Annotated in this window: 57 protein-coding genes and 1 pseudogene (2 of these 58 running past the window's edge); 35 read left to right on the forward strand and 23 right to left on the reverse strand. The window is 41.0% G+C overall.

Going from position 1 to position 57,671, the window contains the following annotated elements; translation table 11 throughout:
• The 8 genes from ACSJJG_RS19610 to trmL form a co-directional block, all read left to right on the forward strand.
• A protein-coding gene (locus ACSJJG_RS19610) for an O-antigen polymerase (protein WP_282885562.1) crosses the window boundary here: on the forward strand, positions 1–247 show its end. Its footprint begins 941 nt before the window's first position; only the last 247 of its 1,188 coding nucleotides appear in the window; its start codon lies off the left edge, out of view; it ends in the stop codon at positions 245–247.
• Positions 244–1,353, forward strand: coding sequence for a glycosyltransferase family 4 protein (locus ACSJJG_RS19615; RefSeq protein ID WP_189759453.1), 1,110 nt, complete (start codon positions 244–246; stop codon positions 1,351–1,353). Before ACSJJG_RS19610 ends, ACSJJG_RS19615 begins: the two co-directional genes overlap by 4 nt.
• A gap of 119 nt (positions 1,354–1,472) precedes the next feature.
• Positions 1,473–2,540 (forward strand): non-hydrolyzing UDP-N-acetylglucosamine 2-epimerase, encoded by a 1,068-nt coding sequence (gene wecB / locus ACSJJG_RS19620; protein WP_189759452.1) that lies wholly within the window; start codon positions 1,473–1,475, stop codon positions 2,538–2,540.
• Positions 2,537–3,766 carry a glycosyltransferase family 4 protein gene (locus tag ACSJJG_RS19625; RefSeq protein ID WP_189759451.1) on the forward strand — a complete coding sequence of 410 codons (1,230 nt, stop codon included), beginning with the start codon at positions 2,537–2,539 and terminating at the stop codon, positions 3,764–3,766. Before wecB ends, ACSJJG_RS19625 begins: the two co-directional genes overlap by 4 nt.
• Positions 3,767–3,768: 2 nt before the next feature.
• Positions 3,769–4,926, forward strand: coding sequence for a DegT/DnrJ/EryC1/StrS family aminotransferase (locus tag ACSJJG_RS19630; protein WP_189759450.1), 1,158 nt, complete (start codon positions 3,769–3,771; stop codon positions 4,924–4,926).
• Positions 4,927–5,538 carry a sugar transferase gene (locus ACSJJG_RS19635; RefSeq protein ID WP_189759449.1) on the forward strand — a complete coding sequence of 204 codons (612 nt, stop codon included), beginning with the start codon at positions 4,927–4,929 and terminating at the stop codon, positions 5,536–5,538. It abuts the gene before it with no gap.
• Between the two features lie 5 nt (positions 5,539–5,543).
• Positions 5,544–7,418 (forward strand): polysaccharide biosynthesis protein, encoded by a 1,875-nt coding sequence (locus ACSJJG_RS19640; RefSeq protein ID WP_189759448.1) that lies wholly within the window; start codon positions 5,544–5,546, stop codon positions 7,416–7,418.
• A 104-nt stretch (positions 7,419–7,522) separates the two neighbouring features.
• Positions 7,523–8,026: a tRNA (uridine(34)/cytosine(34)/5-carboxymethylaminomethyluridine(34)-2'-O)-methyltransferase TrmL gene (gene trmL, locus ACSJJG_RS19645; protein ID WP_481090285.1), complete on the forward strand. Its 504-nt coding sequence runs from the start codon at positions 7,523–7,525 to the stop codon at positions 8,024–8,026.
• 76 nt (positions 8,027–8,102) lie between these two features.
• Here the strand turns inward: trmL and cysE are convergent, their stop codons facing one another.
• From cysE to ACSJJG_RS19665, 4 genes are all read right to left on the reverse strand, one after another.
• Positions 8,103–8,924, reverse strand: coding sequence for a serine O-acetyltransferase (gene cysE / locus ACSJJG_RS19650; RefSeq protein ID WP_481090286.1), 822 nt, complete (start codon positions 8,922–8,924; stop codon positions 8,103–8,105).
• Positions 8,925–8,943: 19 nt separating this feature from the next.
• Complete coding sequence (gene gpsA, locus ACSJJG_RS19655; RefSeq protein ID WP_481090287.1) at positions 8,944–9,963, reverse strand: NAD(P)H-dependent glycerol-3-phosphate dehydrogenase; 1,020 nt, start codon at positions 9,961–9,963, stop codon at positions 8,944–8,946.
• The gene (secB, locus tag ACSJJG_RS19660; protein ID WP_481090288.1) at positions 9,963–10,433 is read right to left on the reverse strand and encodes a protein-export chaperone SecB; all 471 of its coding nucleotides are present in this window, start codon (positions 10,431–10,433) and stop codon (positions 9,963–9,965) included. Before secB ends, gpsA begins: the two co-directional genes overlap by 1 nt.
• A 74-nt stretch (positions 10,434–10,507) precedes the next feature.
• Positions 10,508–10,945, reverse strand: coding sequence for a rhodanese-like domain-containing protein (locus ACSJJG_RS19665; RefSeq protein WP_481090289.1), 438 nt, complete (start codon positions 10,943–10,945; stop codon positions 10,508–10,510).
• A 329-nt stretch (positions 10,946–11,274) separates the two neighbouring features.
• Between ACSJJG_RS19665 and envC the strand changes: the two genes are divergently transcribed.
• Positions 11,275–12,588 carry a murein hydrolase activator EnvC gene (envC, locus tag ACSJJG_RS19670; protein ID WP_481090290.1) on the forward strand — a complete coding sequence of 438 codons (1,314 nt, stop codon included), beginning with the start codon at positions 11,275–11,277 and terminating at the stop codon, positions 12,586–12,588.
• Positions 12,589–12,606: 18 nt separating this feature from the next.
• On the forward strand, positions 12,607–13,659 hold the full coding sequence (locus ACSJJG_RS19675) for a divergent polysaccharide deacetylase family protein (protein ID WP_481090291.1): 1,053 nt from the start codon (positions 12,607–12,609) through the stop codon (positions 13,657–13,659).
• Here the strand turns inward: ACSJJG_RS19675 and tdh are convergent.
• Positions 13,656–14,681 (reverse strand): L-threonine 3-dehydrogenase, encoded by a 1,026-nt coding sequence (gene tdh, locus ACSJJG_RS19680; protein ID WP_481090292.1) that lies wholly within the window; start codon positions 14,679–14,681, stop codon positions 13,656–13,658. The two genes, ACSJJG_RS19675 and tdh, sit on opposite strands and share 4 nt — an antisense overlap.
• A 9-nt stretch (positions 14,682–14,690) precedes the next feature.
• Positions 14,691–15,887: a glycine C-acetyltransferase gene (gene kbl, locus ACSJJG_RS19685; protein WP_481090293.1), complete on the reverse strand. Its 1,197-nt coding sequence runs from the start codon at positions 15,885–15,887 to the stop codon at positions 14,691–14,693.
• 232 nt (positions 15,888–16,119) lie between these two features.
• Here kbl and rfaD point away from each other — a divergent pair, with 232 nt between their 5' ends.
• Genes rfaD through rfaC form a run of 3 tightly spaced genes read left to right on the forward strand, consistent with a single transcriptional unit; the run spans position 16,120 to position 19,097 of the window.
• Positions 16,120–17,058, forward strand: coding sequence for an ADP-glyceromanno-heptose 6-epimerase (rfaD, locus tag ACSJJG_RS19690; protein ID WP_481090294.1), 939 nt, complete (start codon positions 16,120–16,122; stop codon positions 17,056–17,058).
• Positions 17,059–17,067: 9 nt separating this feature from the next.
• A complete protein-coding gene (gene rfaF / locus ACSJJG_RS19695) occupies positions 17,068–18,120 on the forward strand; it encodes an ADP-heptose--LPS heptosyltransferase RfaF (RefSeq protein ID WP_481090295.1) in 1,053 nt (350 codons plus the stop codon).
• Positions 18,120–19,097 (forward strand): lipopolysaccharide heptosyltransferase RfaC, encoded by a 978-nt coding sequence (gene rfaC / locus ACSJJG_RS19700; RefSeq protein WP_481090296.1) that lies wholly within the window; start codon positions 18,120–18,122, stop codon positions 19,095–19,097. The genes rfaF and rfaC overlap by 1 nt, the downstream gene beginning before the upstream one ends.
• Here rfaC and ACSJJG_RS19705 read toward each other — a convergent pair.
• From ACSJJG_RS19705 to ACSJJG_RS19715, 3 genes are all read right to left on the reverse strand, one after another.
• Positions 19,077–19,976: a GNAT family N-acetyltransferase gene (locus ACSJJG_RS19705; protein WP_223281680.1), complete on the reverse strand. Its 900-nt coding sequence runs from the start codon at positions 19,974–19,976 to the stop codon at positions 19,077–19,079. The two genes, rfaC and ACSJJG_RS19705, sit on opposite strands and share 21 nt — an antisense overlap.
• A 137-nt stretch (positions 19,977–20,113) precedes the next feature.
• The gene (locus ACSJJG_RS19710; protein ID WP_189759433.1) at positions 20,114–21,007 is read right to left on the reverse strand and encodes a hypothetical protein; all 894 of its coding nucleotides are present in this window, start codon (positions 21,005–21,007) and stop codon (positions 20,114–20,116) included.
• Between the two features lie 91 nt (positions 21,008–21,098).
• A complete protein-coding gene (locus ACSJJG_RS19715; protein WP_481090297.1) occupies positions 21,099–22,055 on the reverse strand; it encodes a polysaccharide deacetylase family protein in 957 nt (318 codons plus the stop codon).
• A gap of 219 nt (positions 22,056–22,274) precedes the next feature.
• Between ACSJJG_RS19715 and rfaQ the strand changes: the two genes are divergently transcribed.
• From rfaQ to coaD, 6 genes are all read left to right on the forward strand, one after another.
• Positions 22,275–23,345: a putative lipopolysaccharide heptosyltransferase III gene (rfaQ, locus tag ACSJJG_RS19720; protein ID WP_481090298.1), complete on the forward strand. Its 1,071-nt coding sequence runs from the start codon at positions 22,275–22,277 to the stop codon at positions 23,343–23,345.
• Positions 23,342–24,472: a glycosyltransferase family 4 protein gene (locus tag ACSJJG_RS19725; RefSeq protein WP_481090299.1), complete on the forward strand. Its 1,131-nt coding sequence runs from the start codon at positions 23,342–23,344 to the stop codon at positions 24,470–24,472. Before rfaQ ends, ACSJJG_RS19725 begins: the two co-directional genes overlap by 4 nt.
• Positions 24,469–25,572, forward strand: coding sequence for a glycosyltransferase (locus tag ACSJJG_RS19730; RefSeq protein ID WP_481090300.1), 1,104 nt, complete (start codon positions 24,469–24,471; stop codon positions 25,570–25,572). The genes ACSJJG_RS19725 and ACSJJG_RS19730 overlap by 4 nt, the downstream gene beginning before the upstream one ends.
• A gap of 104 nt (positions 25,573–25,676) precedes the next feature.
• The gene (waaA, locus tag ACSJJG_RS19735; RefSeq protein WP_481090301.1) at positions 25,677–26,954 is read left to right on the forward strand and encodes a lipid IV(A) 3-deoxy-D-manno-octulosonic acid transferase; all 1,278 of its coding nucleotides are present in this window, start codon (positions 25,677–25,679) and stop codon (positions 26,952–26,954) included.
• Entirely contained in the window at positions 26,954–27,763 is an 810-nt protein-coding gene (locus ACSJJG_RS19740; RefSeq protein ID WP_481090302.1) for a glycosyltransferase family 2 protein, read from the forward strand. Before waaA ends, ACSJJG_RS19740 begins: the two co-directional genes overlap by 1 nt.
• A complete protein-coding gene (gene coaD, locus ACSJJG_RS19745) occupies positions 27,729–28,211 on the forward strand; it encodes a pantetheine-phosphate adenylyltransferase (protein ID WP_481090303.1) in 483 nt (160 codons plus the stop codon). Before ACSJJG_RS19740 ends, coaD begins: the two co-directional genes overlap by 35 nt.
• A 39-nt stretch (positions 28,212–28,250) precedes the next feature.
• Here coaD and mutM read toward each other — a convergent pair whose 3' ends face one another.
• From mutM to radC, 8 genes are all read right to left on the reverse strand, one after another.
• Positions 28,251–29,060 (reverse strand): bifunctional DNA-formamidopyrimidine glycosylase/DNA-(apurinic or apyrimidinic site) lyase, encoded by an 810-nt coding sequence (gene mutM / locus ACSJJG_RS19750; protein WP_481090304.1) that lies wholly within the window; start codon positions 29,058–29,060, stop codon positions 28,251–28,253.
• A 232-nt stretch (positions 29,061–29,292) separates the two neighbouring features.
• Positions 29,293–30,489, reverse strand: coding sequence for a glycosyltransferase family 4 protein (locus ACSJJG_RS19755; protein WP_481090305.1), 1,197 nt, complete (start codon positions 30,487–30,489; stop codon positions 29,293–29,295).
• On the reverse strand, positions 30,470–31,591 hold the full coding sequence (locus ACSJJG_RS19760) for a glycosyltransferase family 4 protein (RefSeq protein ID WP_481090306.1): 1,122 nt from the start codon (positions 31,589–31,591) through the stop codon (positions 30,470–30,472). Before ACSJJG_RS19760 ends, ACSJJG_RS19755 begins: the two co-directional genes overlap by 20 nt.
• A gap of 16 nt (positions 31,592–31,607) precedes the next feature.
• A complete protein-coding gene (locus tag ACSJJG_RS19765; protein WP_481090307.1) occupies positions 31,608–32,597 on the reverse strand; it encodes a glycosyltransferase family 9 protein in 990 nt (329 codons plus the stop codon).
• 191 nt (positions 32,598–32,788) lie between these two features.
• Complete coding sequence (locus tag ACSJJG_RS19770) at positions 32,789–33,907, reverse strand: glycosyltransferase family 4 protein (protein WP_481090308.1); 1,119 nt, start codon at positions 33,905–33,907, stop codon at positions 32,789–32,791.
• Between the two features lie 161 nt (positions 33,908–34,068).
• A complete protein-coding gene (gene rpmG / locus ACSJJG_RS19775; protein ID WP_010847629.1) occupies positions 34,069–34,236 on the reverse strand; it encodes a 50S ribosomal protein L33 in 168 nt (55 codons plus the stop codon).
• Positions 34,237–34,247: 11 nt separating this feature from the next.
• Entirely contained in the window at positions 34,248–34,484 is a 237-nt protein-coding gene (gene rpmB, locus ACSJJG_RS19780) for a 50S ribosomal protein L28 (RefSeq protein ID WP_038239873.1), read from the reverse strand.
• A 276-nt stretch (positions 34,485–34,760) separates the two neighbouring features.
• Positions 34,761–35,387: a RadC family protein gene (radC, locus tag ACSJJG_RS19785; RefSeq protein WP_481090309.1), complete on the reverse strand. Its 627-nt coding sequence runs from the start codon at positions 35,385–35,387 to the stop codon at positions 34,761–34,763.
• Between the two features lie 371 nt (positions 35,388–35,758).
• Between radC and coaBC the strand changes: the two genes are divergently transcribed.
• From coaBC to slmA, 3 genes are all read left to right on the forward strand, one after another.
• Positions 35,759–37,018 carry a bifunctional phosphopantothenoylcysteine decarboxylase/phosphopantothenate--cysteine ligase CoaBC gene (gene coaBC, locus ACSJJG_RS19790; protein WP_481090310.1) on the forward strand — a complete coding sequence of 420 codons (1,260 nt, stop codon included), beginning with the start codon at positions 35,759–35,761 and terminating at the stop codon, positions 37,016–37,018.
• The gene (gene dut, locus ACSJJG_RS19795; RefSeq protein ID WP_481090311.1) at positions 36,996–37,454 is read left to right on the forward strand and encodes a dUTP diphosphatase; all 459 of its coding nucleotides are present in this window, start codon (positions 36,996–36,998) and stop codon (positions 37,452–37,454) included. Before coaBC ends, dut begins: the two co-directional genes overlap by 23 nt.
• Before the next feature lie 144 nt (positions 37,455–37,598).
• Complete coding sequence (gene slmA, locus ACSJJG_RS19800; RefSeq protein ID WP_481090485.1) at positions 37,599–38,198, forward strand: nucleoid occlusion factor SlmA; 600 nt, start codon at positions 37,599–37,601, stop codon at positions 38,196–38,198.
• A gap of 270 nt (positions 38,199–38,468) precedes the next feature.
• On the opposite strand, the gene pyrE is transcribed toward slmA, so the two are convergent.
• Together pyrE and rph are read right to left on the reverse strand one after the other, a co-directional pair.
• Entirely contained in the window at positions 38,469–39,110 is a 642-nt protein-coding gene (gene pyrE / locus ACSJJG_RS19805; RefSeq protein ID WP_047771549.1) for an orotate phosphoribosyltransferase, read from the reverse strand.
• A gap of 103 nt (positions 39,111–39,213) precedes the next feature.
• Positions 39,214–39,957: a ribonuclease PH gene (gene rph / locus ACSJJG_RS19810; protein ID WP_285808966.1), complete on the reverse strand. Its 744-nt coding sequence runs from the start codon at positions 39,955–39,957 to the stop codon at positions 39,214–39,216.
• A 124-nt stretch (positions 39,958–40,081) separates the two neighbouring features.
• Between rph and ACSJJG_RS19815 the strand changes: the two genes are divergently transcribed.
• The 5 genes from ACSJJG_RS19815 to ACSJJG_RS19835 all read left to right on the forward strand — a co-directional run bounded on the left by ACSJJG_RS19815 (position 40,082) and on the right by ACSJJG_RS19835 (position 42,980).
• On the forward strand, positions 40,082–40,945 hold the full coding sequence (locus tag ACSJJG_RS19815) for a YicC/YloC family endoribonuclease (protein WP_481090312.1): 864 nt from the start codon (positions 40,082–40,084) through the stop codon (positions 40,943–40,945).
• A gap of 163 nt (positions 40,946–41,108) precedes the next feature.
• Complete coding sequence (locus ACSJJG_RS19820) at positions 41,109–41,324, forward strand: hypothetical protein (protein ID WP_481090313.1); 216 nt, start codon at positions 41,109–41,111, stop codon at positions 41,322–41,324.
• The gene (locus ACSJJG_RS19825; RefSeq protein ID WP_481090314.1) at positions 41,287–41,499 is read left to right on the forward strand and encodes an ogr/Delta-like zinc finger family protein; all 213 of its coding nucleotides are present in this window, start codon (positions 41,287–41,289) and stop codon (positions 41,497–41,499) included. The genes ACSJJG_RS19820 and ACSJJG_RS19825 overlap by 38 nt, the downstream gene beginning before the upstream one ends.
• 888 nt (positions 41,500–42,387) lie before the next feature.
• Positions 42,388–42,609, forward strand: a complete 222-nt coding sequence (locus ACSJJG_RS19830) for a type II toxin-antitoxin system Phd/YefM family antitoxin (protein ID WP_047962450.1) — start codon at positions 42,388–42,390, stop codon at positions 42,607–42,609.
• Entirely contained in the window at positions 42,606–42,980 is a 375-nt protein-coding gene (locus tag ACSJJG_RS19835) for a type II toxin-antitoxin system death-on-curing family toxin (RefSeq protein WP_481090315.1), read from the forward strand. Before ACSJJG_RS19830 ends, ACSJJG_RS19835 begins: the two co-directional genes overlap by 4 nt.
• A gap of 971 nt (positions 42,981–43,951) precedes the next feature.
• Here ACSJJG_RS19835 and ACSJJG_RS19840 read toward each other — a convergent pair.
• The gene (locus tag ACSJJG_RS19840; protein WP_481090316.1) at positions 43,952–45,364 is read right to left on the reverse strand and encodes an MFS transporter; all 1,413 of its coding nucleotides are present in this window, start codon (positions 45,362–45,364) and stop codon (positions 43,952–43,954) included.
• 94 nt (positions 45,365–45,458) lie between these two features.
• On the opposite strand from ACSJJG_RS19840, the gene ACSJJG_RS19845 reads away from it, so the two are divergent.
• A complete protein-coding gene (locus ACSJJG_RS19845; RefSeq protein ID WP_481090317.1) occupies positions 45,459–46,118 on the forward strand; it encodes a helix-turn-helix transcriptional regulator in 660 nt (219 codons plus the stop codon).
• A 94-nt stretch (positions 46,119–46,212) separates the two neighbouring features.
• Here the strand turns inward: ACSJJG_RS19845 and ACSJJG_RS19850 are convergent, their stop codons facing one another.
• Positions 46,213–47,862 carry an LTA synthase family protein gene (locus ACSJJG_RS19850; RefSeq protein ID WP_481090318.1) on the reverse strand — a complete coding sequence of 550 codons (1,650 nt, stop codon included), beginning with the start codon at positions 47,860–47,862 and terminating at the stop codon, positions 46,213–46,215.
• 435 nt (positions 47,863–48,297) lie between these two features.
• Here ACSJJG_RS19850 and ACSJJG_RS19855 point away from each other — a divergent pair, with 435 nt between their 5' ends.
• A complete protein-coding gene (locus ACSJJG_RS19855) occupies positions 48,298–50,370 on the forward strand; it encodes a plasmid pRiA4b ORF-3 family protein (protein WP_481090319.1) in 2,073 nt (690 codons plus the stop codon).
• Positions 50,371–50,836: 466 nt separating this feature from the next.
• Here the strand turns inward: ACSJJG_RS19855 and ACSJJG_RS19860 are convergent.
• Positions 50,837–50,992: pseudogene (locus ACSJJG_RS19860) on the reverse strand (hypothetical protein); the annotation flags it as partial.
• A 61-nt stretch (positions 50,993–51,053) separates the two neighbouring features.
• Between ACSJJG_RS19860 and fdhD the strand changes: the two are divergent.
• The 4 genes from fdhD to ACSJJG_RS19880 all read left to right on the forward strand — a co-directional run bounded on the left by fdhD (position 51,054) and on the right by ACSJJG_RS19880 (position 54,454).
• Positions 51,054–51,899, forward strand: coding sequence for a formate dehydrogenase accessory sulfurtransferase FdhD (gene fdhD, locus ACSJJG_RS19865; RefSeq protein ID WP_481090320.1), 846 nt, complete (start codon positions 51,054–51,056; stop codon positions 51,897–51,899).
• A gap of 254 nt (positions 51,900–52,153) precedes the next feature.
• Positions 52,154–52,864 (forward strand): Slam-dependent surface lipoprotein, encoded by a 711-nt coding sequence (locus ACSJJG_RS19870; protein WP_481090321.1) that lies wholly within the window; start codon positions 52,154–52,156, stop codon positions 52,862–52,864.
• 121 nt (positions 52,865–52,985) lie between these two features.
• Complete coding sequence (locus tag ACSJJG_RS19875) at positions 52,986–53,738, forward strand: tetratricopeptide repeat protein (protein ID WP_481090322.1); 753 nt, start codon at positions 52,986–52,988, stop codon at positions 53,736–53,738.
• Positions 53,711–54,454 carry a surface lipoprotein assembly modifier gene (locus ACSJJG_RS19880; RefSeq protein WP_481090323.1) on the forward strand — a complete coding sequence of 248 codons (744 nt, stop codon included), beginning with the start codon at positions 53,711–53,713 and terminating at the stop codon, positions 54,452–54,454. The genes ACSJJG_RS19875 and ACSJJG_RS19880 overlap by 28 nt, the downstream gene beginning before the upstream one ends.
• Here the strand turns inward: ACSJJG_RS19880 and ACSJJG_RS19885 are convergent.
• Positions 54,451–55,215 (reverse strand): transferase, encoded by a 765-nt coding sequence (locus tag ACSJJG_RS19885; RefSeq protein WP_481090324.1) that lies wholly within the window; start codon positions 55,213–55,215, stop codon positions 54,451–54,453. The genes ACSJJG_RS19880 and ACSJJG_RS19885 overlap by 4 nt on opposite strands.
• Positions 55,216–55,785: 570 nt before the next feature.
• Here ACSJJG_RS19885 and ACSJJG_RS19890 point away from each other — a divergent pair.
• On the forward strand, positions 55,786–56,535 hold the full coding sequence (locus ACSJJG_RS19890; RefSeq protein WP_481090325.1) for a Slam-dependent surface lipoprotein: 750 nt from the start codon (positions 55,786–55,788) through the stop codon (positions 56,533–56,535).
• An 81-nt stretch (positions 56,536–56,616) separates the two neighbouring features.
• Positions 56,617–57,671 carry the 5' portion of a surface lipoprotein assembly modifier gene (locus tag ACSJJG_RS19895; protein WP_481090326.1) on the forward strand. 418 nt of this gene lie beyond the right edge of the window, so 1,055 of the gene's 1,473 nt are visible here — the first part of the coding sequence; it begins with the start codon at positions 56,617–56,619; the stop codon falls past the right edge of the window.

Genomic DNA, 57,671 nt, shown 5'->3' on the forward strand with positions numbered 1-57,671 from the left:
GGTTAATTTAGGAATATTGGGATTTATGATACAAGTGTTATTATTATTATTCCTTATTAAAGGCATATTTGATTTCAAAAACCATCCATCTAATATAAGCAAATTTTACATATCATTAGCTTTTTCAACTATTTTAATGTTAATATTTTCCAAGCAATATCTTTATATGCACTTAGGTTTTTGTATTGGCCTTATAGCCAATATAAAAAGCAATAAATCCTTATTAAAATTAACAGGAAAAAAATGAAAGTAGCACATCTAACATCGGTTCATTCTCGTTATGATACACGCATATTCTTTAAAGAATGTGTATCTCTTAATATGGCTGGATACGAAGTATATCTTATTGTAGCAGATGGAAAAAAAAATGAGTTTATAGAAGGTATAAATATATTAGATATAGGAAAACATAGAGGAAGAATAAAAAGAATTTTTTATTCTACAAAAAGAATTTATAAAAAAGCAATTGAAATTAATGCTGATGTTTATCATTTACATGATCCAGAGTTAATCCCAATCGGGTTGAAACTATTAAGAAAAAATAAATTTGTAATATTTGATGCACATGAAGATGTACCAAAACAGTTGTTAGACAAACCATATCTAAATAAATACATACTAAAAATAATATCAAAAATATTTTCTGTTTATGAACAAAAAGCAATATCTAAATTTAGTGGAGTAATAGCGGCCACTCCTATTATTCGTGATAAATTTCTATTATTCAACTCAAAAACTATTGATATAAAAAACTATCCGATATTAAGTGAGTTACATGACAAAAAAAATAATTGGAATAATAAAAAGAATCAAATATGCTATGTTGGGGGAATAAGCAAAATAAGAGGAATAAGTGAAATTGTTCGCTCTATGAGCTATGTATTAGCTCAAGATACTAAATTAAAATTAGTCGGATATTTTCCAGAAAATAAATTCAAAGAAAAAATAAAAAAAGTAAATGGTTGGAATAGGGTTGATGAATCTGGTTTTGTTTCAAGAAAGGAAATAAAAAAAATTTTAGATGAATCTCTACTGGGTTTAGTTATTTTGCACCCTACTAATAGTTATTTAGAATCTATGCCTATAAAAATGTTCGAATATATGTTAGCAGGAATACCAATTATCGCATCCAACTTTCCACTTTGGAATGAATTTATTGAAAAAAATAAATGTGGCCTATGTGTTGATCCTTTAGATCCTCATGAAATAGCCAAATCTATAGACTACTTATTATCTAACAAAAAGTTATCAGAAGAAATGGGAAATAACGGAATGAGATTGATTAAGGAAGAATTAAACTGGGAAAATGAGAGTAAAAAATTAATAGAGTTTTATAAAAAAATAACCATCTAAACTAAACATGTAAATGTAAATGTAAATGTAAATGTAAATGTAAATGTAAAATATATGAAACTTAAAAACTATTATTTATCAATATACCAAGCAATATTAAATTAAATTGTATATAAAATATGAAAAAGATCATTACTATAATAGGCGCACGGCCTCAATTTATTAAAGCAAGTGTAGTTTCTCGTCAACTTGAACAAAAAAGAAAGTTTCAAGAAATAATTATCCATACAGGACAACATTTTGATTCTAATATGTCAACTATTTTCTTTGATGAATTAAAAATCCCTAAACCAAATTATACTCTTAATATTCATGGTGGTTTTCACGGTGAAATGACAGGTAAAATGCTTGCCGAAATTGAAAAAGTTCTTATTAAAGAAAAACCAGATAACGTAATGGTATATGGTGATACTAATTCAACATTAGCTGGTGCTTTAGCAGCCTCTAAATTACATATACCTGTTATACATATTGAAGCAGGGTTACGTAGTTTTAATATGCATATGCCAGAAGAAATAAACAGAATATTAACAGATAATATTAGCTCTATATTATTTTGCCCTACAGACACAGCAATAAATAATTTACATAATGAAGGTTTTCATTCAAAACCCATTATTATAAAAAAATCAGGCGATGTCATGGAGGATAGTGCACTACATTTCAGTAAAATAGCTAAAAAACCAATTAAATTAAATTTAAGTAATTTTATCTTGACCACACTACACCGTGCTGAAAATACAGATGACAAAGTACGCCTAACAGAAATAGTGAACTCATTAAATTATATACATAAAAAAATTTGTCCTATTGTTTTTCCACTTCATCCAAGAACTAAGAACAAGCTAAAAGAATATGATTTAAAATTAGATGTCTATTTAATTGAACCGGTTGGATATTTAGAAATGCTGTGGTTACTTAATAATACAAACATAGTTATTACAGATAGTGGAGGATTACAAAAAGAAGCGTTTTTTTTCAAAAAGCCTTGTATAACTATTAGGGATCAAACTGAGTGGGTAGAGTTAATTGAAGCAGGTGTTAATAAATTATCCGAAGCTAATAGTAGTGAAATAATTAATTCAGTGAAGAATTCGTTAAATATTAATATAACCTCAATTTCTTCTATGTATGGTGGTGGCATTGCTGCTGAAACAATTGCTAATGAGTTAGAAAGTTTACTATGAATATAGTATATATAAATCACTACGCTGGTTCACCAGATCTTGGCATGGAATTCCGCCCATATTACTTAGGGCAGGAATGGATAAAATCAGGGCATCATGTTATAATAATTGCAGCATCTTACTCTCATGTTCGTTCAAAACAGCCATTCTTGATAAGAAATAAAAAAACCATTGAAAAAATCAATGAATTAACGTATATCTGGTATCCGACACCTGTTTATAACGGTAATGGCTTATCCAGAGTTAGAAACATTTTTTCTTTTTTAGCTCAAGTTTGGATGGATAGTAACAAGTTAGTTAAAGAATATAATCCAGACATTGTAATATCTTCAAGCACGTATCCTATGGATATATGGGTTGCAAAACATATTGCACAAAAATCTAATGCAAAATTAATTTTTGAATTACATGATTTATGGCCTCTTTCACCTATAGAACTTGGAGGAATGTCTCCTAAACATCCATTTATTCAATTATGTCAATTAGCTGAAAACTCAGCTTATAAGCATTCTGATGCAGTTATTTCTATGCTTCCCAACGTACATGAACATATGAAAAATCATGGATTAAATTTAGATAAATTACATATTGTTCCTAATGGAGTTGTAGTAAATGATTGGATGCAGAAATTTTCTCCATTAGATATGGAGCTAGAAAAATTAATTATATCTGAGAAAAATAAAGGACATAAAATCGTATGCTATAGTGGGGCACATGGTCAACCTAACTCATTAAATATACTAATTAAAACTGCCTTAATCCTTCATGAAAAGACTTTTACATTCTTACTAGTTGGAACTGGTTTCGAAAAAGATAATTTAATAGAAGAATCAAAATCACTAGGAATAAAAAATGTTATATTTATTGACCCTATTCCTAAGATTCAAATCCCAACATTATTAGAAAAAATTGATATAGCTTATATAGGGTTACAAAAACAATCATTATTTAGGTTTGGAATAAGTCCAAATAAACTAATTGACTATATGATGGCAGCCAAACCTATTTTATGTGCCATTGATGCCGGTAATGACCCAGTATCTGACGCTAACTGTGGTATCACAGTAAAATCAAACAACCCTGAAGATATAGCTCAAGCTTTATTACATCTAAGTTCTTTATCAACTGAAGAATTAAGTAAAATGGGACAGAGAGGCAGAGCATATGCTCTAAAAAATCATATTTATTCTGCATTAGCAGATAAGTTTATAAAGGCGATACGATAATTATGAACAACAAATTCCTTCCTTTTGCATTACCTGAAATTAGTGAAGAAGAAATTAATGAAGTTGTAGATTCATTAAAACATGGTTGGATTACAACTGGACCTAAAACAAAAAAATTCGAACAAGATTTCGCCAACTATTTAGGTGATGGTGTTGAAGCTATTGCAATCAATTCAGCTACTTCTGGTCTACATTTAGCCCTAGAAGCGATAGGCATTAAACCTGAAGACGAAGTTATAGTTCCAACCTATACCTTCACAGCAACTGCCGAAGTGGTTCGCTATTTAGGAGCAAATCCTGTTTTTGTTGATTCCCTTCCTGATTCTCTGAATATTGACCCTAATACAATCAGAAAAGCAATAACTTCCAAAACGAAAGCAATTATTCCTGTACATTTTGCAGGTCTATCTTGTGATATGGATGAAATAATCTCTATCGCTAAAGAATTTAACCTAAAAATTGTTGAAGATGCTGCTCATGCATTTCCAACTATCTACAATGGAAAAAAAATAGGTACATTAAATACGGACGTTACTGTCTTTAGTTTTTATGCCAATAAAACGATGACTACTGCAGAAGGCGGCATGCTTGTTTCTCGTAATCCAGAAATTATAAAAAGAGCTAAAGTTATGCGCCTTCACGGTATTAGCAAAGATGCATTTGATCGATACCAATCCAAAACTCCCGCTTGGTACTATGAAGTTATAGAGCCAGGCTTTAAATATAATATGCCTGATATTTGTGCTGCAATTGGAATCCATCAGCTAAAAAAAATTGATCTCTTCCAGCAAAAAAGAGAGCAAATGGCAAAGTTTTATGACGAAGAACTGAAAGATCTACCATTAATCTTACCAACTAAACCTTTCGGTCCAGATAACCAACATGCATGGCATTTATACCCCATCCGCTTAAAAGATGAAGTCAAAATATCTAGAGATGACTTTATTATAAAAATGGCTGAAAAAAATATAGGCTGCTCAGTTCACTTTATTCCTCTTCATAAACATCCTGTTTGGAAAAATACTTATTCATTATGTGAGGAAAATTTTCCTGTCGCAGAAAAAAATTTCCATAAAATAACTTCCATTCCTTTATATACAAAAATGACAAGAGATGATCAAATTAGAGTAATAAATGCAATAAAAGAGATTCTAAAATAAATGAAGTCTATATATATATATTTTAAAAGATTTTTTGATTTCATTTCATCTTTTATAGGGATAATTGTTTTATCTCCTATATTAATATCTATCGCTATATGGATAAAAATGGACTCGAAAGGACCCATTTTTTTTCGTCAAAAGCGTATTGGACAATACGGAAAGCCATTCTATATTCATAAATTTAGAAGTATGACATTAAATTCTGAACAAAAAGGACAACTCACAATTGGTAATGACTCTCGCATAACCAACTCTGGAAAATTTATCAGAAAATATAAACTAGATGAATTAGCTCAACTTATTGATGTTATTCAAGGTAAAATGAGCTTAGTTGGTCCCAGACCTGAAGTACCTGAATTTATGGATAAATACCCTCCAAAGAGGAGATCAAAAATATTGTCAGTAAAACCAGGCATAACAGATCTAGCATCTATAGAAATGATAGATGAAAATGAAATCTTATCTCAATATCCCAATCCTCATCAAGCTTACATTGATATAATCATGCCTATCAAGGCTAAATATTATCTAAGCTATGTTAAACATCAATCATTTTGTCTTGATATCAAAATAATTTTTAAAACTATATATAAAATAATTTTCAGGTAACATTCATGAGCGAGAGACTTTTTTTCAATAAAGAAAGGTTACTAAAAACATTTTTATTAATGATTGCTGATATTTTGATAATAGCTTCTTCATATTGGATCAGTATGTGGCTACGTTTAGATAGAGAAGTTCCTATTAATAGTTTATTACATTGGTCTGTAATTAGCCTAACAATACCATGTACACTTTTTATATTTATTAGATTGGGGTTTTATCGAGCTATATTAAGATATGTTAATATGAGTATTTTAAAGTGGGCTGTCATTGGTTCATTTTTATCATCTCTAATTTTAATAGCATTTTCTTCATACCAGCAGGCTTTTTTACCAAGAACAGTTCCTATTATCTACTTTTCTTTTTTAGTTATTTTATTATGCGGAACTAGATTTTTTTACAGAGCACTTCGTAATTATATAATGAATAAGGGAATTCCCGTCATTATATATGGTGCAGGGGAATCAGGACGACAATTATTACCCATATTAAGAGAACACCGCGAATTAGAGCCAGTAGCTTTTATTGATGACAACCTTAAACTGAAAAATTTAAGTATTCAAGGGGTTATTGTTTATTCATCTGATTCAGTTATTAAACTAGTAGAAAAGTATAAAGTAGAAAAAATATTACTTGCTCTCCCCACTGCATCTATTGCTGAAAGAAAAAGTATTATAGATACACTACAACCAACACATTGCGAAATATTAACAATCCCAAATTTCAATGAATTGGTAGATGGTACAGCTAAAATTGATACTCTAAGAAAATTATCCATAGATGATCTTTTAGGAAGGGAACAAGTATCTCCATTACCAGAATTATTCTCTAAAAACATTTTAAATAAAAATGTCCTTGTATCTGGAGCGGGAGGTTCAATTGGTTCTGAATTGTGTCGCCAAATTATTCAGCAAAAACCGATTTTTTTAATCTTATTCGAATTAACAGAATATGCTCTTTATTCAATAGAAAGAGAATTACAAAAAATCAACAAAGAAAAAAAACTAAATGTTAACATCATTCCTATATTAGGGGATATAAAGAACTCAGAGAAAATCAATAAAATTATTGATAAATTTCATATTAACACCATTTATCATACTGCAGCATATAAACATGTTCCTCTAGTTGAATTAAATACCATAGAAGGTATTCAAAACAACATCTTTGGTACACTAGCTATTGCTCAAGCTGCTATTACTCAAAAAGTTGATAAATTTGTTCTCATATCCACAGATAAAGCAGTTCGTCCCACAAATATAATGGGAGCAACAAAAAGATTCGCTGAATTAATATTACAAGCATTAGCTAAGCAGAATAAACATACTCAATTTTCCATGGTAAGATTCGGAAATGTACTTGGTTCTTCAGGCTCAGTAGTACCTCTGTTTGAGAAACAAATAGCTAATGGGGGTCCAATAACTCTTACCCATAAAGAGATAACTCGATATTTCATGACAATCCCAGAGGCAGCCCAATTAGTTATTCAAGCAGGAGCCATGGGAGTAAATGGCGATGTTTTTGTATTAGATATGGGAGAATCAGTAAGAATATATGATCTTGCAGTTAAAATGGTAAACCTTTCAGGTTTGACAGTCAAAGATGAGAATAACCGAAATGGAGACATAGAAATAAAAGTAACAGGTCTTCGTCCCGGAGAGAAATTATACGAAGAATTATTAATAGGAAACAATGTTTCAGGAACAAATCATCCTAGGATCATGACAGCAAATGAGATCTACCTAGAATGGTCTGAACTTAATGAGTTAATTCAAAATCTTCAATCAGCTTGTAGTGAACGTGATTTAGAATCTATTCGTGAAATATTGATAAATGCCCCTTTGGAATTCCAACCTAAAGATGAGATATGTGATTTATTAAAATAGTTGATTACTATTCCCAATACTATTATCAGTAGAAGCATCCAACTAAAAAATAAATTTCTATTCTCGCATAAACAGTTATTATAATTTTCCAATTTGAAACACCAATGCTAAACATCGTCCTATTCGAACCAGAAATTCCGCCTAATACAGGCAATATCATTCGTCTGTGTGCCAACACAGGCTGCCAACTTCATCTCATTCAACCTTTGGGTTTTACATGGGATGACAAACGCTTGCGTCGTGCAGGGTTGGACTACCACGAGTTCGCTAACATCAAACAACATCACGATTACAACGCATTCCTGGAAAGTGAAGGGTTCAGTTCAGTCAATTCACAATCCCCTTCTGGGGCGCGTCTGTTTGCCTTAACCACAAAAGGCACGCCAGCGCACAGTAATGTGAGTTATCGTGATGGTGATTACTTGATGTTCGGCCCTGAAACTCGCGGGTTGCCATCTTATGTATTAGATAACATGCCGCCTGAACAAAAAATCAGAATTCCCATGCTGCCAGATAGCCGTAGCATGAATCTGTCCAATTCTGTCTCAGTGGTTGTGTTTGAAGCATGGCGGCAACTGGGTTATCCAGGTGCGTTATTGCGGGATTAAGATTAATAGTGCATTCAGCGCCTAATCCGCACTGAATGCACCATCTATTAATGCTCATAAGAAAAGAGACAGAATTTCAAATCCCATCCCCATTCTCAAATCCATTATTGATGCCATTAAAATGCTGGTTCATATCCAACGATGGCTTCTCGCTTTCCGGTTTACCCACAATCCTCGCCGGTACGCCTGCCACTGTGGTATGAGGTGGAACTGATCTTAATACAACCGACCCTGCCCCAATTTTCGCACCTCGGCCAATCTCGATATTACCGAGTATTTTGGAACCCGCGCCAATCATCACCCCTTCACGTACTTTCGGATGACGATCTCCGCTAGTTTTACCTGTTCCCCCAAGAGTAACCGATTGCAGAATAGAAACATCATTCTCAACAACCGCTGTCTCACCAATCACAATGCCAGTTGCGTGGTCTAGCATGATGCCACAGCCAATCTTCGCGGCAGGATGGATATCGACACCAAAAGAAACTGAGATCTGGTTTTGCAGGTAGATTGCCAATGCCTTGCGATCTTCTTTCCATAACCAGTGAGCAATACGGTAGGCTTGCAGGGCATGGAAGCCTTTAAGATAGAGTAATGGTGTCGAATATTTATCTACTGCCGGATCGCGCAGCCGAACAGCTTTGATATCACGTGCTGCCGATTCAATCATCTTGGGATCACTGCGATACGCATTTTCAACGACTTCTCTGACTTCAATGGGGGGCATAATCGGTGATGCTAGCTTATTTGCCAGCATGTAGCTCAGGGCACTACCAAGATTTTCATGCTTGAGTAGTGTCGCGTGAAAGAAACTGGCTAACATGGGTTCACAGTCTGCCAGCGCCCTCGCCTCGTTTTTAATATTTTTCCAGACTTCGTTCAGTTCTGCTCGCGACATATCAGTGTTCTCATTTTATTTAAGAGTGAGAGCCTTCTCCCTCATCTCTTGTCGCTCTTCCCAATAATGTTTGGGCAGCCTCAATCACATTCTTATTGCAGTACAGTATCTGGTAGATCTGCTCTGTGATAGGCATTTCAACTCCCACTCGTTCCGCCAAAGCCCGAACTTCTTTAGTATTGCGGTATCCTTCAACAACTTGACCAATCTCACGCTGCGCTTCATTAACACCAATACCTTTTCCCAGCATCATGCCAAAACGACGGTTGCGGGATTGGTTATCGGTACAGGTTAAAACTAAATCACCTAATCCAGCCATACCCATAAATGTAGAAGGATCAGCACCCAATGCCACTCCGAGGCGACTCATCTCCGCTAATCCTCGGGTGATCAATGCCGTGCGGGCATTGGCTCCAAATCCCATACCATCAGAGATCCCTGCACCAATTGCAATAACATTTTTTATTGCCCCGCCGAGCTGTACTCCGATGAAATCTGGGTTTTTATAGACCCGAAAACTTTTGCCGCAATGGAAAAACTGTTGCAGTTCTTCACCAAACTCAGGTGTTGTGGCAGAAACCGCAATCGCTGTTGGCAGACCTGCCGCTAACTCTTTTGCGAATGTCGGGCCAGAAACGACGGCCAAGGGGATTTCATCACCTAATATCTCACGAGCGACATCTTGTAATAAACGCCCGGTTTCCGCTTCAAGCCCTTTGGTTGCCCAAACAATGCGGCTATCCTGTTGTAAATATGGTTTTATCTGCTGTAAGACATCGCCGAAAACATGGCTGGGAACCACGACCAAGATATTATAACTGGCTGAAACAGCGCTTTTCAGATCGGACTCGAGCAATAAGCTGTCAGGAAAAGAAACATCCGGTAAAAATGCCTGATTACAGCGTGCTTGTTGCAACGCATTGACGTGCGCAGGGTTATGCCCCCAAAGCACAACATCATGCCCATTGCGAGCCAACGTAATCGCTAAAGCGGTGCCGTATGAACCGGCACCGATTACTGTCATAGAAGCGGTATTCATTAGGCTTCCTGTGCAGCCTCATTAGACTGAGATTCAGTCTGCTGTTGCAGATAATTCATGAACAGGGCATCGAAGTTAACAGGAGCCAGGTTCAGTTGTGGGAAAGTACCACGACTTACCAGGCTGGTGATGCACTCACGGGCGTATGGGAACAGGATGTTCGGGCAATATGCACCTAAGCAATGTGCCAACTGAGTTCCTTCAAGACCATCGATAGAGAAAATACCCGCCTGCTGAATTTCACACAAAAACGCCGTTTCTTCTCCCTGTGTCGCCGTAACAGTAACGCGCAGAACAACTTCATAAACTCCCTGAGCCAATTCACTGGAAGCGGTGTCCAGATCCAATTTAACTTCCGGCTGCCAATCCTGCTGGAAAATCTGTGGGGCCTTTGGTGCTTCGAAAGAAATATCTTTCGTGTAAATGCGCTGGATTTGGAAAGCCATTTCTGTGTTGTTTTGTTCTGACATAATAATATTTACCTTTTTCAGATGTCCTTACTAAACTTTTCTACAATGCAAGCGACTACTTGCACCTCAGTTCGTTATTTCTTGCCACGAGCCAATGGCAAATTTTCACCCGCCCAACCAGTAACCCCTTCTTTCAGGGAATAGACCTGCTCAAAGCCCAAACGAACCAGATTTTCCGCTGGTGTTCTGGATTCCAACCCATTCGCTGAAACGACGATAACAGGCTGTTTTTTATGTTTCTCCAACTCACCTAAGTTACTGTCTTTAATTTCAGATGGCGTCAGGTTAACGGAACCAATAATATGCCCTCTGCGGAAATCGTCACGGGAGCGTAAATCCACGACGATAGCTTCTTCCTTGTTGATGAAATGGATGGCCTGAGCACGGGTGATCTCTTTACTCTTGGAGAACACGCTTTTTACCGTCATAACAATGACAGCCACCAGCAATGCAATCCAGACAAGGCTCAGGATCGTGTTCCGGCTAATAAATTGCATGATTTCTTGCAGCATGGAGGGCAACAACTCCCGTTGGTTAATAACAAATATCTAAGGTAGAAGAGTATACCTGTGTGTTGCATCAATTACAGCCAATTAGCATCAATCCAATGCAGATTTTGCGGAGAGTTTCGAGAAAAATTAAAAAACATCCCGAGAACAACTTGATTGTAATACATCAATAAAATATTTCATGTAACACTGGACCAAGGCAGGATCTTCGACAATAAATAGACTAAATTAACTAAAACTTATATTAATGATAAAAAACAGTCTGTTCTCTGGTCAGGTGCAATTCCACATGAAATAATCAGGCGCTATGTAGCAGCAGGGTAACCAATAAGATGGCTGAAAATAAGGATCTCAGGAGCCGTAAGAATCGGCAGAGGCAATACAAACTGCAAAATAAAATCAGAGTGTTACAGCTCTGTGCCTTGTTGTTCACCTTTCTCAGTTTCAGTACAAAGACTTTCGCCAATCCAATTTCAGAGAATAAAAATCAGCTCAAAGATATTCAACAGAATATTGCCGAGAAAGAGAAAAGTGTAAAACAGCAACAAAAACAACGTACAGATCTGCTTAACCAATTAAAAGAACAAGAAAGTACTATCTCAGAAGTGGGACGTTCGCTGCACACGACACAGACTCGTCTGAATAAGCTAGAAAACGACGTTTCATCGCTAAATGCCAATATCAAACACCTGCAAATGCAACAAAAGGAGCAACGACAATTACTTGCCAACCAATTGGATGCCGCATTTCGGCAAGGAAATCACCAAGGTTTAGAATTGTTGCTCAATGGGCAGAAAAATCAGCGCAAAGAACGTATTCTCGCCTATTACAGTTACTTGAATCAGGCACGTCAGGAAACTATTGCCAAACTGCAAAGAACAACTGAAGAACTCAACCAGCAAAAAAAACTGCAACTAGAAAAACAAAGTGAACAGAAAGCGATACTGGTCAGCCAAAAACAGCAAAAGCAAAAGATGGAGACTGCCCGCACTGCGCGGCATAAGACATTAACGGTTCTTGAATCTTCATTGAAAAAAGAGCAACAAAGCCTGGCTGTGCTTCGGCAGAATGAAACCAGACTGAGAGACAAAATTGCCAAAGCTGAACGGGAAGCCAAGGCGCGTGCTGAGCGTGAAGCACGTGAAGCGGCTCGTGTTCGTGCCCAGGTTGCCGCTAAACAGAAACAAGCGCAACAAAAGGGTTCCCGTTATAAACCAACAGAAGCAGAACGTGCGCTCATGGCACGAACGGGTGGCCTTGGGCGTCCTGCCGGACAAGCAATCTGGCCAGTACGCGGTCGTGTCATCCATAGTTTTGGCGAAGCGATACAAGGTGAACTTCGTTGGAAAGGGGTTGTTATCTCCGCAGCGGAAGGGACCGAAGTCAGGGCAATCTCAGATGGACGTGTATTGCTGGCAGACTGGCTGCAAGGCTATGGACTGGTTGTCGTGATTGAACACGGTAAAGGCGATATGAGCATTTACGGTTACAACCAGAGCACATTAGTTAGTGTCGGGCAACAAGTTCGGGCAGGCCAGCCAATAGCGTTGGTTGGCAGCAGCGGCGGGCAACAACAGCCTTCACTGTACTTTGAAATCCGCCGTCAAGGGCAGGCTGTTAATCCATTACCGTGGTTAGGGAAATAGGATAGGAACACAATAATAATGGTGAAGATGCGGTATCGATTAATAAAGCGGGTTAATGTATTCACTCTTTTATCTTGGATACTGTCATTCTTCACATCATTGCTATTTACCTTAAATGCACAAGCGGCACGTTTAGCCATCGTCATTGATGATGTTGGCTATCGTGTCAGTGAAGAAAATAAGATCTTACAAATGCCCGTTGCAGTTTCTATTGCAATCCTGCCCAACTCCCCGTATGGCAGGAAAATGGCGGAAAAGGCCTATCGGCAAGGACGGGAGATCTTAATCCACTTGCCAATGGCGCCATTAGGCAAGCAACCTCTGGAAAAAAATACACTCCATTCTGCCATGAGCAGAGAAGAAATTGCCCGTATTATTCAAGATGCAATACATAAAGTTCCCTATGCCGTTGGTATGAATAATCATATGGGCAGTGCAATGACATCTAATTTCAGTGGCATGGAAAAGGTAATGCAAGCGTTATCCCATTATCACCTTTACTTTCTGGACAGTGTGACAATAGGTAATACGCAAGTCACTAAAGCAGCGATAGGAACCCCTGTTCCGGTGATCCGTCGGAATGTGTTTTTGGATAATATTCAAACCGAAGCCGAAACACGGTATCAACTTAACCGTGCAATTTCACTTGCCCGCAAGCGAGGTTCTGCCGTTGCAATTGGGCACCCATATCCCACAACTATACGCGCCTTACAGCAAGCGCTTGCAACATTACCCAGTGATATTGAACTGGTAACCCCCAGCCTGTTGTTAGATCATCAAACTATACGTAAGTGCGTAAAACCCCATGAATCAAAACCTGCGCCAGCCACTCGGTTAGCGTATCTCAAGATGGTAAAAGAGGCATTATCTGACAATGTCATCTTTAATACCTTAAGTCGATACATGCAAAAAATTTTGGATAACCACCCGACACAAAAAACATCAAATGTTTCAGGCAAGCCAGAAGTAAAGCAAACAACGGAAAACAAGGCTGCCAATAAAACACAATTACCACCAAAAGCCGATAAAACAGGCACCCAAAAAGCCAAAGGTGCCTGTGCTAATTTTTAATCCCAATTTAAGATAACTTTACCAGATTGGCCTGAGCGCATAACATCAAAGCCTTTCTGGTAATCATCAATCGAGAATTGGTGAGTGATAATCGGGGACAAATCCAGACCAGATTGGATCAAAGCCGCCATCTTGTACCAGGTTTCGAACATCTCACGCCCATAGATACCCTTGATAAATAATCCTTTAAAGATGACCTGATTCCAATCTATTGCCATATCTGAAGGCGGGATACCCAACAGCGCAATACGTCCACCGTGGTTCATGGTATTGAGCAAAGTACGGAACGCTGCTGGAGCGCCTGACATCTCCAAACCAACATCAAAACCTTCGGTCATTCCCAGTTCTGCCATAACATCAGTCAGATTTTCTTTGCTGACATTCACAGCGCGGGTAACCCCCATTTTGCGAGCTAACTCAAGACGATATTCATTGACATCCGTAATCACGACATGACGAGCACCAACATGCTTACATACCGCTGCTGCCATAATCCCGATAGGGCCAGCGCCTGATACCAATACATCTTCCCCCACCAGATCAAAAGACAGCGCAGTGTGTACCGCATTGCCAAATGGATCAAAAATCGCTGCCAGCTCATCGGGTATATTGTCTGGGATCTTAAAAGCATTAAATGCGGGAATAACCAGATATTCAGCAAATGCACCTTCACGGTTCACACCAACACCCGTGGTATTGCGGCATAAATGCGTACGTCCACCACGGCAATTACGACAGTGACCACAGGTGATATGCCCCTCACCGGATACACGATCACCAATCTTAAACCCTTTGACTTCCTGACCAATCGCAACCACTTCACCAACATATTCGTGCCCGACGACCATCGGGACAGGGGTAGTTTTTTGCGACCAATCATCCCAGTTATAGATGTGAACGTCCGTCCCACAAATGGCAGTTTTACGGATTTTAATCATCACATCGTTGTGCCCAATTTCTGGCGTGGGCACTTCTGTCATCCAGATACCTTCTGCTGGCTTTAATTTGGACAATGCTTTCATAATGATACCTTAAGCAATGACATTCAATTGCTTGCCAATGCGGATAAATGCAGCCACCACACGTTCAATTTGCTCTTCAGTATGGGCGGCTGAGATCTGGGTTCGGATACGCGCCTGACCTTTTGGCACAACCGGATAGAAGAATCCAATCACATAGATGCCTTCTTTCAGCAGTTCCGCAGCGAATTCCTGCGCCAGTTTCGCATCTCCCAACATAACAGGGATAATCGCATGGTCTGCTCCCGCCAGAATGAAACCTGCCGCTGTCATTTTTTCACGGAACAAGTTCGCATTTTTCCAGAGACGTTCACGCAGATCATCGCCATTTTTCAGCATGTCCAGCACCTTGATCGATGCGGCGACAATGGCTGGAGCCAGTGAGTTGGAGAACAGATAGGGGCGTGAACGCTGGCGCAACCATTCAACCACTTCTTTGCGCGCAGCAGTATAACCACCCGATGCGCCCCCCAGAGCCTTACCAAGCGTACCGGTGATGATGTCAATACGTCCCATAACATCACAATATTCATGTGTGCCACGGCCGTGCTTGCCAACAAAGCCAACTGCATGTGAATCATCTACCATGACCAATGCACCAAATTCATCTGCCAAATCACAGATGGATTTCAGGTCAGCAATGACGCCATCCATGGAAAATACTCCGTCAGTTGCGATCAGGATATTTTGCGCACCTTCCGCTTTTGCCTTTTCCAACTGAGTCCTTAATTCTTGCATGTCATTATTGGCATAGCGGTAACGTTTCGCTTTACATAAACGGATGCCATCAATGATGGAGGCATGGTTCAAAGCATCAGAGATAATGGCATCTTCTGGTCCAAACAGGGTTTCAAACAAACCGCCGTTTGCATCAAAGCACGAGGAGTACAGAATGGCGTCTTCCATACCCAAAAATTCAGCAAGTTTATTTTCTAATTCTTTATGGGAATCTTGCGTACCACAGATAAAGCGCACGGAGGCCATACCAAAACCGTGGCTATCCATGCCTGCTTTTGCCGCCGCGATCAGGTCAGGGTGATTGGCCAAACCTAAGTAGTTATTGGCACAAAAATTAACGACCTGATGACCCTCAGCAACAGCAATATTGGCATTTTGGGCAGAAGTGATAATACGCTCACTTTTGAATAGCCCTTCGGAACGGGCTTGTTCCAACTGCTCATTAATTTTCTGGTAAAATGACGCTGACATTTTTCTCTCCTGAATCCCTAAATAAGTGAAAGGCGTGGTGCATTTTACTGATAGATCCTGCCAGTGACGACATAACGAGCAAGATAATATCAACTTTGTAAAGCTGATCACGCCCCAGAGCCTGGCATACAGCAAAATTTCAGGATATTCCCCTGTTTAAGCTGCTGTCGTCAGTAGGGTTAAGTGCTATTATACGCGGCAAAGATATACTGACTATTTAGAGGTGGGCCAAATGATTATTGTCACTGGTGGCGCAGGGTTGATTGGCAGCAATATTGTCAAGGCACTGAATGATGAGGGCTATAAGGATATTCTGGTTGTTGATAACCTGAAAGATGGCACAAAATTCGTCAATTTGGTTGATTTGGATATCACCGACTATATAGATAAAGAAGACTTCATCGCCAGCATCGTGGCGGGTGACGATTTAGGTGCCATTGATGCCATTTTCCATGAAGGGGCTTGCTCATCCACAACCGAATGGGATGGTAAGTATATGATGGACAATAATTATCAGTACTCCAAAGATGTGCTGCATTATTGTCTCGATCGTCAAATCCCTTTCCTGTACGCCTCCTCTGCGGCGACTTATGGCGGCCGTAGTGACAATTTCATTGAAGAGCGCCAATATGAAAAACCTCTCAATGTTTATGGTTACTCCAAGTTCCTGTTTGACCAATATGTGCGCGATATTTTGCCTCACGCGGATTCCCAAATTTGCGGTTTCCGTTATTTCAATGTTTACGGGCCGTGCGAAGGGCATAAGGGCAGCATGGCGAGCGTCGCCTACCATTTAAATAATCAGATTCACCAAGGACAGAATCCGAAGTTATTTGCTGGCAGTGAGAATTTCCGCCGCGATTTTATCTATGTCGGTGATGTTGCCGCTGTCAATTTGTGGTTCTGGAAAAATGGCGTTTCCGGCATTTTTAACTGTGGGACAGGCCGCGCTGAATCTTTTCAGGCTGTTGCAGATGCTGTGATCGAATTCCATAAAGAAAAATCCCCAACCGTGGAATACATCGACTTTCCTGAAAAATTAAAAGGCCGTTATCAGAGTTTTACTCAGGCTGATCTGACAAAACTTCGTGCTGCTGGCTATAAACAACCGTTCAAGACGGTTGCCGAAGGCGTCGCTGAATATATGCAATGGCTCAATCAGGATAATTAATCGACCTCTATGAAGATATTGGTGATCGGCCCATCATGGGTGGGTGACATGATGATGTCACAAAGCCTCTACCGTACTTTGAAAGATTTGTACCCTAATGCAGAAATTGATGTGATGGCGCCAACATGGTGCCGCCCATTATTGGCAAAAATGCCTGAAGTGCATCAGGCATTAGCCATGCCGCTTGGTCATGGTACTCTTGCCTTGGGTGAGCGCCGACGCCTCGGTCTGGCATTGCGTGAAAATAGATACGATCGTGCTTATGTATTGCCCAACTCATTCAAATCTGCGCTGGTATCTTTCTTCGCCAATATCCCATTACGTACAGGCTGGCGCGGTGAAATGCGTTACGGACTGCTAAATGACATCCGCGTCCTGAATAAAAGTGCTTTTCCACTCATGGTTCAACGCTATGTTGCTCTCGCATATGAAGGGAAAAATATACGTAGCGCCGATGACATTCCACAACCTTTATTATGGCCGAGATTAAGTGTTAATGACGAAGATATTGCAGAATCAACCTCAGCCTTCAATATCTCTGATTACCGCCCTATTATTGGCTTCTGCCCTGGTGCCGAGTTCGGCCCAGCCAAACGCTGGCCACATTATCACTATGCCGCTCTTGCCGAACAGTTAATTACCCAAAAAGGCTATCAAATTTTGCTGTTTGGTTCTGACAAAGATCATCCGGCAGGTGAAGATATTCGCGCACTTTTAAGCGATGATGCCCGCGAAGATTGTCTCAATTTGGCAGGAAAAACCTCGCTTGAACAAGCGGTAAATGTCATCGCCGCCTGTGACGCCATCGTCACAAATGACTCAGGTTTGATGCATGTAGCGGCAGCCTTAAACCGTCCTCTGGTGGCATTATATGGACCAAGTAGCCCGGATTTTACCCCGCCACTATCAAATAAGGCCGAAGTGATCCGCCTGATTACGGGCTATCACAAAATCAGAAAAGGCGACAGCGACGGCGGCTATCATCAAAGCCTGATCGACATTCAACCTGAACAGGTTCTATCTTCATTAGAAAAACTGCTACAGGCGGAGAAGCAAAATTAATGCGTGTTTTACTGGTAAAAACATCTTCAATGGGGGATGTGTTACATACTCTGCCAGCGTTAACTGATGCAAAACAGCAGTTTCCTGACATTCAATTTGACTGGGTAGTGGAAGAAGGATTTGCCCAAATTCCAACCTGGCACAATGCGGTCGAAAATGTGATCCCTGTGGCTATTCGCCGTTGGCGAAAAAATTGGTTCAGAAAAGATATTCGTGAAGAACGGGCACGATTTCGGCAACAACTACAACAATACCAATATGACGCCATCATTGATGCGCAAGGTCTGTTAAAAAGTGCTTTTTTGGTAACCAGACTGGCACATGGCCCAAAACATGGTTACGATCGAAAAAGTATTCGTGAACCCATCGCCAGTTTTTTCTACGATCATTGTCATGCTATCAGCAAGCAACAACACGCGGTTGAACGCACTCGAGCTTTATTTGCTGATAGTTTGGGCTATAAAAAACCGTCAGGGCAAGGTGATTACGCCATCGCCTGCCATTTTTTGCACCAGCAAACCAGTAGCCAAAATAACTATCTCGTTTTTCTTCATGCAACAACGCGCGATGAAAAACATTGGCCTGAAAATCATTGGAAGCGGCTTATCGCAGATATCCAGGCAACGGGTATGCGCATTAAACTACCTTGGGGCGCTGAACATGAATATCAGCGGGCATTAAGGCTAGCGGAAGGGTTTTCCCATGTTGATGTTCTGCCAAAACTGACTCTGGCTGAAGTTGCACATGTTATTGCGGGGGCACAAGCTGTAGTTTCAGTTGATACAGGATTAAGCCATCTTACAGCGGCACTTGATCGACCCAATATTACGCTATTTGGCCCGACTGATCCTGGTTTGATCGGTGGATATGGGAAAGAGCAGCATCCTCTAAAATCAGCGGATAATACGATGCAAAGTATTACTCCAGAGGAAGTTATGCTGCTCTTGCAGAACACATTAAAAAAGCACTTTGCCTAGCGGCAATGTTTCACACCAACGATTTTTGTATTCAAAAGTAGGATTGCCTAAGGAGTAACGCATGGTTTTATCTCCCTGATGACACAATGCTTTTGCTTCTTGGACATTCACCCACATCAAGATACTGCCAACGCTGAGATGAGCATATTCAGGATCATAACCACCATTAATGGCATCAAAAGAAATCCATTTGGGACTTTCCGCCCACAAGACAAAATCGTAAGCACAAGGCTTGCCGTTAATCAGTAATACATTGCCAAATATATGCTCACGAAGCTCAGTGTATATTTCAAGGAGATGCTTTTTCTGCTCTTCAGAATGGCCGTTATTCCAACGCTGTTGGTACAGATCAATATAAATATCTACCAACTCTTCTGCACTGAATTCACTTGAGGGACGAATTTCTCCTCCTGCACGCTTAAATTTGTTGATCTCGTTACTGCGATTACGGCGAGTTTTGTAAGAAAAACTGTCTTTGATTAAGCAAATTTGGCGCTTACTGAAAAGAGGTCTATAACTAGCATTGATAAAATTCTTTTCATGAATAGGCGATAATCGCTTTGATTTTATAGGTAAAAATAATTTTGCATCCGTTACAATAGGGAAAACAATTTCATCATATGAAACTGGATATTTAGTTTGCATTTCTTCAATCAGCTTTTTGTTTTTAGAAGAAAAACAGGCACCCTTAACTCCAGATGCTGTCTTTTTGATATAAAAACAAAACTGTCCATCAAGATGTTTATCCAGAAAAGATACAATATTGGGATGTGTTAATGTACATCCGCCAAAAAGAGCATGTGCTTCTTTATATTGTTCAAAATTGCTTTTTTCCCATCCTGAAAGAAAAGATTTTATTTTTGTCATGACCAATTCCATAAAATGGTTCCCCTAAATACTAAAAATAATTAATGCTATATTGTAGTTATTATAATACATTCTTAATTAGGTGTGAAATCTCTATTATACTCCTTTCAGAAAATTAATATTACCTACAAATCCCTATAAAACATATTTCATGGAACTGCGGTATAATCTATCTTTTCAAAAGAAGTTATTGCACTATATCTTGATAAATTATAAATAATAACTCCATGTCTTTTAGCCAACTCGTAAGATAGCTCAAAACAAGGTACTATTATATTTTCAAAATTCTTGTCTAGTTCAGTATTTAGAATGTCTTCTGGATTTTCATAAAACCTTGGCTTGTCAAAATTATTCATATCTAATCCAGAAAGGTATATTTTTTTATAATTTAAGAAAAATGCCATTTGCAAAGCAGCATATGCTACCGTACTTCCATCAAAAAATCCTTTATTTAAGTTAAGTGAAAAAGCAGCATTTTCTCTTATAATTAACTCATCATCTTTTATATCAAATAGTTCTATCTTTTTTTTATATACTGGCTGTTCAATATGCTCTATGATTAATATTTTACACTTAATCACAAAAGAATAATGTTTAGTCAAAATCTCATTCAAACAATCCATAGTTGTTAATAATGTTAGTGAATTATCATTCAAAATATCAAAAACAATATCAATCCTATTTATAACAAATGTTATATCAATTATCATATGATATTTGAAACTCACGTGTGAACGTAATTTATACGAACCATTGACTCCTAAGATATCAAATTTTTCACTATCAAAAAAATCAACATTTATATCAGCCACAGAAGGACCAGAGGCAATTATAATCAATGGCTTTCCTGACGAAAATTCAAAGTCTGCAATATCAATTTGTCTCTTTTTGAAGAAAATTGTGTCTATTTTACCATCGGCATTTCTTGAGATTTTTATGTGAGGCCAAAAATTCATATTATGTTTCATTTTGTTATTACATATATTTCTATATATTGTTTTGCTTATCTTATATTTGCAAACATCTATAAATTTACGAATCATTTTACAACCTTTAATCTGAAAAAAAATCAATCAACCATTTTTATGGTAATAGCACTTCTAATTTTCTATAAACTAAATTAAATTTTTAGTCTTACTTTAATTTAAATTGATAGTACTCTTTCAACGTCATCCCCTGCACTAATGGCTTCAAAAACTTAAACAACCCTTCTAAATCCTGATAAAGTTGCTCAATCTGTTCTTCATTCTGGAAAGTTGGACTCCCTCCCGGCATAAATTCAGAGGAATGCAACATAAACTCAACATAATCATTGCCTGATGCCAACGTTCTCTGGACAACAGTTTTCATCTGCGCCAAATTCTCACCTTTTGGTCTCAGCCAATTAACTGATGGAGAACGCTGTTTTCCTCTGAATCGATCGTATTTCTGCTTAATGAAATTCATAATTGCAGAATGCTTATATTGAATACTCATCGGTACTTGTAATAACGGAGAATCGCCCTCTTTGGAAATATCCTGCAAATCCATAAAATAAGCATGATCAGGAAAACGGCTATAATCTGTTCCACCATTTCCATTCGGATCACCCTTGGTAAAGTTCCAGTTAATTTTTGGTGTAACAGAACAATCTACCTGATATCCATATTCAACCAATAATTGCGCATAATATTCATTAAATGCCCAACGGCCAGCACGATGGCTTAACATTTTAGTCTGGAGCTTATCTTCCAAAATATTGGTCATTAAATCAACTTTTGCTTTAATCTGATCTTTAGGATACTCAATCAGATATGGTTTATAGTACATATCATCATCAGTAAGAGGGACAATAGGTGGACTATTCCAGGCATGCAAATGCATACCGATTTCACCCGTATTTCTGGCGATCACATCCTTGGCAAATTCGATATAGCTATCATCCATTGCCATTTCATAGTTAGTTAACCAAACAGGTTTGAATCCAAAACGTTCACAGAGATTCTGAAACCTTGGCAAATAATGCGTGTTTTTTGTTGAGATCAGACCACTATTTTGCCATAGATCATCACCTTCGGTGTCGATCGTGATAATAAAAGCGGGTAATGACATTGATATACACCAAAATGTGACGATGATAATTGTCCTAATGGTACGCATAGCAAACAAAGAGCGCAATTAGAGAATACCAATTGCCTATATGATTCTATTCTATCTGATTGAATATAAACTCTATCCAGTACTATTCTTGGTTGGTGTACTTAAGATGCCACACTATGATTTTTACATTAAGATCACCGTATAACCTCGATATGCTAAAGAACCCAAAAAATGAACCCAAAAAATAATAAAATCAAACGCATTCTGTTGATTAAATTACAACATCATGGAGATATGTTACTGATAACTCCGGTGATCAGCACACTTACTCTCCACTATCCAGATGCAAAAATTGATGTTCTCCTTTATCAAGAAACCTCACCGATGCTGGAAAATTTAGCAGAGATTTCCCGTATTTTTTCTATAGACCGCACGTGGAAGCAGCTGGACACAAGGAAAAAATTATTACATGAGTGGACTCTGCTTAAGACATTGAGACAGCAACATTATGATTTAGTAATCAACCTTGCCGACCAATGGAGAAGTGCATTTATTTCCCGTTTTACCGGCGCATCTATCCGCTTGGCCCTTAGTTTCCCCAAACGACAAAATTGGAAATGGCGTTTATGTCATACTGAGGTTGTACCAACAGATAACCATGATTTATTACATACAGTAGAACAAAATCTTTCTATCCTAAAGCCATTGCAACTTAATTCAATTATCACAAAAGTGACAATGAGTTATAGTGAAGACGATTTAAAATGGATAATGCAAACACTTTCTAAGTATGGATTTTCAGAAAGGTATGTCGTTGTTCAACCCACATCTCGATGGTTTTTTAAGTGTTGGGATGAAAAAAAAATGGCACAAGTGATTACTTCACTACAAAAAGATGGACATAGCATTATCATTACTGCTGGACCAGACCAAAAGGAATTGGAAATGGTAACCACCATCTTGTCACACTACCCTGATGATAAAAAGAACATTCTTTCTCTGGCGGGAAAATTAACATTACCCAAACTTGCTGCTTTGATTGATCATGCTAAATTATTCATTGGCGTAGATTCAGTACCAATGCATATGGCCGCTGCCCTAGAAACGCCCTGCATTGCATTGTTCGGTCCATCCAAACTGACATTTTGGAAACCCTGGCAATCGGTTGGTGAGGTGATTTGGGCTGGCGATTATGGCAATATTCCACACCCAGATGATATAAAAACTTGTACAAACGAACGCTACTTAGATCTGATACCCACAGATGCCGTCATTTCAGCAGCAAGGAAATATATTTCATGAAACCATTACGTTTAGCCATTGTCCGTCAAAAGTATCGTCCAGATGGAGGTGCTGAACGTTTTATTTCAAGAGCCTTGGAAGCTCTAGAGCACCAACAGCTTGAACTGAATGTCATTACACGCTCTTGGCAAGGTGCAAGTAACCCCAATTGGCATATCCACCTGTGTGATCCCATTAAATATGGAAGAATTAGTCGTGAAAGCAGTTTTGCCAAATCAGCACGGGAATTATGGCAAAAAACACAATTTGATTTAGTTCAAAGCCATGAACGCATCGCTGGCTGTGATATTTATCGGGCCGGAGATGGCGTCCATAAGCGCTGGTTACATCAAAGAACCCGTATCTTGCCAACATGGAAAGCACGCTGGTTGTTAAATGATCGATATCACCGCTATGTTATGAATGCTGAGGCAGAAATGTATGCAGATCCGGCCTTAAAAAAAGTGATTTGTAACGCTGAAATGATAAAAAGGGAAATTATTGAAGAATTTGGTGTAGCCGAAGATAAAATCGCTGTTATATATAACGCAATTGATAATACAAAGTTCTTTCCTGCTGATGAACAAACCCGTCTACAACTTAGACAACAATATCAAATCCCCGCAACAGCAAGATGCTTAGTTTACGTTGGTTCTGGTTTTGAGCGAAAAGGATTATCTGCGGCAATCCAAGCCATCGCAAAAACAGATAGCTATCTATTAGTTATTGGTAAAGACAAAGAGCAGAAAAAGTATCAGGCGCTTACAAATACGCTAGGGTGTACTTATCGCATCCTTTTCATGGGGTTACAAAAAAATACATTGCCTTTTTACCAGTTGTCTGATGCTTTACTACTGCCGACACTATATGATCCCTTTCCTAATGTGATCCTTGAAGCTATGGCCTGTGGTTTGCCCGTCATTACTAGCACAACATGTGGTGGGGCAGAATTTGTCACCGAAGGGAAGAATGGTTTTATCTGTGATGCATTAGATATTGAAAAATTAAGGGATGCTGTTTATGACATTCCTGATAACATATTCGGAACCAATATGTCTATTGCCGCCAGAAACCAAATAATCGCTGCAACACCTGAAAATTTATCCAAACAATTAATTGATCTTTATCAACGAGTTTTAACACAGTGAAAGAACATATCCTTTTTATTATTGATGGATTACCCGGAGGAGGAGCTGAAAATGTTACCCTTCGCCTTGCGGCTGGTTTGAGTAAATCAAACTACCAAATTTCATTACTTTCACTCAATACTCAATTAGATTACACCATCCCGGAAGATATTCATTACATCGTCAGCCCAGATGACTATCGAGGGCTACTCAGAAAACTCAATGAGATAAGCCGCAGAGCTAAAGCAATGGATAAAGTTTTATTTAAGCTTTTCCAACAAAGAGGTAAACCTGCTCTTGTCATATCTAATCTACATAAAACCGACCGTATCGTAGTTAAATCCAAAGCCCTGAGAAGTTGTAATGTATGGCATTGTATTCACGGCATTTACTCTCAATCCTACTTAAGCAATAAAAGTGGCTTTTCTTTTTGGATTAAAAAGAAAAAGATAAAAAAAGTTTATAAAAATAAAAAAATTATCTGCGTTTCCGAGGCTGTTAGTCATGATTTACTAAGCAATATCGGGATACAGCCCAAGCAGATAAAAACCATTTACAATCCCTTTGATTTTGAAAAAATAAAAGCACAGGCATCAGAAACCAATCCTTATCATGGGTTGAATTACATTCTGCATGTCGGGCGCTTACATCAAGTAAAACGTCAAGACCGATTAATAGGTGCCTTTGCAAAGACAAGTCTCCCATGCAAGCTAATTATTGTTGGGCAAGGTTCCAAAGAAATAGAAAGGTATCTTAAAGTAAAAATTCATGAGCATGGGTTAGATGATAAAGTTATTTTGGCTGGCTTTCACCCCAATCCACATCCCATAATCAATGAAGCAAAAGCGGTTGTGATAAGTTCAGATAGTGAGGGGTTACCGACAGTATTAATCGAAGCATTAATTTGCCATATTCCTATTGTCAGTACTGATTGCCCTGGTGGTGTTAGAGAGATAATGACAGATCAACTGAAAAACTATCTGTCTAAACTAGACGCAGATTCTTTGGCCGAAAAAATACAGCTTGCTTACGATACGCCCCCACAAATTACAGATGAACTGTATGTAAAATTTGAAGCAAACAATATACAGAAGCTATATATTGAATTAATAGAAAAATAGCCCACAGAACACCAAAATATGGTTCAAGGGAAACTGCATTTTACACACTTTCTTCAAGCCAATGTGGTACTATATCCGCAGTCTATGTCAGTGAATTTGATAGAATGTTGCTTCGCTTATATCAGGTACTTCTCTACCTTATCCAACCCATTATCTGGTTACGCCTGCTGCTGCGCAGCCGCAAGTCGCCTGCGTACCGCAAACGCTGGGGAGAACGCTATGGCTTCTGCGCTAAAAAGGTGGCACCAGGTGGGATCTTACTGCATTCCGTTTCTGTTGGAGAGACATTGGCGGCCATTCCGCTCGTACGGATCTTGCGGCACCATTACCCTTTTTTACCCATTACGATAACAACCATGACACCGACAGGTTCTGAAAGGGTTCTGTCTGCCCTCGGCAATGATGTTAACCATGTCTATCTTCCTTATGACCTGCCAGGTTCAATGAAACGTTTTCTGGATCACGTCAATCCCAAGTTAGTGATCATTATGGAAACCGAACTATGGCCAAATCTGATTACCCAATTACATCAACGGGAAATCCCGCTGGTTATCGCCAACGCGAGGCTATCTACCCGATCAGCTACGGGATACCAGAAAATTGGCAGCTTTATTAAAACCATTTTAAATAAAATCACGTTGATCGCCGCACAAAATCAGGAAGATGGTGAACGCTTTATCGAATTGGGTTTAAGGCGTTCCCAGCTATCTGTAACTGGCAGCCTTAAATTCGATATTTCTGTTACACCAGAACTCGCGGCAAAAGCCGTCACATTACGCCGCCAATGGGCACCCCATCGCCCGGTATGGATAGCAACCAGCACCCATGATGGGGAAGAAACGATAATTCTGGATGCGCATTGCAAATTGCTTAAACAATTTCCTGATCTGCTGTTAATTCTAGTACCCCGCCATCCTGAACGTTTTGGTAAGGCCGCGGAGTTAACCCAAAAAGCGGGGTTAAACGCGATATTACGCAGTGCTGGCACTATTCCTGACACCAATGTGCAAGTGGTGATTGGTGATACGATGGGCGAATTGATGCTCCTGTATGGTATCGCTGATCTGGCTTTTGTCGGAGGGAGCCTGATAGAACGCGGAGGACATAACCCGCTGGAAGCGGCTGCCCATGCCATTCCTGTTATCATGGGTCCACACACATTCAACTTTAAAGATATTTGTGCCAAGCTGCATAAAGCGGATGGATTGATTACTGTTACGGATAGCCAATCATTAAGTTCAGCTATCAATAGCCTGCTGACAGACGAAGATTACCGACGCTATTACGGCCACCACGCCGCAGAAGTCCTGCATGAAAACCAAGGTGCTCTTCAACGCTTGCTAAAATTACTGGAACCTTACCTCCCTCCAAGGAGCCATTGATGATTGCCAAAAAACGCCTGTCTGTTGTCATGATCACCAAAAACGCCGCTGATGTGATTGCAGATTGCTTGCTTTCTGTGGATTGGGCGGATGAAATCATCATCCTGGATTCCGGCAGTACCGATGCAACTTGCCGAATAGCCAGCGAAATAGGTGCAAAAGTCTACTCAAATGCCCAATGGCCTGGCTTCGGTCGGCAACGGCAGCTCGCGCAATCCTATGCCAACGGTGATTACATCTTTATGATTGATGCCGATGAACGCGTAACGCCAGAACTAAAAGCATCCATTGAACAAATCCTGGCAAATCCTGATGACAATAAAGTCTATAGCTGCGCACGCCTCAATCTGTTTATGGGGCGATTCATGAAACACAGTGGCTGGTATCCTGATAGGGTTATTCGCCTTTATTGCCGTGAACGTTACCAATACAACAACAATCAGGTTCACGAATCCCTTGATACGCAAGGCGTATCTATCGTGACGTTAAAGGGGGATCTGCGTCACTTGACCTGCCGTAACCTGATGGAGTTCCAGCAAAAACAGTTAAATTATGCAAGAGATTGGGCGAAGCATCGCCACGAACAAGGCAAAAAAATCCGTTATTTTTCTATAATCAGCCATACGCTGGGCGCATTTCTCAAAACCTGGCTATTAAGGGCAGGTTTTTTGGATGGTAAGCAAGGTCTGGTGTTGGCAATTGCGAATGCTCAATATACATTCAATAAATACGCTGCACTTTGGGAAATGACTCAAACAAAGGGTAAAAACCACGATGAAAAGAAAAGCGATTTATCCCGGCACCTTTGACCCTATCACTTACGGTCATCTTGATATTGTTACTCGTGCCGCAAACATGTTTGACCATGTTTTATTGGCTATCGCTAATAGTGATAGAAAAAGTCCCATGTTCAGTTTGGAAGAGCGTGTCACGTTGGCAAAAGAAGTCACGGCTCATCTGGAAAATGTCGATGTAGTTGGGTTTAGCGAAATGATGGTCAATTTTGCCAAAAAGCAGCAGGCTAACATCTTAATCCGCGGAGTTCGTTCTGTTTCCGATTTTGAATATGAATGGCAACTTGCCAATATGAATCGACATTTTATGCCTGAGCTGGACAGTGTCTTTTTATTGCCTTCCCAAACGCTGTCTTTCGTCTCATCATCCTTAATCAAGGATGTTGCTCGCCATGATGGCGACGTTTCATCCTTCCTGTCAGAGCCAGTTGCACAGGCAATGCTAAAGAAATTGGGTAAATAATACATTATGCGGGGCAATTACCCTCTGCCCCCAATCCGTTTAATGCTGGCACTGACGACAGAAAAATGTACTGCGTTGCCCCAATTTTACACACTCGATTTTCTCACCGCATACTGGACAAAGTTCACCTTTCTTGCCGTAGACAAACAACTCCTGAGCAAAATATCCCGGTTTGCCATCAGATTGCAGAAAATCCTTCAGTGTCGTGCCACCTTGCTCAATCGAGCGACGTAAAATCTGTTTGATTATATCGGCCAATAGATAGGCTTCTTGCTGCGTTAATGAATTCACGGGGCGTTCAGGCAAGATATGTGCAACGAACAACGCTTCGTTGGCATAGATATTCCCAACACCAACCACAATTTTGTTATCCATCAACCAAGATTTGATAGCTGTTTTTTTATTGCGGGAAACAGTGTAAAGATATTCGCCATCAAATTGCTCAGAAAGAGGTTCAGGACCTAAATGAGCAAGTACAGAGCACTCATCAAGATTGTCGCTCCATAACCATGCCCCAAAACGTCGGGGATCGGTATACCGGAGAATTTTGCCATCGGCCATAACCAAATCGACATGATCATGCTTTGCCGGAGGCTGTTCATCCAACAAGACACGCAAGCTACCAGACATTCCCAAGTGGATAATAATCCAGCCCTCCGGCAACTCAAGCAATAAGTATTTTGCCCGCCGTTGGACACTCAACACTGGCCGGTCTGAAAGTGCCATGATTTGCGCAGAAACAGGCCAGCGCAAACGTGAATTTCTGACCTCAACATATTGGATCACATTACCAACCAAGTGAGGTTCAATTCCCCTGCGACTGGTTTCCACCTCTGGTAGTTCCGGCATACCCACCCCTTGAATAAGTTATCTACGATATTGTCTGAGAATATTGCATCTATAACATCTGTCACGACAAGAAATCCTTATGGAATTTATCCCCCGCTATTTCACTGGCAGATATTGCAAAATACATCATCAATTACCATACTGTGGGTGAAATGCCATTTACGAATTATAATACCGGTTTTCATGTTTCATTTGCAGCCAGATTTAATTGTGATTTACAGAGCATGGAAACTCACCTGATGAAAAGCGCGCACTGGAATAATCTTTCTGCTATCACGCCCATAATTAACTTCGCACGCTGATCCCAGTTAAAACGTTCTGCAACCAGCCGTTGAGAATAGTCAACTTTAGCCATCATTTCAGCGGGATGATTAATCAGCCATTGAATTTGTTCAGCAAAACTCGCTGCATCTTCACTATCAGCAAAATTTACTGCATTTTCATCAACGGCATCACGGATGGAAGGAAAATCAGAAATAACTACAGGTTTACCCATAGCCATATATTCAAAAAGCTTGAGAGGAGAGGTATAGCGACTGCCAATACTGGTTTTCGTCAATGGCAGAACACAAATATCACTACCAGCAATAATCTGAAAGCGTTTTCTGGGTTGGACAAAACCAAGGAAATTAATTTTATCATTGACACCAATCTGTTCAGCAGTCTGTCGCAATCGCTCAATTTGTTCAGTAGTGCCACCAGCAATGTTCAGTTCAACATTATCCAGGTAAGACATGGCTTTTATTACCGTTGGGATACCTTTCCAACGATGCAAGCTGCCCAAATAAAGTACTTTTTTAGGAAGAGTATTGCTGTCATCGTTGCCAGCAAGCGTCTGCTTAGCAGATTCAACCGCCAGCATATCAACCCCATCGGGGGCCACAATAATCGGTGTTTTGACACCGTATTGCTTATAAATATCTTCTCGTAATAGTGAAGTAAGGGCAAAAACAACCTTAGAACCCGCATAAACCTGCTGCTCAATTTTTCTCAGTTTATGATACTTACGTTGGTTTCTACGATTGAGCAAATCATGGGATTCCCTAAAAGACTGAGAAAATACTTCATGGCTTTCAAAGAAATGAGGAATATTTGGATGATTACACAGCAGATGATTCGCCATTTTAATATTGCGGGTAAAAAGGGCATCAACTTGATGCTCTTTAAGCCAGCGCGAAACTTGCAAATAAAACAGTTTCTGAGTATTTAGCGGGAAATACCATTTTCTACGTATATCGTGCAGGGCGATTAGTTCCACAGAAGGCGGCAATGACCTGCCAAGAATCTCCTCAACCTGGCTTTGGCCTTTTGGAGTAATCAGGAAAACACGATGCCCCTGACGAGCAAAAGCATCTACATTCTGCAAAATTTGTAGTGACGCAACCCGATAATCAGGCACAGGATAAGGATCAATATACGCAATTTTCATTATTTTTTATGGCGTTCAATAAACGGCTAGCAGAATGTTCCCAAGTGTACATCGTTTCAATCCTCTGGCGGGCAGATTTCCCCATCTTTTCTCCTCTATCCGGCAAAGATAAAAGATGATTTACCGCCTCAGCAATAGCCATAGCATCACCCGGTGTCACCAAAATGCCAGCATTGCCTTCATTACCAACCACTTCCGGTATTCCACCAATATAGCTGGCAATCACAGGTCGTCCACACGCCATCGCTTCAGCAATAGTGATACCAAATGCCTCATCACCAATACTGGGGAAAACACCGGCATCACCCGCCGCATAAAATTCAGGTAATTGATCATGACCAACAGGAGGGTGAAAAATGACGGATTTTTCTAACTGCAAAGCAGAAACCCGCTTTTTAAGCGATTTTAAATCTTCACCTTCACCAATAATCAATAATTTTACATCTTTGTTCCGCAACAAAGCCATGGCATCAATGGCGACTTTCATGCCTTTCCAGCCAACCAATCTGCCAGCAAACGTTAACAGAAACGTTTTCTCATTGATACCTAATTGAGTTCGGACATCCGAGCCAGATGGTTTGAATTTATCGATATCTACCCCATTATAGATGACGCTGGGAAATTGCTTAAAATGATGCTGAATCTGCCAGGCATTAAAATGGCTACATGCAACCCATGCAGATATTTTTTTACCCAATACCCGATCCCCTTTAAAAAAACTGGTTCCACCACTCATATAACAAAACTGGGTATGGGATGTTTCAGGCATCATTCTGGGCCAGAAAAAATCAAAAGGCTTAGTCAAAATCACCCAATCAAAATTTTCAGCAATAACTGTTGCACGGGCATGACGGGCAAAAGAATAACGTTCAACAATACGTTGGAAGCGGCGTCCAATGTTAAGCACGCGTTCTCTGGGAATAAATGGAAAAGTATGAATAGGGATATTTCTTTCGCCCAATGCAGGCCGAATATCGCCAGTTCCACCGAAAATATGGACTTCATGCCCCGCATCTGTCAGCGCCTTAGCTAACGCCCAAACAGCAGTTTGAATGCCACCGTACGACATGGTAACAGTAACATCGATAAATCCTATCTTCATTGGGTTAATTATCCTTTCATTCATTTTCCAGCAAATTCTGAACAGAATGCCAGACTTGATCGACCGATATTACTGACATTGTATCTTGACGCGTTGCCTGTCGATAATCTACAGGATGTTCAATTACCACTAATTTTGGATGTTGCTGAGGTGCGAGAAAACGTCCTGGATGAAAGCTGTGATACAGAGCAACCATTGGTATTCCCAAGGCCCCAGCCAGATGAGTTGTTCCAGTATCAACGCCCACATACAAATTAAGTTGACTCATGATTGCCGCGTTTTGCCGCATCGTAGTCTTACCCGCTAATGATGAGCATCTGTTTGTGCCCAATTTCTCAGCCAGCATTCGCGCACTTTCCTCACCATCTTTACTGCCTAATAGTAATATATGCGCATGCGGATAATCTCGATAAATATGTTTAGCTAATTCGTAAAAGTGTTCTACAGGCCAATCACGATAGGCTTTTGCTGGAAAACTCTGTAACTGAAAACCAATTTTTAATTGTCGTTCTATCCCTTGCCGTTGAAGAAAATCTCTGGCGTACTCCGCTTCATACAGGCTTACATTATACTGCAAACGCCAATTACTTACTTCAACCCCAAGTGAATCGATTAACAGTGCCCTTTCCTGTTGGGCAGGCATAAGTTCTCCAGGCCTTGCTATAGCATACTCATTTGATGTTTTACCAGGGATATCCGAAAAATAAACGGTCAAATTTGCTACACGTTTGGCATACTGCAATAAGAATTTATCCTGGTCATAGACTAATGCCAGATCATAGTGCCGATGAGAAAACCAGCCACACCACTTAGCCTTGCCTTTTGAAAAATCTTTCAATTTATTAATTAAATCGATATTTTCAAGGATTTCTTTCGTTTTTTTATGCACAAATATATCAATATTTGCCTCTGGCCATTTTTCTTTCAGGGCACGAATAACCGGCGTTATTAGCAAGGTGTCACCAAAACGGGCAATATTGATGATTAGAATATTTTGGGGTTGCATAATAATGAATATTAAATTATCAATCCAAAGATTGGAGCATTTAAGGTACTATACAGTAAAGTGAGTCACTGTTCTATTTACAGTTAATAATCACAACAGGCATTCAAAAATAAAGCTAATGACATTTCAAAGAGTTAATAAAAAGCATCAATGACTCTGCCAATACAGATAAAAATAATATAAACAAAATATTACCGCTTACTTCCTATACTGGAATGAAAAATAGACTCCATTTTTTCTAACATATTATCCATGCCAAATAAGTGAGTTGCCCGTCGCAGTGAAGCCTCTCCCATTTGTAAACGTAGCCCTGCATCATGCATTAATAAATCTAACTTTTCTGTTAATTGTTCGACATTTTTAGGTTCGATAATATACCCTGTATCGCCATCAATTACAGCTTCTGTAATCGCTCCCACCGAGGTAGAGACAACAGGCAATCCACATGCCATTGCCTGCATGATGCCTTGAGGTACACCTTCATTACCAAACGAAGGTAGAGCAAAGATATCCATTGCATTTAAGCAATCAGGAACATCCTGGCGATTACCAAGAAAGATAACACTCTCTGTCAACCCTTCCTGCTGAACCCGCGGCTCTAAATTCTTTCTTTGGGGACCATCTCCCACAAACAGCAATTGCCAATCAGGATAACGTTGATGGAGAATTTTCCAACTATCAAGCAGGTAACGATGGCCTTTCCACGTTCTCATTGTGGCAACAATGCCCAGTGTTGGCTTGTCTTTGATGCCAATACGCTGACGACTTGAGGTCTTACTTTCAGGATGAAAACGTGACAAATCGATCCCTGTCGGCACAGAGGTCATATGAGATAGAGGATAATCATTATGTAAATGCAGATATTGGCGCAGTTTTTCCCCAGTTGTCACAATATGCTGACCAGCGTGCAAATACAACCAACGAGTCGCAATGGATTTTGAAACATGAGTCGAAACATGACGGGTTCGGACTATCGCAGGCATACCTTTTAATGTGGCACATGCCGCAGCCACCAGCCAGGAATCAGTAGAACTATGGGTATTGATTACATCGAACTGGCGACCTTCTGTTTTTAACCAATAACGCATCGCCCGAAGACACGAAAGACGTTTTTTTTCAATTGGGAGCGCGACAACAGGCACACCATAATGATGAGCTTCACGGTAAAGAGTTGAAGTTGGACAACAAACGATAATCACATGGTGTCCGCGCTGTATCATGCCCTGAGATTCTGTCAGGATACGAATTTCCTGCCCTCCCCAACCACACGATGATTCTGTATGTAAGATATTCAAGGTCTTTCTAACCATTTTAGCGCTACACCTGACGGTTCATAATTGAAAAAACGGTAGTATAACTGAACAATGCATAGGTCTACACGCATAACCCAATTTAAAATAAGCTACAGTGGCATTATCAACAGATATAAAAAAACCCAGCATAATGCTGGGCTTTTTATAATTCACTAAAATTATTTAATTTTAGCTTCTTTGTACATAACATGCTGACGAACAACTGGATCGAATTTTTTCATTTCCAGTTTTTCAGGCATAGTACGCTTGTTCTTCGTAGTGGTATAGAAGTGACCTGTACCAGCGGAAGAAACTAGCTTGATTTTATCGCGAATACCTTTAGCCATTTTTCAGCTCCTTAGTACTTCTCACCACGGGCACGCAGTTCGGCCAGAACTGTGTCGATGCCTTTTTTGTCAATCACACGCATACCTTTAGCAGATACACGCAGAGTTACAAAACGTTTCTCAGATTCAACCCAGAAACGGTGAGAGTGCAGGTTAGGCAGAAAACGACGCTTAGTCGCATTTAATGCGTGGGAGCGGTTGTTACCACTCACCGGACGCTTGCCAGTAACTTGGCAGACTCGGGACATGTCTATTCTCCAAAAATCAAATCAGCTCGAGCTTTGTATTGGGTGTGACCGCCTCGTCAGGCTTAGGAGCCCATCTCAGCAAACTTTCTTTACTGAAAATAGGTTACTGAAAAGAACGCCACTGAAAAGACTCACATTTTCCCAGTAAAAAAACTTACTGAGATAGACTCTTCTCGTCAAACCCAAGATCCTCAAAGGTGGCGTAGTATACGCCCTCATTCGCTGATGCTCAAGTCCCGAACAACTAAGATCTGATCGTATCGCGAAAAAACGGCATTAAATCCAACCTCTTTCCATAAATGAGACACAAGATTGCTTACCAATGACGATATGATCCAAAACCTTAACACCAACCAAGTCACAAGCCTCAATAATTTTTTCTGTCACCAATTTATCTGCCAAGCTCGGTTCTGGATTACCGGAAGGATGATTATGAGCCAGAATAATTGATGCGGCATTCACTTTAACCGCCTGTTTCACAATTTCACGAGGGTGAACTTCAACTTTGTTTATCGTTCCTTTAAACATTTCATCATGGCAGATGACTTTATTTTGGTTAGTTAAAAACAGCACCACAAATATTTCCCGATCTTGCCAGGATAATAAATCCTGCAAATAATTCTGGGTTATCGTGGGGCTGCTCATGATATCTTCATGGATAAACTGACTGGAGAAAAACCGTTTTGCCAGTTCAGATATCGCCTGCAATTGGACATACTTGCATCGCCCCATGCCTTTATGTGCACAAAAGTCATCGTAATCCGCGGACAGAAGGTGATAAAGAGAACCAAATGATTTCAGCAAATATTCTGCCATTTGTACGACATGAACCCCCCTGGAACCTGTACGTAAAAAGATAGCCAATAACTCCGCATCCGTTAGGGAAACAGCTCCATAAGCCAATAATTTCTCCGGGGAAGAAGATTTACATGCAACTCATCATTTCTTTCCATTAGCGTTAAATCCATGATACTCCTCCCACCTTCAATATCCTTTGCCCTATATCCCCCCATAACAATGGGTGCTATCAATCAATATTTACTCGCCTGCTATATCCATTCTTCCACTATATTCACACAGTTATATATTCATGCGCCTACATTTACGCACCTACTATCCCATGATGAAAAAATCACCGCCAGCTCGACTTGCGAGGCTTGCGCAGCGCTTCGCAAACTTGCCATTTTTGGCCGGCTAAATAGGGAAGGTTCTCAACGCAATATTTTCTTGTGATAGAATCTTAAGGAATTGCAACTGACATCTGGACAATCAAAATGACAGGATTTTCCGGCAAACCACTTTCTGATAATCCGCTTTCTGGTAAACAACTTTCTGGTAAACAAATAGTCCTTGGAATCAGTGGAGGGATCGCCGCTTACAAAACTGCCGAATTGGTGCGCCGTTTACGTGATTGTGGTGCCCAGGTACGCGTTGTCATGACTCCCGCAGCCGAAGCTTTCATCACTCCACTAACCTTACAGGCAGTATCTGGTCATCCCGTCTCAGATGATCTTCTAGACCCCGCAGCCGAAGCCGCCATGGGGCATATCGAACTAGCAAAATGGGCTGATTTAATTATTCTCGCGCCCGCCACTGCTGATCTGCTGGCGCGCCTGGCCGCTGGCATGGCGAATGATTTAGTCACCACAATCTGCCTGGCTTCCGCTGCATCTATTGCTGTTGCCCCCGCAATGAACCAACAAATGTACCGTGCACAGGCCACCCAAGATAACCTGAAGGTGCTTAAAGAGCGTAATGTATTGATTTGGGGTCCAGATGAAGGCAGCCAGGCATGTGGTGATGTAGGGCCAGGGAGAATGTTGGAACCGATGACTATCGTCGAACAGGCAATACAACATTTCAACACCGAGACAAATCTTTCTGGTCTACGCATCGCTATTACCGCAGGACCAACCCGTGAAGCCCTGGACCCCATCCGTTTCATCAGCAATCATAGCTCCGGTAAAATGGGTTTTTCCATTGCGCAAGCTGCGGCAGAGCGTGGTGCTGAGGTGACATTAATTACCGGTCCCGTTAATTTACCCACACCACAAGGCGTTAAACGCATTGATGTCAGTAGTGCACTGGAAATGGATGGACAGGTTCAAGCTACCGTAACTTCACAGCATATCTTTATTGGTTGCGCGGCCGTGTCTGACTATCGTTTTAAGCAAATCTCAACAGAGAAAATCAAAAAGCAGGGTGATGAAATCACATTTACACTGGTGAAAAATCCTGACATTGTAGCGAGCGTTGCGGCTATGGAAAAAAATCGGCCATTTGTCGTTGGATTTGCAGCCGAAACCCAGAATGTGGAAGAATACGCCCGCGGAAAACTCAAGCAGAAGAATCTGGACTTGATTTGCGCGAATGATGTATCGCTGGCCGGACACGGTTTCAACAGTGATACTAACGCATTACATCTATTCTGGCATGATGGTAGTGTTCATTTACCTCACAGTGGTAAATTACAACTCAGCCACCGCTTATTAGACGAGATACTCAAACGCTATGATGAAAAAAATCGACGTTAAAATCCTTGATCCCCGCATCGGGCAAGAATTTCCTTTACCGACTTATGCTACACCTGGCTCTGCGGGTTTAGATTTACGTGCTTGTCTGGATAATGCAGTGGAACTGGCTCCTGGCCAAACCGAACTTCTGCCAACTGGGATTGCTATCCATATTGCAGATGAACAGTTGGCGGCAGTTATTCTCCCCCGCTCTGGTCTGGGTCACAAACATGGCGTTGTTCTGGGTAATTTAGTGGGACTTATCGATTCAGATTATCAGGGACAATTGATGGTTTCAGTTTGGAACCGTGGTGATAAAACTTTCATCATCGAACCAGGCGAACGCATCGCCCAGATGGTTTTTGTACCCGTTGTACAGGCCGAATTTAATTTGGTTGCAGATTTTGAGACGAGCCAGCGCGGCAATGGTGGATTTGGCCATTCCGGTCGTCAATAACTTTCCATAAGGCCTGATACCGTCAATCGATTTTCATATTTTTTGCCCACAATGTTTGTGACAACAATAGTTTTTGACAGCAATAACGTTGTGGCAAAAAATAGCTGGATTTGTTTTGCTGTTTTAGCAGGGGTCTTACCAGACATGGCAGAAAAAGAACGTACAAAAAAGAAAAATAGGCGTGAGGAAATTTTGCAGGCACTAGCACATATGCTGGAATCCAGTGATGGCAGCCAACGTATTACTACTGCAAAACTTGCCGCAAACGTTGGTGTTTCTGAAGCAGCCCTTTACCGTCATTTTCCGAGCAAAACCCGGATGTTTGACAGTTTGATTGAGTTTATTGAAGATTCCTTAATTTCTCGTATCAATCTGATCCTGCAAGATGAAAAAGACACCATCACACGTATTCGGTTAATTCTCGTCCTGCTTTTGGGTTTTGCAGAAAGGAATCCGGGGCTGACCCGTATTATGACTGGTCATGCCCTCATGTTCGAACAAGACAGATTGCAAAATCGCATCAACCAGCTATTTGAGCGAATTGAAATGCAACTTCGCCAAATTTTAAAAGAGAGAAAAATCCGTGATGGACGAGGATTCGCTCATGAAGAATCTGTGTTGGCATCACAGTTACTGGCGTTTTGTGAAGGGATGCTTTCCCGTTTTGTTCGCTCTGAATTTCGCTATCGCCCGACAACTGAATTTGAAGTACGCTGGCCATTGATATTGACCCAACTGCAATAATCTAATCCACTACAATAGCTTATCGCAGTATCGTAAGTTCATATCCTTATACAGTGAATGATAACGTGCGGATTTTTTATTGAGTTGTGTTAATATGTTCCAGCTCATTGAGTTCACTACTAAGTGACTTAATAATGGCATCATTGTCACAATCCTTACCATATAGATAGATGCCATTTCTACTACTCACCCCGCCCATCCTTGGGCGAGGGATTTTTTTCGCTCAACCCAATTCTAGTTAGGTTACTAACGAGCCACGTTTTCCAGCCATCAAATACCGTATTCTTTGCGATAAGCTTCCACCGCTTCCAAATGGGATTGCATCTCTGGATTTTCGCGTAAATAACTCACCAAATCATTTAAAGTAATAATGGAGAAAACCTGACAATGGTAGTCATGCTCAACTTCTTGAATCGCCGAAAGCGTTTCACGCCCACGTTCCTGACGATCCAGACACAAAATCACACCGGATAACGTTGCGCCATGTTGTTTAATGATTTCCATCGACTCACGGATCGCCGTACCTGCGGTAATGACATCATCCACAACCACAACATTACCTTGCAGAGGGCTACCAACCAATGATCCACCTTCGCCATGATCTTTAGCTTCCTTGCGATTAAAGCAATAAGGCATATCGATATCATGATGTTCAGCTAATGCCACTGCGGTAGTGGTTGCAATCGGGATGCCTTTATAAGCCGGTCCAAACAGCAAATCGCACTGAATTCCGCTATCTAGCAACGCTGCTGCATAGAAACGACCAATCAACGCCAAGTCACGTCCGGTATTAAACAGGCCCGCATTGAAAAAGTATGGGCTTTTGCGACCCGATTTCAGCGTAAATTCGCCAAATTTCAGCACCTGCTTTTCCAGTGCCAGCTCAATAAATTCGCGCTGATAGGCTTTCATTGGAGTTTCTCCTCTTTGATCTCTTGTCATTCATTACTATTTATTGCAGGTAAATTTATTACAGATATAAAAAAGGCGACTCTTCAGCCGCCTGATTTATTTATTATTTTAATGGATCTTGTTCTAACACATCTCGCTGTGCTTTGAAAATCGTATCCAATCCCTCTTTTGCCAATGAGAGCAGTGAGAGCAACTCATCATGGCTGAACGGTTCACCTTCTGCCGTACCCTGCACTTCAATCATTCTGCCATCATCCATCATGACGATATTCATATCAGTTTCAGCCGCAGAGTCTTCGACATATTCCAGATCACAACGTCCTTCACCCTCAACGATGCCAACAGAGACTGCCGCAACCATTGCTTTTAGTGGGCTTTCTTTCAGTTTGCCTTGCGCAACCAGCTTATTTAGGGCATCGACCAGTGCCACACAAGCGCCAGAAATAGCCGCAGTACGAGTACCGCCATCCGCTTGAATCACATCACAATCCAGCGTAATAGTAAATTCACCCAGCTTTTTTAAGTCGATGGCAGCACGTAATGAACGTGCAATCAGACGTTGGATTTCCATCGTGCGGCCTGTTTGCTTGCCTTTGGCAGCCTCGCGCGCATTACGGCTATTGGTCGCCCGTGGCAACATGCCGTATTCAGCGGTGATCCAGCCTTGTCCCTGGCCTTTCAGAAAACGGGGAATTCCTTCTTCAACGGAGGCATTACATAACACTTTGGTATCCCCAAACTCCACCAGAACAGAGCCTTCCGCATGTTTGGTGTAATGACGGGTCATTTTAATAGGACGCACCTGCCCTGCTGACCTTCCTGCTGGACGCTTTCCTACTAAGCTCATAGTGTGATCTCCGTTGTTCGTACATTTTAGGGGCGCATTATACGGCCTAAAGCGGTGAATGCCTATCCTGCATCTACACGGGGCGCTATAATCCGCACATCATTTTATAAATTGGGAACGAATTATGATCCGTAGTATGACTGCTTTTGCACGGAGAGATATCAGGGGAGATTGGGGTAATGCAGCGTGGGAATTGCGTTCTGTCAATCAACGTTACTTAGAAACCTATATTCGCCTGCCAGAGCAATTCAGAAGCCTTGAACCTGTCATCCGTGAGCGCATTCGTTCCCGTCTGACGCGCGGCAAAGTGGAATGTAACCTGCGTTTTGAGCTGGATACCCTTACCCAAGGTTCTTTGATTCTGAATGAAAATCTGGCAAAACAACTGGTTGAAGCAGCAAACTGGGTTAAACAGCAGAGTAATGAAGGTGAAATTAATCCGGCAGATATCTTACGCTGGCCGGGCGTGATGTCTGCTGAAGAGCAAGATTTAGACGCTATTAGTGCACAATTGTTAGCGGAATTGGATTTGACGCTGGATTCTTTTATCCAGAGCCGTGAGAGCGAAGGACAAGCGCTCAAGACACTGATTGAACAACGTTTAGATGCGGTAACTGTAGAAGTGGCTAAAGTTCGAGAACAAATGCCGGCAATCCTACAATGGCAGCGCGAGCGCTTACAGTCCAAGTTGGAAGAAGCACAAATTCAGTTAGATAATAACCGCCTTGACCAGGAGCTAATTTTATTAGCCCAGCGTACTGATGTAGCAGAAGAGTTGGATCGTCTGGATGCCCATGTCAAAGAAACACGTAATATCCTGATGAAAAAAGAAGCCGTCGGCCGCCGTCTGGATTTTATGATGCAAGAATTTAACCGCGAATCGAATACATTGGCTTCAAAATCAATTAATGCAAATGTGACAAATTCTGCAATTGAGTTGAAGGTACTGATTGAACAGATGCGCGAGCAGATTCAGAATATCGAATAGCGTTTCTTAGCGAATCACAACATACAACATATCACAAAGCCAGAAGATACCTTGTATTGACTGGCTTTTTTACTATCAGGGCATTGCAGAGCGAATCACAGTAGCGCATGATTGGCGTGTACTCAAAGGTGTACCCATAGCACATTAAGAAAACCACTTTGGGGTGACCGAGTTTATCTCACGTAACCAATTCAGTCGTTTTGCCGATTGGTATGACGAAAATAGCCGTCCTCTCAATATGATGGGCTTTCGTCGTGTTGAAAAAGGCACTGGCAATCAAGAACCCACCATTCAATTTTATGTTTTACCCACGGCGTGGAAAGATATGAGGGTTATCGACAATGAGAGTATTAAAAGTTTATTGCCCAGAGTGCGGTGAGCAGGCAACAATCAAAAAAATCAAAGTGGAAGGATTGGATAACATACCGGAGATTTACTGTTGTTGTAATGATGTTGAATGTGGTCATACATACGTTTTAACCATGCGTTTTTCACATTCGATACGCCCTAGTAAGTTGGTACAAGATCCAAGTAATCATGTATTGAAGTTGTAATCACCTGAGAAATAGCATCAATAATTGTCTGGAGCAGAACGCTAACAGTGAAAATAAATTTTTCACACGATTTCAGTTTACATTTCCTCTAACCCCGTATAAAAACTGACTTTTTAGTTTTTATGTTGGGTTTCCTACCAAGTAAAAATCTCACGTAAAATAGAAAAATCATTTTATTTCAAATAAATACAATCAACGCACGAGAGTTCAACTGAATAAGAGACTGAAATTTATTGAAATTCTTTTCACTCATTTCAGTTTGGAATTTTCCTCACACAGTCAGTATTGGCGCGGTCTGGTGATTTGGTTTGTAGAATTTTAAAACTGAAAAAAGTTTTTGATCTAAAACGTGCAGGCGGGCGCGGTGTAGTGCGTTTTACGTGGGTTTACGTTATTTCGTGGGGATTACGATGTTGGGTTCCACCAAGTAAAAATCTCACGAAAATAGAAAAATCATTTTATTTCAAATAAATACAATCAACGCACGAGAGTTCAACTGAATAAGAGACTGAAATTCTTTTCACTCATTTCAGTTTGGAATTTTCCTCACACAGTCAGTATTGGCGCGGTCTGGTGATTTGGTTTGTAGAATTTTAAAACTGAAAAAATTTTTTGATTTAAAACGTGCAGGCGGGCGCGGTGTAGTGCGTTTTACGTGGGGTTTACGTTTATTTCGTGGGGATTACGTGGCGTGGGTGTATGTGGTGACATGTTCCAAATGAACCCATCTAGACCGCAAAATTATATCTGCGTAGCCTAGAGTGCGATTGGTTGCGTTATATGAAGATGTAAAAAGTCGCACTTAAAGGTAATCCGTACCGAGATCTCGATTGTTGATTAAGCAGCCAAAATATGTACAATTAATATGTACATATTTGGAGGCATATTATGCGTACATATACATCAACCCAAGCACGAGCCAATATTTCAGAAGTATTGGATGCTGCTACCCACGGCGAACCTGTTGAAATTACTCGTCGAGATGGCAGCTCAGCTGTCGTTATCAGTAAGGCAGAATTCGAGGCATACCAGAATGCCAAACTGGATGCAGAGTTTGATTCTATTATGCAGCGTCATGGGCATACGGTAGAGGCACTGACAAACCGATGATATGGGTCAGTGCACAGGAGGTTATCGCTTTTCATGACCGTATATTGCAGCGGCTTCCGGGCGTTGCCGGAATGCCTGATTCTGGCAGGGGTGAGGCACTCATCTATCGAGTGCAAAACCGTACCCACTACGAAGATGTAACAGACATCTTTGAACTTGCAGCCACCTACTGGGTTGCTATTGCTCGCGGTCATATCTTCAATGATGGTAATAAGCGCACAGCATTTTTCGTTACCATGACTTTTCTTTACCGTAACGGCATTAAGATCCGTGATAACGACAATACACTAGAAAACTTAACGGTAGAAGCTGCCACAGGTGAGAAGACCGTTGAGCAATTGGCGCAACACCTGCGCGAATTGGTGGACTAAGTTGATCCAAGCTGCAAAACATAATCACAACTTACTATTTATGAGGATGAGTGAACAGATGCGCGAGCAGATTCAAGAATATGCGGGTTAGACAATCAAGAACAAATCATAAAGCCAGTTAATACAAGCTATTACTGGCTTTATATATTTTATTCTATCCAAATGAACCATCTAGACCTCGAAATTGTATCTGCGTAGCTTAGCGTGCAATTGGTTGCACGAGAGGAAAAAAAAAGGAGAAAGAACCGACGAATATCATGGTATAGGAAAAAAAATGCACGAAAGACAAGTGATGTGATGAATGAACCCATCAGAGATGATGCGTAGGTCCAAATGAACCCCTTAGCGTGCAATTGGTTGCATCGTATGAGGATAAAAAAAAGTCGCGCGTAAAAGTAATCCGTACCAGATCCCTGTTGTTGAATAAGCACACAAAAATCACACAAAAAAAACGTACAATTTATATGTATATCATGTATAAAAAAACGTACAATTATATGATACATAACAATGAAATTGCGAAAACACATCAACAATAGATATGGCGAAAACAGCCATTGTTGCCACTGCTCTTGGGCCAACAGGATCAGACTAAAAAGAGGGGAGGCCAAACAGTCAATACTAACAGCGACTGTACTTCTGGGAGGGAGTATTATTGCAGTGGCAGGTATTGTATTCCTTGTTGGTTTAGGTTTAGGTTTAGTGTGTAGCTTTTGGATTAGATTATTTTGATAAAAAATACCAGAATCACTGGTAGCAGAAGGATTAACAGATAAGACTCTGTCGGGATAATCAGGACTGCCATCTGTGCCTTTTCTTCAGATATCCTTTGACATATGGGAAATTATTAACATCAAATATCCTTAGTTCTTATTTATGATATCAATCACCACTATTATGCGGATATCTCCCATCACACGTAATCAAGAAAACGGCATTACTTTTTTATGATAATGCCGTTGATAATAAATTTATTCCTCTGCCTTAATTTTTGCTGATTGGTATGCTGTTAATAATGCCAATATCGGTGCAATGGAGAAGAGTAAAAATAGCCAATGAGAAGAAGAAGCTGCCCCTTCAATTCCCCCTGGCTGATAAAATCCAAACAAATTGACGGTCATTCCCCCCAATGCAGAACCAAAAGCAGAGGCAAATAACTGTATAGTGGTAATAGATGAACCGGCAATGTTTTTATCCGCATCACGGGAAGCCTGTAAAATGAGAGTCAAAATATGAGGCCAGCCGAATCCAACCCCGAAGCCAAATATCCCCAATCCCAAGATTATCGGTAGTATAATCTGCCACTCCCCTGCCGACTGAGATGGCAACAACACAAGCAATACCAACATGCCAACCAACATGAAGACAGGACCACTGACAATTGCAAACCGCATCTTTGTCCCTTTCCAGCTAGCACTGAGTATTTCTCCTATAGTCCACCCCATTGCCACGGAAGCAACCATGTAACCAGAAGCCAAAGGGGATTGCCCATGCAGAATTTGCAAAAAATAGGGAATAAAAACATCCCCCGATAAACCCACTACCAATAGAAATATGGTAGTGAATAAAACCAAATGAGGAGAACGTAAACTTAGGGAATTTCCAGGCAATAATCTTACTGAGGCTCGGCGCTCATAGATGATCAATAAAAAGATTAATATTACAGCCGCAACAATGCCGAGAATGTTGAACCGAACATCCGGTGACAAACTGCCTGAAGAAACCGTCAGTACCGCCGCTGACAATAGGATCAATTGCACAATGGGCAATGCTGTTTTGGTTTTATTCTGCGCTTCTGTTTTAGGTAAAATAAGGTAGGTAAATACGGCATAACATAGAGTAATGGGAAGCATGATGCCAAATGCGTAACGCCATGCATCCATTTCAGCAAAAACACCGCCAATGGCTGGCCCTATTAAAGTTGCAATTCCCCACATCCCCGAAACCAACGCTATAGCTCGCGGCCAAAGTGATTGAACAAATACGAGATTAATCATCAAATAGGAAAGGGCAAACAAAAATCCCCCGCCAAGGCCCTGAATAGTTCTTCCAACCAGCATCACGTCCATTGTCGGTGCAAGAGTACAGAGTAAGCTGCCGATAAAAAAAACCAGTGATGCAACCAGATAAGCATTTCTTGCGCCCAAGGCACTCAACAATCTCGCAGAAAGAACGGAACCAATAATCGATGCCACGACAAACAATGTCGTATTCCAGGCATAGAGGTTCAATCCGCCAATATCATTGACAACAGAAGGCAGAATAGTAATCGCAATTAAGGTATTAATTGCCATCAATACCACGCCCAGTGAAAGTGCTATCGCACTTGGAGCATTTTTGCTGGAAAACAGATCCCTCCAGCGGCTTTCCTCAGTCATTATCATAATTTTTGCCCTGAACACAGGTTGAGTTGTGAAAAGTCTTACGCTAAATTAAACAAGATAAATCTTGGAATAAATTAATGTCGGGATCAACAATATGTCAAGCGATGACTTGGAAAATAGTACAATCGTAGGGCAAACAGTGAGTGATAAGCTATTAATGCTGTTAAAAACTCAAGGCGCCTTACAAGCCTCTGATGCCGGCAAATTATTGGGAACGACTGGAGAAGCCGCCCGTCAACAATTTGTGAAATTGGCTAAAGAGGGATTAGTTGAAGCAAAATCAGAAACGAGGGGAGTTGGGCGTCCAGTACAGCTTTGGCATATCACAGAGAAAGGCCATACCAAATTTCCTGATGCCCATGCAGAGTTAACAACGCAGCTAATCTCGATTATTCGTAATCAGTTGGGTGAAGATGCTATGGATTTGATTATCAGCGCCCGTGAAAAAGAGGCTTTTTCCAACTATAAAAAGGCGATGGAGGGTGCTACAGGGTTACAGGAGAAGGTTGAGCGCCTTGCCTCGATTCGCTGCCAAGAAGGTTATATGGCTCATTATTCTGTTGAGGAAAATGGCACTATTCTGTTTTTTGAAAACCATTGCCCAATTTGTGCCGCTGCCAAATTGTGTCAGGGCTTTTGTCGGACAGAGCTGAAACTGTTTCGGGAGATCCTGCAAGCCAATGTGGAAAGAACCGAATATATCCTTAGGGGTCACCGACGCTGCGCTTATCGCATCACCGCCGCACATTCTTAATATAACGGAAGGCTTCACGAATAGCGCCCTATCGTCATAGTATATCGATAACACATCCCTTCTGTCAGTGACATCACCGACAGAAGGGATAACATTATTCCTTACCTGCCGCTTCCAGCTGCTGGTAAATATAATGCTTATAACTCTCTACCAGTGCACTATCCTGACAATCATTCAAGACACCATTACATAAATGGCGCATGATCATATTCGCTTGGTAAAACGCTGGCGCTGGCAAACGGGCACGCTCCAAAATTATTCCGCCGAGGAAGGAGATATCCGTCAGTTTACCCGTTGTTATTGACGCTCCCTGTTTCAGGTTATCTCGCAACGTAAACTGAGTCACATGTGCCGGATCAGGTAGCGGAGAATTATAATGTTCAAAATTGATGTTTGGTTGATGATCACCAAAATAGAGGAAAATGGTGGGTTTGGCGCGATTGGCAACGAATTCACTGAAATCCCTGATGGCAGGATCAGATGCCACGATTTTTGCCATGTAATGGCTAAACTTACCTGCCGCCGTTGCAGGGCTAACTTTGTCAGTCAAACCATAATCATCATGATGGCTCTCTTCATAAGGACCATGTTCATACATAGTCAGAGAGAAAATAAAAATCGGTTTGTCTGTTTCCTTAGCCAAGATATTTTTCACATAAGACAACATATCTTGTGTCGGGATTTTCCACAAATTTTCATCCATATCAGCGGGATAACCTAACTCCTGCGGTTGGATAATGCGATCAACGCCCAGTGTCTTGTAAGCATGTCCCGCATGGTAAGCAGACTTATTAAACGGTGTCAGAACAACCGTGTAATAGCCGTTGTCTTTCATTGCACGGAACAGGCTGTTTTTCAGGTGATCAACGACAAAATAAAATACCGCGTTTTTACGTGAACCAAAATCATCCGTATTCAATCCGGTTAAAACGGAGAATTCAGATAACCAGGTTCCACCACCAAAGGTTTGTACCCTGAGTGGACTTTGGGCACTGACACCTGCATCACGCCGGAACATGTAAAGATCGGGCAACTGCACATTGGCAGGTAATTGGTAAATATGGGGATTGACAGTAGACTCTTGCAGCAATACAACCATATCGGGTTTCACCTCTGACTGAGGTTCAGGCAGCATCACTTGTTTCGCCTGTTGCAAGAAATAATCAGCAGATGAGCCAAATTTCGGTGGCTGATATTGCGCATCCGAGGCAGACATCACCATATTGGTCACCGTTCCCCGCCCCTTCGGCAATTCCCCTTGCCATTGAGCATGATAGACACTAACCGTTAGGTTGACATCCCAGGCACTCACAACCATCAAAACGATACTGGCGAAGCGCCATTTGATCCCAGGCGCAGAAGGCACTACTTTCCAGCTCAATATTATGTTGAATATCAACCAGATAAACATCGCCACTACAGCGATACCTGCCAGCCAATAGTGGCGCAAAGTCTCTTGATTTGAAGGATCTAACATAACATTCAAATCAGAAAACATCAGTTGTTCTTTGTAGTAATGGATTTTTATCTGGTTGAGGAATTTGAGGGTAATAAATAAGGTGCCAGTGAACACTGCCGAAAATAACCAGCGTGCTGAAACTAAAAAAGCCAGGCCAAAGATGATGCCGAATACGCCGACAGACACCAGTGCAGGATAAATATCTCCACCTTTCTCAAACACTAATATCAAGGAAGCAATCAACAACAATCCAAGATAAATCCTCGAGATTATCTTTTTTTTCATACTCTATTAAATTCCACACATGAGTTCAGTTTGTCAACCCGATGAAAAATAGCACAGATTGTCAGAGATACTGTAAATAAAATGGTGACTGCCCCCGTCCCCGCTCTATCGGGCGAGGCGGCCAGGCGCGGCTCTTCCCACTTCACAGGCCGCGGCTTGTGCGACGAATTTCTTGCTGAGAATAACCAAGAAGCTCATCCAATTCTATCTCCAGCGGAATGGCATTGCCAAATCCTATCGATTTCAAGTTACAGACCACAAAGCAGCAATCTGGAAATAACGTGGATAAATTTCAACACAAACTTACTGCCTTCACAAAAATTCAGGTTAGACTGTTGAATAATAGTAAAGGGGAATGGTGGATATGACAGCGTGATAACCAGCACTCTTCTTGGTTGAAATATAGATATATTGAAGATATTGAAGAGGTTGATAATGAAATTAACACCTGAAAAATTGCTATCTGCAATAGAAAAATACGCCCATACTCCCGATAAACAGCGCTCCTTAACGCCAAAGCAGATACAGTGGTTTTCCGATCCAGAAAACGTCTTCTTATTGATTAGCCTGGTGCTAGCGCTGCCCAAGGAAGCGATGACGGAGATAGGGGACAGCATTAACCATTGGCTTGAAGTTGCCATAGCGGAACTTGCATTAACAGCAAACAAATTGCCTGCTGAGACCAAACAGCAGCTTGAAGAAGTTATTGAGCAAATTTTGGTTTATACCAAAGAAGAATTCGAGATTAATAGTGAATGCGTATTATTATGTGTATCAATCCTGAAAAGAAATCAGTTTCATATCAAAACTGACATCACCCAGCTACTGGATGCCCCCCAATATCCTGATAACACCAACATAGCGACTTTCCCTAAAAAATCCTTAAACTTAAATCAACTGTTTAAGCAGTTTGAAATTCATTCTGGTATTGAATTTGTTGACTTTTTTGAAAGCGGGCTTTCCGTCGTTCCTCATGAAGCCTTACCTCATCTATTGTCGGAAGTCGCCAAGCATTCATGGGGTATAGATGCCCTGCTATTACTCACCCAATACTTTGAAGAACCCATTGCCCTTGCCTGTGCGCAAGCATTGGACGATTGCCCTTCCTCTGCATGGGAAAATTTATCCTACCTGCAACTTGTCAATCTGTGTGCACGTTTTAACCGCCATCCTGCCATTCATTCCTGTTTTAAACGCTGGAAAAAAAAGGCGATGTCGCAACACAATAAGGCGCGGGAAACAGCGAAGATACACGAATTATACGTCACTCACGTTGATGGAAATGACTGTGCCAGCATGATGATGACAATCACACTGGATGGTCAAGGATATCAAACGAATATGATGCTGGATTTCAAATCTGGTATCCGCGAGAGCTTACTGAATATTGATCCTGAGAGTACAATCCCCGAACTGATTGAAGAGTTGGGCAATAATGAAGCTTATGTTGACTTTACTCCGGTCTCCCCCGACTGGCTGCAACAGATTTTACCGTGGATACTTTCAGTTCAACAAAATAAAAACACACCACTCGATCTCAACTCACTTTATTGGTTGTCACAACTTCCCGTCGAATGGACACAGCCAGAAGCATTTGAACTTGAACACTGGAGCCAGAAGTTCGATTACCAAGTTAATCCGAAACGACAGGATCAAAATCGCCTTGGCATCACCATGGGTTCATCATTAATACTGTCTTGGCTGGCGCCGGAAGAATGCTTGTTGAAGGCGAAAAAACCCAGGGACTTATTGAAGCTCTATTATTATGCAAACCGCGAGCTATTTATTGAACGTCTGACTTATTCCGCGGCAATCGAACAATACAGATTGCCACCACAAGCGCCATATCTGGTAGAGCAATATTTAGATTTGGCTTATGCCCTGAGAGACCCTGCGTTAAATCGCAAGAGATTTGCTTTATTTGATATGTTGGCTGAACTCAGTTTTGAATATTTCTACATGGAGCAAGAGGAAGAGATTGAACCGCAAGGTTTGGTTCTTAAAGTGAGTTTATTCGATGCAATGCCAGCCGTATGGCGCCGGATCCGTGTCAGCAATCAGCTAACACTCAGTGAATTTCATGATGTGATACAAACGGCCATGGGTTGGGAAGATGCTCATCTATTCAGTTTTAGTTTTGCAGGAATCGACATTCCAGAAGAACATTATGACCAAATGTGCATCGGTGCATTTCTGGAGGAAGCTGGGGATGAATTCAACTACCAATATGACTTTGGCGATGATTGGTTCCATCAAATAACAGTAGAGAAAGTCCTGCCAAAAGATATTATCCAGCCGGAAGTGACCGCAGGTAATGGCATGTGTCCGGCAGAAGATTCTGGTGGCATTTGGAATTGGAACTATTTGCTCAAGTTGAGAAAAAAGAAACTCCTGACTGAAGATGAAGCAGAACAATTAGAGCTTGTGGGATTATCCCCAAGTGAGTCGCTGGAACCTTTTGATAAACAGCAGGTTAATAAGAAACTCAAGGTATTCATCAATCACTAAAAGTCAATAAACCGGAGGAGAAAACGGCCTCCGGTTTCCTCCACCTTTCTGAGAACGACGATATAACCTGAATTCCGTTTAGTCGACTGGAACATCTACCTGAATAAATTCAGCATGGTTTCTTCCATTTAAGGCAGTAAGCAATCACACCACCTAAAACGGTAACGCGATACAATATCAGTTCCGTGTTTCTTAGCATCCTGTATAGCCTTAAACCGACTCTGGTAAACAATTGTCAACATGATCTACCCGTCAAAATGCGCACACTTAAACCGACTCTGATTGCAACAATCAAATAATAACGAACATTGCAGCCATTATGTGACCACAATGCAAAGTTTATCAATTATTAAAATACCTTTTATAACAAACGATTACAAACAAGACAGAGTACACAAAATACCCTGCCCTAAACTCACTCTTTCTCTTTTTGCTGCTCTTGTTTCACCGTTTCACGATACCAATGTGGATGGGTCAGGGTTTTGTCACGTTTGGCAAAACCACTTTCATCCAGTTCATAGTGCCATGTCGTTTTATCGTACTTGCGATTTTCAGCATCATAGCCACTGAACAGCGCATCCTCGAACGAAAAATCTTCCCGCACAATCAGGCTGGCATTGGTGATTGGTGATATATTATCCACATAAACAGTATTATGAATCAAACTACTGGGGAATTCATTAATGAAAAATAAAAGGCCAGAAAATGAGTTAACTATGGAGAGAATCAGCGGTGCATCTCGCACCAATGTACAACAAAAAAATGCCAAACAAAGCGACCTATTGGGCAGTCCAACGCCAGATTGGGTCGCTGAGGAAGTACCTGTTGCATTGGTCTACAACGGTATTTCCCATGTCGTGATGATGACCAGCCCGAAAGATCTCGATCATTTTGCTATCGGGTTTTCCTTATCGGAGGGGATCATCATGTCTCCACAGGAAATCAGGAGTATTGATTCGACAACGAGCTGTCACGGTGGTATTGAACTTCACATTGAACTTTCCAGCCGCCGTTTTGCGGGATTGAAAGAGCGCCGACGCAATATGACTGGGAGAACGAGTTGCGGTATTTGCGGCACAGAACAACTCGCAGAGATCTTACGCCCAATTACGCCCCTGCCCTTCACCCAAACGTTTTCACTCTCCTACCTTGATGCTGCACTTGCCCAATTACCGCATGTTCAGGAAATCGGCGCGCTCACTGGCTGTACCCATGCAGCGGGTTGGATCGATCCAGAGGGCAAATTACTTGGTGGCTGCGAAGATGTTGGGCGCCATGTTGCACTGGATAAGTTGCTGGGAATGCGGGCAAAAACAGGCTGGCAACAAGGAGCTGTGTTGGTCTCCAGCCGTGCCAGTTATGAGATGGTGCAAAAATCAGCTAACTGCGGGGTCGAAATTTTATTTGCCGTTTCTGCCGCAACCTCACTCGCCATTGAGGTCGCACAGAAATGCAACCTGACGTTGATCGGATTTTGCAAACCAGAAAGAGCGACAGTGTATACCCATCCTCAACGATTACTGAATTAATTGAAGTAGTGGAACAACCAAAAATCAACCCCATCCAAAAATAGCAAATTAATTTCAATTAGTTGATTTAAAAAATTTTGTAAGAAATAAAACCCAACAAATTATAAACATAAAAATAACTTATTATTTACAACGCTGTTTATCCAGCATACATTTTAGTTGCTGTATATTTTTTGTGCATTATTTTCACACAAAAAGCTCAGGACGTTCTTATGAAAGGAGAATAAAATATTCAATACCTTGTGAGGTTTCACATGAAAAAGATCAATGTATTAATCGCCATGATAGGCGTTCTCGGATTTACTACACAGGTTCAGGCAAAATTTGGGTATGGTATAAGCCAGCAAGAAACCAACCCACATATTATAATCGGAGAGGTAAAAGGTGAGCCAGCCCTGGGTATCACTTTGCCTCTAGTAAAAGATAAATTACTTCCTGCCTCCGAACTGAAAAAGAAAGCCACTCTCGACAATAATGGTATCTACCATTTTAAATATAGTAATATACTAATCGAAAGCCAATATATCGATATCGGTCAGGTTCCCAACGCAGAAGTTTATTTTGGGGAATGGGCACAGAAAACAGCCGATAAATCAGATGTTACCCACACAGTTTTTTATGCAGGCGAAGATGTGACAACCAATTTGCCAACTGGCGGTACTGCGGCCTATACAGTAAAAGGTCTGAGCCAGTATAGCGGCAACAATCTCCTCTCCGGCAAACTTACCGCAAACTTTGGTACCAAAAAACTGAATGGTTCGCTGAGCAATAACTCACTCAATATTGGTATTGATGCCAATATCAATGACAATGCCGGTTTTTCAGGTAAAGCCACAGCCAACGGTAGTATTAATGGCATTACTGATGGAAAATTCTTCGGTAATGCCGCCTCCACTCTGGCAGGATATGCCAAATTTGATAGCGACAGAAACAAGGATACTGCTTTCGGCGGTGCTAAAGAATAATCATTAATTCCCAGAAAACGGTGTCATTTTAGGCACTGTTTTCCTTTTCATCTTCCTTACCCTATTTATTTCCAAACTGTTTATTTCAAATAAATATGGGCCTTATGAATCGGGTTTCGCTATGTCTGACCGAAAAAAAATGATTGAAAAGAGAAAATTTCCAATATTACTCATATTGTTAATATCACTGCTGAACTCATTTTTCTCCCCGGAAGTTTGGGCCAATGAAGATATTAACCACAAAATTTGGCAAGAAGCACGATATAACCAACAACACAACCAACGGAGCAATGAAGCCAGTTTAATTATACCAAACACTATTTCTACACAAGATGGGACAAATAATCTTAAAGAGATTAGTCGGGCACTGTACCTTGCCATTAACCATCAGCAATGGCAACACGTCAAACGTCTTCTGCCGATTTATCAAAAAACTCCCGGGTACGATCCATTTCTCATTGATTTTGCCCAAGGTGGATTAGCACGTATTGAAGGGAATTTGGCACTTGCTACCTCTTATTATCAAAAGATCTTACGTCAAAAACCGAATTTTACCCGTATCAAACTGGAACTGGCCCGCGTTTATTTTGAAGACCACAAAAACCGGGAATCTGCACAGCTATTTAAAGAAATCAGTAAACAATATCAGTTACCAGAAGTGGTATTGAAAAATATCGATAGATATCTGGCAGCAGTAACCCAAAGAAATGGCTGGAACGGTTCGCTTTCATTTGGCTATACCTATGACGACAATATCAATATGTCGCCAAACCAAAAACCGATCTGCCTGCTTTACAACGAGGGAAAGTGCGTAATTGAACGGCAAGTACCAAAGCCTGTCAAAACATGGGGGAGACTTACAATGCAACCTTAAGCCGACGTTACCAGCTTGCCGGCCATCACGGCATTTTTGGCCGTGGCTTGGTATATGGTGAAAATTATCGCAACGATCATGATGAAAATGAAAATATGTTCCAGTTGTTCAGTGGCTACAGCTATAAAAGCTGGAACCATGATTTCTCCTTTGGCCCTCTGTTTGAATATCAACAGCGTGCAGGAAATACCGCATACCATGCTATCGGCGCTAAAATGGAATGGCAGTGGGCTGTCAGTGAAAGAACCACTCTCAATGTTGAACTTGGACATAAAAAATTGCGTTACCAACCACTTTACAGCTGGAAAGATAACGAACTTTCCTCAGCCTATCTCAGCCTATCCCATGCCATCAGTGAAAAATTAATTCTGTTTGGTGGTGGCAACTGGAGCTATCAGCATAATCAACAACCAACATCTCGTTATCAACAATGGGGAGTCAGTGCGGGAATAGCAGGACAAATCTATCCCCATATTAATGGCTCGCTGTTTGTCACACTGAGGAAACAACGCTTCGGCGCTTACAGCCCGTTATTAGGTGCCAGACGTCAAGATAATGAACAGATCTATACTGCTGCCATTAAATTCCCTGCCGCGAAGATATTGGGAATGACCCCCTCTTTAACTTTCCGCCATCAACACAATCACAGTAATGTGAACTGGCTATACAGTTATGATAAAAACGAAGTACAGATACAGTTAGAGAAATATTTTTAATCCAGACTATGGTACATCCACAAATTAGGCTCAATGTAATAAGCCATCTGCTTTTCAACATCCACCACCAATGGCACTAAACCACCCGGAATGACGTATTCCCCGCTCTGCGGAAACTTCATGCCTGTCCACTCCTGCCATTGTTCTAAGGTGCCATAAATATCCATGGAGCGAAGAGCGGGCTTGATGATTTTAGCACCTAAACGACAATGGGAGCGGATCCACGGATCAAACGGTTCGCCTTTATCATTTTTCCAACCACAATATTCGACAAAGTCTTGCAGGGGATATTGGCTTTTCAAACTCGGCCTGACAGGAACAACCAGCCCCTGCAACCGCTCATCTCTGGCAGTCTGTTTCAAGCTGTTGATCAATAAAGCCGGAATATTTTGCCCTCGAAATGCAGGATCAACCGTCACACTCAGGGCAGAAATCAGGTTGGCTTGCACCTTTCCTTTAGCTCTCCCACCCGCGTCAAATACCGCATCCCATCCTTCATCAGGCAATTGATCTAACGAATGATTTTCCCAAGGAAAAGGAATTGAGTTCAGTAAGCCAATAAGACGCTCTTCTTTCCCCTGTTGCAGAATGGCAAGTTTTTGAAAGTGACTAAAACCAGGCTCATATAATTTATGCCAATGTTGTTCAGCGACTGCATCATAATTCATAAATAGAGGCCAATTGTTATCAATAAGCTCCTCTACCTCATCACCAAGATCTGTCCTTTCTTCAGCAGATTGAATAATGATTTTTGCTTCCATAATGCCTCTCCAATTAGGCTTTTTTCAGCCAGATAGATATATGAAAACTGATATACCCTTTATTCTTTTAAATAGCGGCTTCCTGCAATACAGAAAATAAAGATATGGGTAAACATTTATTTGATTGGTTCTTTGCGCTCAAATTTCACCATAACTCATTATTTTCCACAACAGGGGATGAATATTTCCCCATATAAAATATACATAACTGCATTAACTTTATTTAATTATATGAATAGTTATATAACCCTATTAATTTAATTACATTAGAAACTTTTTTAATGCTAATTAACTTGTTAATAACAAAATAACCTCAGTAAATAAAATCTACCAACCTCACATTTTCAACAAAAAAGTGAGTAGATTAAACCTTGTCCAATAATGTAAAAAACAAAATAAAAATCAATAAAATAAAAAAAGATATTGACTAATAAACCCCATTATTAGCGAAACAAATACTAATAATTATCATTTACATTATCATTTGAACGGTGTAGGTTTTTCTCGCGCAATAGATCAGGCCGTTTTTAAGATTGGGTAACGAGGGATCCCCCATTCCAAACGAGGATAATGATGAAAAAGTTCAACGTATTAATCGCCGCTTTAGGCACATTGGGATTGATGGCACAGGCTCAGGCAGCAGTAGGGTTTGGTCAAAGCCAGCAAGAAACTACACCACATATTAAGGTTGGGGCAACCCAAGCAGGTTCAGGCTCACACGGTAGCAAAAGCGGTGAACCCGGCATTGGTGTCAGTTCCGTTTATGGCGGTCAAATCACAGGCTTTGCCGGTTTGACTCGCATGGCACCTGCTGACAGCAATGGGATTCACAATATCTCAATGGCAGGTGCACCCGGCTCTCACGGCGGTATGGGGGTATTCCATTTCAGTAAAGTTGCTAATGCCGATATTTACTTTGGTGAATGGTCTCAAACGGGTAAAGCTGGGGATAATACCCATACCGTTTATTATGCTGGCAAGGATATCACCACCAATATTCCAACCGACGGCACAGCAACTTATACGGTAACAGGTATCAACCAGTACAGTGGTGACAATGCGCTGGCCGGTACATTTACCGCAGACTTCGGTGAGAAAACGCTGGTCGGTTCCATGGAAAATACCGCAATGACAATAGATATTAGTGCTGATATCGGCGCTGATGCTCAGTTTATGGGTTCTGCTACAACTGGCGGTCTTGAGGGAGAACACAAGGTCACTTCTTTGGTGACAGTGCTTCCAGTCTGGCCGGATATGCCACATTTGAAGGTGACAGTTCCAAAGATACCGCTTTTGGTGGTTCTAAACAGTAATCGTTAATTTTTCAGAGAACAGTGCCATCTTGGGCTGTTCTCTGTTTTTTTATTGCTAAAAACGTGAGTTTTGTGATCTGGTTTCCCGATGTCTAACAATAAAATAATGCCAATATTATCAACGGCACTGGTGGCGCTATGCCTCTCCCTACCCGTTTATGCCGATGAAGATACTCCACGAAAAATCTGGCAAGAAGTACAGCATAATCAACAAGAAAATGAAACCAATCTGATTACGTCAGACCCTATTTTTGTTGAAAATAATGCTTCACTGATTGTCATTAATGGGCAAACGTTTCAGGTCGAAAACAATATTAATGATATCGGCCAAGCACTATTTCTGGCCATTAACCATCGACAATGGTCAGATGTCAGGCGCTTTCTCGCCGCTTATCAAAAATTGCCGGAACATGATGTCATGTTGGTCAATTTTGCTCAGGGTGGACTGGCACGTCTAGAGGGGGATTTCGATCTCGCCGCTTATCATTATCAACAAGTTCTGAATCAACAGTCTGATTTTCCCCGTATCGAACTGGAACTGGCTCGCGTCTATTTTGAGGATCATAAAAATCGGGAAGCTGAACAACTGTTTACTGGATTGTATAAAGCACAAAAACTACCAGAAGTCGTGTTGAAAAATATTAACAGTTATCTGGAAGCGGTAGATCTGAGAAACAGTTGGCGCGGCTCTTTTTCGGCTGGTTACGCTTATAATGATAATGTAAATATGTCCCCCAATCAGGAACCCACCTGTCAGCAATACTTGGGGGGTAAATGCTCCAAAAAGCGACAAATACCCAAAGCTATCAAAGCATGGGGCATGTCTTATGACGCAACATTAAGTCGACGCTATCAACTTAGCGGTCATCACGGTATTTTTGGTCGTGGACTAATTTATGGCGAAAACTATCGTGATGACCACGATGAGAACGAAAATACATTTCAACTGGTGGGTGGATACAGCTATAAAAGCAAAAGTCATGATTTCTCTTTTGGCTCCTTATTTGAATATAAACAACGAGCAGGTGAACCCTATTATCGGGCGGTAGGTGCCAAAACAGAATGGCGATGGGCGTTCACGTCCAAAACAGCCATGAATATTGAATTTGAGCACAAACAGCTACGTCATCAGCCAAGTTTCCG

This window comes from Xenorhabdus sp. SGI 60 (assembly GCF_056632175.1).

What these genes read in the sequence shown, in the direction of transcription:
- ACSJJG_RS19615 (WP_189759453.1), top strand. Translation starts at nt 244, where the DNA reads ATGAAAGTAGCACATCTAACATCGGTTCATTCTCGTTATGATACACGC.
- wecB (WP_189759452.1), top strand. Translation starts at nt 1,473, where the DNA reads ATGAAAAAGATCATTACTATAATAGGCGCACGGCCTCAATTTATTAAA.
- ACSJJG_RS19625 (WP_189759451.1), top strand. Translation starts at nt 2,537, where the DNA reads ATGAATATAGTATATATAAATCACTACGCTGGTTCACCAGATCTTGGC.
- ACSJJG_RS19630 (WP_189759450.1), top strand. Translation starts at nt 3,769, where the DNA reads ATGAACAACAAATTCCTTCCTTTTGCATTACCTGAAATTAGTGAAGAA.
- ACSJJG_RS19635 (WP_189759449.1), top strand. Translation starts at nt 4,927, where the DNA reads ATGAAGTCTATATATATATATTTTAAAAGATTTTTTGATTTCATTTCA.
- ACSJJG_RS19640 (WP_189759448.1), top strand. Translation starts at nt 5,544, where the DNA reads ATGAGCGAGAGACTTTTTTTCAATAAAGAAAGGTTACTAAAAACATTT.
- trmL (WP_481090285.1), top strand. Translation starts at nt 7,523, where the DNA reads ATGCTAAACATCGTCCTATTCGAACCAGAAATTCCGCCTAATACAGGC.
- cysE (WP_481090286.1), bottom strand. Translation starts at nt 8,924, where the DNA reads ATGTCGCGAGCAGAACTGAACGAAGTCTGGAAAAATATTAAAAACGAG.
- gpsA (WP_481090287.1), bottom strand. Translation starts at nt 9,963, where the DNA reads ATGAATACCGCTTCTATGACAGTAATCGGTGCCGGTTCATACGGCACC.
- secB (WP_481090288.1), bottom strand. Translation starts at nt 10,433, where the DNA reads ATGTCAGAACAAAACAACACAGAAATGGCTTTCCAAATCCAGCGCATT.
- ACSJJG_RS19665 (WP_481090289.1), bottom strand. Translation starts at nt 10,945, where the DNA reads ATGCTGCAAGAAATCATGCAATTTATTAGCCGGAACACGATCCTGAGC.
- envC (WP_481090290.1), top strand. Translation starts at nt 11,275, where the DNA reads ATGGCTGAAAATAAGGATCTCAGGAGCCGTAAGAATCGGCAGAGGCAA.
- ACSJJG_RS19675 (WP_481090291.1), top strand. Translation starts at nt 12,607, where the DNA reads ATGGTGAAGATGCGGTATCGATTAATAAAGCGGGTTAATGTATTCACT.
- tdh (WP_481090292.1), bottom strand. Translation starts at nt 14,681, where the DNA reads ATGAAAGCATTGTCCAAATTAAAGCCAGCAGAAGGTATCTGGATGACA.
- kbl (WP_481090293.1), bottom strand. Translation starts at nt 15,887, where the DNA reads ATGTCAGCGTCATTTTACCAGAAAATTAATGAGCAGTTGGAACAAGCC.
- rfaD (WP_481090294.1), top strand. Translation starts at nt 16,120, where the DNA reads ATGATTATTGTCACTGGTGGCGCAGGGTTGATTGGCAGCAATATTGTC.
- rfaF (WP_481090295.1), top strand. Translation starts at nt 17,068, where the DNA reads ATGAAGATATTGGTGATCGGCCCATCATGGGTGGGTGACATGATGATG.
- rfaC (WP_481090296.1), top strand. Translation starts at nt 18,120, where the DNA reads ATGCGTGTTTTACTGGTAAAAACATCTTCAATGGGGGATGTGTTACAT.
- ACSJJG_RS19705 (WP_223281680.1), bottom strand. Translation starts at nt 19,976, where the DNA reads ATGGAATTGGTCATGACAAAAATAAAATCTTTTCTTTCAGGATGGGAA.
- ACSJJG_RS19710 (WP_189759433.1), bottom strand. Translation starts at nt 21,007, where the DNA reads ATGATTCGTAAATTTATAGATGTTTGCAAATATAAGATAAGCAAAACA.
- ACSJJG_RS19715 (WP_481090297.1), bottom strand. Translation starts at nt 22,055, where the DNA reads ATGTCATTACCCGCTTTTATTATCACGATCGACACCGAAGGTGATGAT.
- rfaQ (WP_481090298.1), top strand. Translation starts at nt 22,275, where the DNA reads ATGAACCCAAAAAATAATAAAATCAAACGCATTCTGTTGATTAAATTA.
- ACSJJG_RS19725 (WP_481090299.1), top strand. Translation starts at nt 23,342, where the DNA reads ATGAAACCATTACGTTTAGCCATTGTCCGTCAAAAGTATCGTCCAGAT.
- waaA (WP_481090301.1), top strand. Translation starts at nt 25,677, where the DNA reads ATGTTGCTTCGCTTATATCAGGTACTTCTCTACCTTATCCAACCCATT.
- ACSJJG_RS19740 (WP_481090302.1), top strand. Translation starts at nt 26,954, where the DNA reads ATGATTGCCAAAAAACGCCTGTCTGTTGTCATGATCACCAAAAACGCC.
- coaD (WP_481090303.1), top strand. Translation starts at nt 27,729, where the DNA reads ATGAAAAGAAAAGCGATTTATCCCGGCACCTTTGACCCTATCACTTAC.
- mutM (WP_481090304.1), bottom strand. Translation starts at nt 29,060, where the DNA reads ATGCCGGAACTACCAGAGGTGGAAACCAGTCGCAGGGGAATTGAACCT.
- ACSJJG_RS19755 (WP_481090305.1), bottom strand. Translation starts at nt 30,489, where the DNA reads ATGAAAATTGCGTATATTGATCCTTATCCTGTGCCTGATTATCGGGTT.
- ACSJJG_RS19760 (WP_481090306.1), bottom strand. Translation starts at nt 31,591, where the DNA reads ATGAAGATAGGATTTATCGATGTTACTGTTACCATGTCGTACGGTGGC.
- ACSJJG_RS19765 (WP_481090307.1), bottom strand. Translation starts at nt 32,597, where the DNA reads ATGCAACCCCAAAATATTCTAATCATCAATATTGCCCGTTTTGGTGAC.
- ACSJJG_RS19770 (WP_481090308.1), bottom strand. Translation starts at nt 33,907, where the DNA reads ATGGTTAGAAAGACCTTGAATATCTTACATACAGAATCATCGTGTGGT.
- rpmG (WP_010847629.1), bottom strand. Translation starts at nt 34,236, where the DNA reads ATGGCTAAAGGTATTCGCGATAAAATCAAGCTAGTTTCTTCCGCTGGT.
- rpmB (WP_038239873.1), bottom strand. Translation starts at nt 34,484, where the DNA reads ATGTCCCGAGTCTGCCAAGTTACTGGCAAGCGTCCGGTGAGTGGTAAC.
- coaBC (WP_481090310.1), top strand. Translation starts at nt 35,759, where the DNA reads ATGACAGGATTTTCCGGCAAACCACTTTCTGATAATCCGCTTTCTGGT.
- dut (WP_481090311.1), top strand. Translation starts at nt 36,996, where the DNA reads ATGATGAAAAAAATCGACGTTAAAATCCTTGATCCCCGCATCGGGCAA.
- slmA (WP_481090485.1), top strand. Translation starts at nt 37,599, where the DNA reads ATGGCAGAAAAAGAACGTACAAAAAAGAAAAATAGGCGTGAGGAAATT.
- pyrE (WP_047771549.1), bottom strand. Translation starts at nt 39,110, where the DNA reads ATGAAAGCCTATCAGCGCGAATTTATTGAGCTGGCACTGGAAAAGCAG.
- rph (WP_285808966.1), bottom strand. Translation starts at nt 39,957, where the DNA reads ATGAGCTTAGTAGGAAAGCGTCCAGCAGGAAGGTCAGCAGGGCAGGTG.
- ACSJJG_RS19815 (WP_481090312.1), top strand. Translation starts at nt 40,082, where the DNA reads ATGATCCGTAGTATGACTGCTTTTGCACGGAGAGATATCAGGGGAGAT.
- ACSJJG_RS19825 (WP_481090314.1), top strand. Translation starts at nt 41,287, where the DNA reads ATGAGAGTATTAAAAGTTTATTGCCCAGAGTGCGGTGAGCAGGCAACA.
- ACSJJG_RS19830 (WP_047962450.1), top strand. Translation starts at nt 42,388, where the DNA reads ATGCGTACATATACATCAACCCAAGCACGAGCCAATATTTCAGAAGTA.
- ACSJJG_RS19835 (WP_481090315.1), top strand. Translation starts at nt 42,606, where the DNA reads ATGATATGGGTCAGTGCACAGGAGGTTATCGCTTTTCATGACCGTATA.
- ACSJJG_RS19840 (WP_481090316.1), bottom strand. Translation starts at nt 45,364, where the DNA reads ATGATAATGACTGAGGAAAGCCGCTGGAGGGATCTGTTTTCCAGCAAA.
- ACSJJG_RS19845 (WP_481090317.1), top strand. Translation starts at nt 45,459, where the DNA reads ATGTCAAGCGATGACTTGGAAAATAGTACAATCGTAGGGCAAACAGTG.
- ACSJJG_RS19850 (WP_481090318.1), bottom strand. Translation starts at nt 47,862, where the DNA reads ATGAAAAAAAAGATAATCTCGAGGATTTATCTTGGATTGTTGTTGATT.
- ACSJJG_RS19855 (WP_481090319.1), top strand. Translation starts at nt 48,298, where the DNA reads ATGAAATTAACACCTGAAAAATTGCTATCTGCAATAGAAAAATACGCC.
- fdhD (WP_481090320.1), top strand. Translation starts at nt 51,054, where the DNA reads ATGAAAAATAAAAGGCCAGAAAATGAGTTAACTATGGAGAGAATCAGC.
- ACSJJG_RS19870 (WP_481090321.1), top strand. Translation starts at nt 52,154, where the DNA reads ATGAAAAAGATCAATGTATTAATCGCCATGATAGGCGTTCTCGGATTT.
- ACSJJG_RS19875 (WP_481090322.1), top strand. Translation starts at nt 52,986, where the DNA reads ATGTCTGACCGAAAAAAAATGATTGAAAAGAGAAAATTTCCAATATTA.
- ACSJJG_RS19880 (WP_481090323.1), top strand. Translation starts at nt 53,711, where the DNA reads ATGGGGGAGACTTACAATGCAACCTTAAGCCGACGTTACCAGCTTGCC.
- ACSJJG_RS19885 (WP_481090324.1), bottom strand. Translation starts at nt 55,215, where the DNA reads ATGGAAGCAAAAATCATTATTCAATCTGCTGAAGAAAGGACAGATCTT.
- ACSJJG_RS19890 (WP_481090325.1), top strand. Translation starts at nt 55,786, where the DNA reads ATGATGAAAAAGTTCAACGTATTAATCGCCGCTTTAGGCACATTGGGA.